The 46,082-nt window shown below is 38.4% G+C and carries 44 protein-coding genes and 3 pseudogenes; 9 read left to right on the top strand and 38 right to left on the bottom strand.

The features are described 5' to 3' along the window. Nucleotides 1-119: 119 nt before the first annotated feature. The 8 genes from CU633_RS08050 to CU633_RS08020 all read right to left on the bottom strand — a co-directional run bounded on the left by CU633_RS08050 (nt 120) and on the right by CU633_RS08020 (nt 10,777). Nucleotides 120-2,840 (bottom strand): GTP-binding protein, encoded by a 2,721-nt coding sequence (locus CU633_RS08050; protein ID WP_257958567.1) that lies wholly within the window; start codon nt 2,838-2,840, stop codon nt 120-122. 466 nt (nt 2,841-3,306) lie between these two features. Continuing rightward, on the bottom strand, nt 3,307-4,464 hold the full coding sequence (locus CU633_RS08045) for an MFS transporter (RefSeq protein WP_257958569.1): 1,158 nt from the start codon (nt 4,462-4,464) through the stop codon (nt 3,307-3,309). 369 nt (nt 4,465-4,833) lie between these two features. Next, entirely contained in the window at nt 4,834-5,757 is a 924-nt protein-coding gene (opp4C, locus tag CU633_RS08040) for an oligopeptide ABC transporter permease (protein ID WP_101659213.1), read from the bottom strand. A gap of 10 nt (nt 5,758-5,767) precedes the next feature. After that, nucleotides 5,768-6,733: an ABC transporter permease gene (locus CU633_RS08035; protein ID WP_101659212.1), complete on the bottom strand. Its 966-nt coding sequence runs from the start codon at nt 6,731-6,733 to the stop codon at nt 5,768-5,770. Between the two features lie 202 nt (nt 6,734-6,935). Continuing rightward, nucleotides 6,936-8,216, bottom strand: coding sequence for an ABC transporter substrate-binding protein (locus tag CU633_RS08030; RefSeq protein WP_257958566.1), 1,281 nt, complete (start codon nt 8,214-8,216; stop codon nt 6,936-6,938). Continuing rightward, the gene (locus CU633_RS23295; protein ID WP_257958565.1) at nt 8,173-8,691 is read right to left on the bottom strand and encodes an ABC transporter substrate-binding protein; all 519 of its coding nucleotides are present in this window, start codon (nt 8,689-8,691) and stop codon (nt 8,173-8,175) included. Before CU633_RS23295 ends, CU633_RS08030 begins: the two co-directional genes overlap by 44 nt. A 93-nt stretch (nt 8,692-8,784) precedes the next feature. Next, a complete protein-coding gene (locus CU633_RS08025; protein ID WP_257958568.1) occupies nt 8,785-9,783 on the bottom strand; it encodes an ABC transporter ATP-binding protein in 999 nt (332 codons plus the stop codon). Between the two features lie 22 nt (nt 9,784-9,805). Then, a complete protein-coding gene (locus tag CU633_RS08020; RefSeq protein WP_101659208.1) occupies nt 9,806-10,777 on the bottom strand; it encodes an ABC transporter ATP-binding protein in 972 nt (323 codons plus the stop codon). Nucleotides 10,778-11,496: 719 nt separating this feature from the next. Here CU633_RS08020 and CU633_RS08015 point away from each other — a divergent pair. Next, nucleotides 11,497-13,167, top strand: a complete 1,671-nt coding sequence (locus CU633_RS08015; protein WP_101659206.1) for a glutamine--tRNA ligase/YqeY domain fusion protein — start codon at nt 11,497-11,499, stop codon at nt 13,165-13,167. A gap of 45 nt (nt 13,168-13,212) precedes the next feature. Here CU633_RS08015 and CU633_RS08010 read toward each other — a convergent pair whose 3' ends face one another. Beyond that, entirely contained in the window at nt 13,213-14,064 is an 852-nt protein-coding gene (locus CU633_RS08010) for a VOC family protein (protein ID WP_101659205.1), read from the bottom strand. Between the two features lie 206 nt (nt 14,065-14,270). Between CU633_RS08010 and CU633_RS08005 the strand changes: the two genes are divergently transcribed. The 3 genes from CU633_RS08005 to hepT all read left to right on the top strand — a co-directional run bounded on the left by CU633_RS08005 (nt 14,271) and on the right by hepT (nt 15,568). After that, entirely contained in the window at nt 14,271-14,603 is a 333-nt protein-coding gene (locus CU633_RS08005; RefSeq protein WP_101659203.1) for a winged helix-turn-helix transcriptional regulator, read from the top strand. A gap of 160 nt (nt 14,604-14,763) precedes the next feature. Next, nucleotides 14,764-15,168 carry a type VII toxin-antitoxin system MntA family adenylyltransferase antitoxin gene (gene mntA, locus CU633_RS08000; protein ID WP_101659202.1) on the top strand — a complete coding sequence of 135 codons (405 nt, stop codon included), beginning with the start codon at nt 14,764-14,766 and terminating at the stop codon, nt 15,166-15,168. Beyond that, nucleotides 15,158-15,568, top strand: a complete 411-nt coding sequence (gene hepT / locus CU633_RS07995; protein WP_101659201.1) for a type VII toxin-antitoxin system HepT family RNase toxin — start codon at nt 15,158-15,160, stop codon at nt 15,566-15,568. The genes mntA and hepT overlap by 11 nt, the downstream gene beginning before the upstream one ends. A gap of 134 nt (nt 15,569-15,702) precedes the next feature. On the opposite strand, the gene CU633_RS07990 is transcribed toward hepT, so the two are convergent. From CU633_RS07990 to CU633_RS07980, 3 genes are all read right to left on the bottom strand, one after another. After that, on the bottom strand, nt 15,703-16,365 hold the full coding sequence (locus CU633_RS07990; protein ID WP_374703356.1) for an exonuclease domain-containing protein: 663 nt from the start codon (nt 16,363-16,365) through the stop codon (nt 15,703-15,705). A 180-nt stretch (nt 16,366-16,545) separates the two neighbouring features. Then, nucleotides 16,546-17,940, bottom strand: a complete 1,395-nt coding sequence (locus CU633_RS07985) for a tetratricopeptide repeat protein (RefSeq protein WP_101659200.1) — start codon at nt 17,938-17,940, stop codon at nt 16,546-16,548. Between the two features lie 249 nt (nt 17,941-18,189). Then, on the bottom strand, nt 18,190-19,032 hold the full coding sequence (locus CU633_RS07980; RefSeq protein ID WP_101659199.1) for a MurR/RpiR family transcriptional regulator: 843 nt from the start codon (nt 19,030-19,032) through the stop codon (nt 18,190-18,192). A 231-nt stretch (nt 19,033-19,263) separates the two neighbouring features. On the opposite strand from CU633_RS07980, the gene CU633_RS23290 reads away from it, so the two are divergent. From CU633_RS23290 to CU633_RS07970, 3 genes and pseudogenes are all read left to right on the top strand, one after another. Next, on the top strand, nt 19,264-19,458 hold the full coding sequence (locus CU633_RS23290) for an NAD(P)-binding domain-containing protein (RefSeq protein ID WP_257958564.1): 195 nt from the start codon (nt 19,264-19,266) through the stop codon (nt 19,456-19,458). A 50-nt stretch (nt 19,459-19,508) separates the two neighbouring features. Beyond that, a complete protein-coding gene (locus CU633_RS23285; RefSeq protein WP_374703355.1) occupies nt 19,509-19,925 on the top strand; it encodes an NAD(P)-binding domain-containing protein in 417 nt (138 codons plus the stop codon). Continuing rightward, a pseudogene (locus tag CU633_RS07970) lies at nt 19,861-20,184 on the top strand (FGGY-family carbohydrate kinase); the annotation flags it as partial. The gene CU633_RS23285 and the pseudogene CU633_RS07970, both read left to right, overlap by 65 nt. A gap of 73 nt (nt 20,185-20,257) precedes the next feature. Here the strand turns inward: CU633_RS07970 and CU633_RS07965 are convergent. The 9 genes from CU633_RS07965 to CU633_RS23280 form a co-directional block, all read right to left on the bottom strand. Continuing rightward, complete coding sequence (locus CU633_RS07965) at nt 20,258-20,938, bottom strand: ABC transporter ATP-binding protein (RefSeq protein WP_101659197.1); 681 nt, start codon at nt 20,936-20,938, stop codon at nt 20,258-20,260. A gap of 20 nt (nt 20,939-20,958) precedes the next feature. Beyond that, nucleotides 20,959-21,810: a hypothetical protein gene (locus tag CU633_RS07960; protein WP_101659196.1), complete on the bottom strand. Its 852-nt coding sequence runs from the start codon at nt 21,808-21,810 to the stop codon at nt 20,959-20,961. After that, entirely contained in the window at nt 21,797-22,582 is a 786-nt protein-coding gene (locus CU633_RS07955; RefSeq protein WP_142383402.1) for a hypothetical protein, read from the bottom strand. The genes CU633_RS07960 and CU633_RS07955 overlap by 14 nt, the downstream gene beginning before the upstream one ends. A gap of 2 nt (nt 22,583-22,584) precedes the next feature. After that, nucleotides 22,585-23,718, bottom strand: coding sequence for a hypothetical protein (locus tag CU633_RS07950; protein WP_101659193.1), 1,134 nt, complete (start codon nt 23,716-23,718; stop codon nt 22,585-22,587). A gap of 86 nt (nt 23,719-23,804) precedes the next feature. Further along, nucleotides 23,805-24,860 carry a sigma-E factor regulatory protein RseB domain-containing protein gene (locus CU633_RS07945; protein WP_101659192.1) on the bottom strand — a complete coding sequence of 352 codons (1,056 nt, stop codon included), beginning with the start codon at nt 24,858-24,860 and terminating at the stop codon, nt 23,805-23,807. Then, a complete protein-coding gene (locus tag CU633_RS07940; protein ID WP_180954910.1) occupies nt 24,853-25,440 on the bottom strand; it encodes a sigma-70 family RNA polymerase sigma factor in 588 nt (195 codons plus the stop codon). The genes CU633_RS07945 and CU633_RS07940 overlap by 8 nt, the downstream gene beginning before the upstream one ends. Before the next feature lie 263 nt (nt 25,441-25,703). Further along, nucleotides 25,704-26,963 carry an MFS transporter gene (locus CU633_RS07935; protein WP_101659190.1) on the bottom strand — a complete coding sequence of 420 codons (1,260 nt, stop codon included), beginning with the start codon at nt 26,961-26,963 and terminating at the stop codon, nt 25,704-25,706. Nucleotides 26,964-26,980: 17 nt separating this feature from the next. Further along, on the bottom strand, nt 26,981-28,300 hold the full coding sequence (locus CU633_RS07930; RefSeq protein WP_101659189.1) for a radical SAM/SPASM domain-containing protein: 1,320 nt from the start codon (nt 28,298-28,300) through the stop codon (nt 26,981-26,983). An 875-nt stretch (nt 28,301-29,175) separates the two neighbouring features. Further along, nucleotides 29,176-29,310: a hypothetical protein gene (locus CU633_RS23280; protein WP_257958563.1), complete on the bottom strand. Its 135-nt coding sequence runs from the start codon at nt 29,308-29,310 to the stop codon at nt 29,176-29,178. A gap of 199 nt (nt 29,311-29,509) precedes the next feature. Here CU633_RS23280 and CU633_RS07925 point away from each other — a divergent pair, with 199 nt between their 5' ends. Beyond that, nucleotides 29,510-30,793 (top strand): helix-turn-helix domain-containing protein, encoded by a 1,284-nt coding sequence (locus CU633_RS07925; RefSeq protein ID WP_101659188.1) that lies wholly within the window; start codon nt 29,510-29,512, stop codon nt 30,791-30,793. Nucleotides 30,794-30,928: 135 nt separating this feature from the next. Here the strand turns inward: CU633_RS07925 and CU633_RS07920 are convergent. Continuing rightward, nucleotides 30,929-31,180: pseudogene (locus CU633_RS07920) on the bottom strand (formate/nitrite transporter family protein); the annotation flags it as partial. A 136-nt stretch (nt 31,181-31,316) separates the two neighbouring features. On the opposite strand from CU633_RS07920, the gene CU633_RS07915 reads away from it, so the two are divergent. Next, entirely contained in the window at nt 31,317-31,511 is a 195-nt protein-coding gene (locus tag CU633_RS07915) for a hypothetical protein (RefSeq protein WP_101659187.1), read from the top strand. A gap of 596 nt (nt 31,512-32,107) precedes the next feature. On the opposite strand, the gene CU633_RS07910 is transcribed toward CU633_RS07915, so the two are convergent. The 16 genes and pseudogenes from CU633_RS07910 to CU633_RS07845 all read right to left on the bottom strand — a co-directional run bounded on the left by CU633_RS07910 (nt 32,108) and on the right by CU633_RS07845 (nt 45,723). After that, entirely contained in the window at nt 32,108-32,944 is an 837-nt protein-coding gene (locus tag CU633_RS07910; protein ID WP_101659186.1) for a formate/nitrite transporter family protein, read from the bottom strand. A 180-nt stretch (nt 32,945-33,124) separates the two neighbouring features. After that, the gene (locus tag CU633_RS07905; protein WP_101659185.1) at nt 33,125-34,522 is read right to left on the bottom strand and encodes a M28 family peptidase; all 1,398 of its coding nucleotides are present in this window, start codon (nt 34,520-34,522) and stop codon (nt 33,125-33,127) included. Nucleotides 34,523-34,951: 429 nt separating this feature from the next. After that, nucleotides 34,952-35,323, bottom strand: a complete 372-nt coding sequence (locus CU633_RS07900) for a M20/M25/M40 family metallo-hydrolase (protein ID WP_257958562.1) — start codon at nt 35,321-35,323, stop codon at nt 34,952-34,954. A gap of 259 nt (nt 35,324-35,582) precedes the next feature. Continuing rightward, on the bottom strand, nt 35,583-36,041 hold the full coding sequence (locus CU633_RS07895; protein ID WP_101659183.1) for a DUF4871 domain-containing protein: 459 nt from the start codon (nt 36,039-36,041) through the stop codon (nt 35,583-35,585). Nucleotides 36,042-36,213: 172 nt separating this feature from the next. Continuing rightward, nucleotides 36,214-36,321, bottom strand: a pseudogene (locus tag CU633_RS22545) (twin-arginine translocase subunit TatC); the annotation flags it as partial. A gap of 247 nt (nt 36,322-36,568) precedes the next feature. Then, complete coding sequence (locus tag CU633_RS23275) at nt 36,569-36,775, bottom strand: hypothetical protein (protein ID WP_257958561.1); 207 nt, start codon at nt 36,773-36,775, stop codon at nt 36,569-36,571. A 651-nt stretch (nt 36,776-37,426) separates the two neighbouring features. Further along, on the bottom strand, nt 37,427-37,558 hold the full coding sequence (locus tag CU633_RS23270) for a hypothetical protein (RefSeq protein ID WP_257958560.1): 132 nt from the start codon (nt 37,556-37,558) through the stop codon (nt 37,427-37,429). 101 nt (nt 37,559-37,659) lie between these two features. After that, nucleotides 37,660-38,643 carry an ABC transporter ATP-binding protein gene (locus CU633_RS07885; RefSeq protein ID WP_101659216.1) on the bottom strand — a complete coding sequence of 328 codons (984 nt, stop codon included), beginning with the start codon at nt 38,641-38,643 and terminating at the stop codon, nt 37,660-37,662. A gap of 35 nt (nt 38,644-38,678) precedes the next feature. Continuing rightward, nucleotides 38,679-39,704, bottom strand: a complete 1,026-nt coding sequence (locus tag CU633_RS07880) for an ABC transporter ATP-binding protein (protein WP_101659182.1) — start codon at nt 39,702-39,704, stop codon at nt 38,679-38,681. A 508-nt stretch (nt 39,705-40,212) separates the two neighbouring features. Then, nucleotides 40,213-42,192: an ABC transporter permease subunit gene (locus CU633_RS07875; RefSeq protein WP_101659181.1), complete on the bottom strand. Its 1,980-nt coding sequence runs from the start codon at nt 42,190-42,192 to the stop codon at nt 40,213-40,215. 147 nt (nt 42,193-42,339) lie between these two features. After that, nucleotides 42,340-42,801 (bottom strand): hypothetical protein, encoded by a 462-nt coding sequence (locus CU633_RS07870; protein WP_101659180.1) that lies wholly within the window; start codon nt 42,799-42,801, stop codon nt 42,340-42,342. Nucleotides 42,802-42,904: 103 nt separating this feature from the next. Next, the gene (tatC, locus tag CU633_RS07865) at nt 42,905-43,648 is read right to left on the bottom strand and encodes a twin-arginine translocase subunit TatC (RefSeq protein ID WP_101659179.1); all 744 of its coding nucleotides are present in this window, start codon (nt 43,646-43,648) and stop codon (nt 42,905-42,907) included. Between the two features lie 9 nt (nt 43,649-43,657). Continuing rightward, nucleotides 43,658-43,852 carry a twin-arginine translocase TatA/TatE family subunit gene (locus CU633_RS07860; RefSeq protein WP_101659178.1) on the bottom strand — a complete coding sequence of 65 codons (195 nt, stop codon included), beginning with the start codon at nt 43,850-43,852 and terminating at the stop codon, nt 43,658-43,660. An 89-nt stretch (nt 43,853-43,941) separates the two neighbouring features. Next, entirely contained in the window at nt 43,942-44,367 is a 426-nt protein-coding gene (locus CU633_RS07855; RefSeq protein ID WP_101659177.1) for a hypothetical protein, read from the bottom strand. A 287-nt stretch (nt 44,368-44,654) separates the two neighbouring features. Further along, nucleotides 44,655-45,107, bottom strand: coding sequence for a hypothetical protein (locus CU633_RS22540; RefSeq protein ID WP_142383401.1), 453 nt, complete (start codon nt 45,105-45,107; stop codon nt 44,655-44,657). Between the two features lie 70 nt (nt 45,108-45,177). Next, nucleotides 45,178-45,723 (bottom strand): methylamine dehydrogenase, encoded by a 546-nt coding sequence (locus CU633_RS07845; protein WP_101659175.1) that lies wholly within the window; start codon nt 45,721-45,723, stop codon nt 45,178-45,180. Nucleotides 45,724-46,082: the final 359 nt, after the last annotated feature.

Genomic DNA, 46,082 nt, shown 5'->3' with positions numbered 1-46,082 from the left:
AATAAAAATACCACAGCCTAGATGACCGTGGTAGACCCAAAATTTTATACTTTCTTATCTTTTTAAAAAAGGCACACAGATTCCACTGAAATCTGTGTGCCTTCGTGTACTTTATTATGTTAAGGGCGGCTTAACTCTTTCCCCGCCATTTCCATCCATTCCTGCTGCCGCAGCCTTACCTCGAACAGCCTTAATGGATCGCGGTACAATTCTGGATTCGCTCTGATCTGATCCAGGGCCGCCTGCTTTTCGACGATTTCGCTTTGCGTCTCTTCGACTGCCTGCTTCAAAACACGGAACGGGTTTCGGAAGAATATCGTCACATCACGCTCAAGCGTCCGTTCAAACATTTCGAAAGGCTGCATAAAATTGTTGATAATTAACGTTTTTGCTTCTTCATAATCTTCGTTTTCTACGAATTGTGTGTATTTATTATAGAGCATTAACTTGTTTTGCTGGATCGCACCGAACAATTTTCCCGCACTCTTTAATAAAAACTGAGAAGGTGTGAAACGAAGCAAAATATTTACTTTATCGACAGGCACTCCGCTTGTCATCCGGTCCGCATCACGGCGCCAATCCTCAAGCACTTTAAAATCACACTTAAGCTTGAGTCGCTCTTCCGCAAACATTGTATTAAAACCGTCACTCATATCGGTTAAGAACGACTGGCTTTCGTCAAATTCGTCCTTTGCAAAGTCAATCCATTCCTCGAGAGCCTGATTGAATTTAGGCAGCACCGTTTCAGTGAGATATGCCTGAATTCTCCTGTTCATCTCATCGTTCAGTTTAACATGGAGGCTTCCAAAGTCACTGTCCTCTTCAATGATATCTGAACAGCCCTGAAGAAGCTTTGGAATTTCATCTTCGAGCTCATTTTTGATCTGCTGCTTTCTGCCCCGGTACGATTTTTGAATTACATTACTCTTTTCCTTCTCAACATCACTAAGCTGATTGATCGCACCGTTTAACTTGTTCGCCATTTCCTCATTCCACTTGATCGATTCAATCAAGCCATTTTCCATTTCGACCCGGCTTTTTAGAAGCATCGTAATCGTTTCCCGGATCAAGGCCAACAGATTGAAAGTACGTCTCTCCTCCGTGTTCACAGCACTTGCATTTGCCTGGATAAATTCTGCAAGGTCGCTTAATTGCTGTGCGCTTTCGTAATTGGACGAAAAAGCAAACAGCTTTGCTGCCGGGAAATATCCATGGATTCGTGCCCAAGTATCATCCACCAATTTGATCGCTTCCTGCTCATCGGCAATCGAATCAATATTGTTCAGTAAGAAGTGAACCGGAAGATCTGGTGCTTCCCCGGCAATTTTTAGAAGCATATCCCTTTCTCTCTCTGTAAAAGGGGAACCCGCATCGAGTACAAACAAAAGGCTGTCTGCCAAATGCAAATACTGGACTGCCTCGTTTCTTTCACTTCGTGTTCCTCTAAAATCAGGGATATTGAACAATGACAGCCCGTTTTCAGTTAAGAAGCGGCTCGAAATCTTAAAATCAATAACAGCGCCTTCGGCAGAAGCAGCCGATAATTCAGGTATGTGCCTGATTCCGGAATCATCAATTTCGGTGATTTCATTATCTTCATCACCTTTAAAAAGAACCGCCGCCTGAACATCGTTTTCTAAAATATTCTCACCAAGGATGGCATTGATGAAAGATGACTTCCCATTGCCCGAAATTCCGGCAATCAGGAGATGATGGGTCGTCAAATCAGCCAGCGCGCCCGCGAGCCACTTAAACCGGTTTCCTATTTCCACATCATTCTGTTCCGCCCATGCTGTGATTGTGTCAAACAGTTGCAGGCTTTCTTCAAGGCCATTGCCTTCCGTCCTGAGCCCTGCAATAAGGTTTTCCGCCTCCTCTGCCGCTGAAACCTTTATGCTCGAAGGAAATAGCTCATTCCATGCGAGTACGGCAGATGCTGCGTATAAACCTTGGCTGCTGCCGGAAATTTTCAGCCAATTGGTTAAATGATTCGGAACAATCCCGGACAGCTTTTTCAGCAGGAATTTTCCACTCATTAACTCGAGAAAAGATTGATGATAAAGGGTGGAAAGCTCAGGCCAGGAAACAGACCGGTCAATTTCAATCTCAGCTAAAAAGCGGTCCATCCCGCGAATCCAGGAGAAATAAACATCTTCTCCTTTGTAGCTGTTCCATAATGAAACCACTGTTTTTTCGAGACGCCTTTTATCCGAATGGTAAAGTGCCATTAAAACATCCATAAAATAGTCCGGTTGAATTTTTTTCGTTAAACCATCTTGAATATAGGTATTTAAAAGATCAAACCAGTGTACCGATTGCGTCCTGATTGCCTCGTTCACTGCCAGTTCAACCGCATTTCTTGCATCTCCGTGCTCCTCAAAGAAAGTTCTTGCGATTTCAGTAACGTTTGGATAATCAGGATTGAGAGCAACCGCTTCTTTTATTACTTTTGTGGCACTGTCCAATTTGCCCTGCTGTATGTAGAGGGTGAACAATTGCAGGAAAACTTCTGTTTTCAAAATGACGTTATCGGTTTGAACCGATTTATAGATATTCTCGGCAGTTGATAATATTTCAAGCGCAAAATAGGCATCAGCCGTATTTTTTTTCGCCCACGGTTCAAGTTCATTATCGATATTTTCCCATTTAAAAATGGCAGCTTCAAAATCATAGTTCGCGTAGTAAACTTCCCCCTGGGCAAAACGGATGTAGGACAAATCAGGCACATCCTTCTGCTGTTCTTTTACGTAAAGCTCACCCAGTACACGCGCAGGCTGGTTGGCATCAATTTCATCGGTAAATGTTCGGTAAAATTCCTTTTTAATTAATTGCTTTTCCACAATTCTTTCCTCCGCTGATCGTATTTACAAGTCATCTTACTTGAACAAAAGCGTAAGTGCCTTGAACAGCCCTGACAAGCGCTGGCCGACTAAGATCGCCACGTCCTGTGGCAACGTCGGCACTAGTACGTCCTGTACGTCGGACGGCCTGACAGTGAAGTCGTTCTTTGACTTCATTGGCAGGACCGAAGCGACTCGAAGGGCTAGGCACTGGAGCTGGACGACTAGACATCGGACTCAAAGTTCCTCCAAGTCCATAGTATAATAATTGCTATATGACAAGAGAGTGGTAAATATGCTATAAGTCTTTATCCTTATTATTTTACCAGAGTTACTTCGTCAAAAAGTTTCATTTAGCTTTCATTTATAATACAGAATGATCGCTGATTGTTAAAAATTTAATATTGCTGACAAAATAAAAAAGCGTTTAAGGGGGGAAACCCGCTCTTAATCGCTTTTTATTTTATTATTGCGAAGATGCTGTGCGGCGGCTGCGCAACAATCCCCTGCGTGCTTCAATAAAAGTGAAGATGATGGCAATCACGAGAAAAATACTTGAAATCTGGAAAAGTGCAGCTGTTTCAACATATTGGGCCAGCAAGCCAAATACGACTCCTCCAAGGCCAATTCCAAGGTCCATTGCTGAAAAGAACATACCATTTGCGACCCCGCGACGGTGCGGAGGAGTCATTGACAGTGTCCACGATTGCAAAGTTGGAATCAAAGATCCAAAACCCGCTCCAAACAATGTTCCCGCGATGATGATAAAGAGGTTTGAATGGGCGAAGGAAAGAACCCACATTCCGATAAACGTTAACGAAGTACAGAACAGGACAAGTCCGAACGGTCCTCTCCGGTCAAACCATTTTCCGGCAAAAGGTCTTGATAAAGAAGCCATAATCGCATTGAACAAATAAAACAGAAAGATTTGATCAATGCCGCGCTCTTCGCCAAAAATAACGATAAACGTGACAACCGATCCATAGCCAAAGGTGATCATGACTGTTACAAATGCAGGGTACCAGCTTGTTTTTTCTATCAGCGAACCGAAGTAGGAAAATTTCAATTCCTCTTTGCTTGTTTTTTCAACAACTGCCGGTGTCCGGTAGCGCACAATCGCCAGGAGCAAAATGGCAATGACTCCTAATGCCACTGATATATAGATTAAATTTTCAAAAGATGTTACCTGAAACAAATATATTCCGAGGCTTGGAGCGATGATCATACCAATCGTAACCGACAAGCCATAATAACCCATTCCTTCACCTAATCGTGAGTTAGGAACTATGTCAACAGCCGCAGTTCCATTTACAGTAGTAGACCAGCCCCAGGCAAGTCCATGAATGAAGCGGAGAAACAGGAAGATGGCGACAATTTGGGAAATCGGATAAAACACTGTAATCAGCAAAAGTGCCAGTGCCCCAATTAACACAAGTGGCTTCCTTGCTTTATACTCGAGTAAATATCCGATAAACGGCCGGCTGAAGACCGCCCCTATTGAAAAAAGGGCAGTCACAAGACCAATCTGCAGCCCTGACGCACCAATTGACTTGATATACGGCGGCAAAGTGGGAATCAGCATTTGAAATGACATAAACACGAACAAATTCCCTGCCATTAGCATAATAAAGGACTTTGTCCATAGCGTTTCTTTTACGTTATGTTGATCCAAGGATCTCCCTCCCTTTGATTTTAAAAAGGAACCTTCCAGCATGAAGATCCATGTGCAGATTAGTCCTTCTAAACATGATTATATTTCGTCCCGCTAAATATTAACACACTTAACGTAAAAAAGGAATTTAAAAATCAGGTGCAAAAATACAAAAAAGAACCGGTTGTGATTCGGTTCTTTCACCTTATTTACTTTTCCCGATTTATTTTCATGATAACCCAATATAAAGCTGGAATTTCAAGCTATTTTATTTTCCCCAATTATGTATTAAAGCTAATATAGATAGAACCTGCTGAGGGTCATCATCAGCAGGTCTAGGTGTTAACGTCTATTACTTTTCGGGTCAAACGCATCGCGGAGACCATCCCCGATAAAGTTAATACAAAGAACCGTTGTTAAAATGGCAAGTCCCGGCGGTACCCACGCTTCCGGGCTGTTACGCAGAATACGCAAGCTTTGCGCCTCGGAAATCATATTGCCCCATGTTGGCGTAGGCTGCGGAATTCCAAAACCGAGAAAGCTGAGTGCCGATTCAACGATGATCATCGTTGCCATCATCAATGATGCATTTACAACAATTGGACCGATGGCATTCGGGATGAAATGCTTAAAGATGATTCGGGCATCACTGGCACCGATTGCCTTGGCCCCAAGTATAAACTCTTGTTCACGGAGAGATAAATAAGTACCTCGTATGATCCGTGTGAGGTTTGGCCATGTGGTTAGGGCGATTATCGTAACAAAAATACCTATTGTTACATTTTCTAAAATCGCGACAACCGTTAAAACAATAACAAGGAATGGCAGAACCAGCATCATGTCAGCAGCACGCATAATGATTGCATCAATTTTTCCGCCATAATAACCAGCGATTGAGCCTAATGTTACACCAATTACGAGTGTAAATAACATCGCACTAAAGCCTACAATTAGAGAAATTCTTCCTCCGTATAGAAAACGGGAAAGATTATCCCTGCCTGAGCTGTCATTTCCAAGCGGGTGTTCGTCACTTGGCGGACGTTCAATCATCAATAAATTGGATTTAGTTGGACTATGGTCCGTAAAAACTGGTGCAAGAATCACCATAATGATGATCAAAGCAAGAATGATCACGCCAGCGACTGCTAATTTGTTTTTCATAAAACGCGCTAACGCAAGCTGGAAAGGTGTTTTTCCATATTCCGACTTGCCTTGCGGCTCGATTTCCGGATTTGTATTTACCGTATCTTGCGGATTAAGTTGCATATTTTTCACCTCAGTCGTAGCGAATTCTTGGGTCGACGATGCTGTAGAATATATCGGCCAATAAATTGCCTAATAAAATAAAGAAACCAAACATTAAGTTAAGGGCCATGATAACCGGATAATCACGATTTCCGATCGATGTGATAAATAGTGTACCAATACCCGGAAATTGGAATACCCCTTCGGTAATAATGGCACCACTGAGCAGTGTACCAATTTCAAAACCGAGCAAAGTAATGATAGGAATCATGGCATTGCGGAGGGTATGCTTGTACAACACAGTCCGGTCTGTCATTCCTTTAGCTTTCGCCGTCCGAATATAATCACTGCCAAGCACATCAAGTACTTCGGAACGCATATAGCGCATATAAGAAGCAGTTCCTGCTAAACCAAGTGTAATGCCCGGCAAGATTAGATGGTGAAGCCTGTCTACAAACAGTTCCATACCTGTAAGTCCTGGAGATGAAACTGAACCTTGCGACGGAAACCAGCCCAGGTGAATTGAGAAAAAGTAAATAATGACTAAGCCGAAAAAGAAGCTTGGAACCGCAAGTCCAAAGAAGCCAAATGCAGTTGCGCCATAATCAAGCAGTGAATATGGCTTACGAGCAGAATAAATACCAATCGGAATCCCGACAATTAGCGTAAGAATCAGCGCGAAAGTTCCTAAATACAATGTATTGATAATCCGGTCTCCAATTAAATCGGATACGGAACGTCCCTTATAAGCAATCGATTGTCCAAAATCACCTTTGGCAGCATTCTTCACCCAATTCCAGTACTGAACATGTACGGGATCATTTAGCCCAAGGGCTTCCCTTTGCTTCTCAATCGCCGCAGGATCGATATTCGGATCTAGAAGTCGACCGGCGATCGGATCTCCCGGTGCGGCATGAATCAATGCATAAACAGCAATGGTGAGGACGAAGAGCATTGGTATAAAAACAAGAAAGCGTCGAATGATGTACTTGTACAACGTTTCCTCCTCCATTCTAAACAGCACAAGCGCACTAATTGATCCATCCGAGTAGGTAAAGACTCTCTTTGGATGGAGAAACGTCCAGCCGATTATCTCTTACTTGCCGGAAAGTGATGCGCTTGAGCAATACTTTTACTTCTTGAAAAGAAAAGAACGTGCGGCGTTATCCACACGCTCTTTCCTGTAAGTCTTTTCCCGTTTATTCTGTTACCCACCACTTGTGTGGATTATTAATCATGGTATACGGCAATTCTTCAACACTCTGCAGACGCTTATTATATGCCCACAAGCTGTCTTGCGCATAAAGAATTAATGCAGGAAGATCGTCCTGGAACATTACTTGCCAGTCGCTGTATACCTTGTTACGGTATTCTGCGTCAAATGCTTCCGGTGCTTTCATTGCATCTGCCAACAGCTGATCTGCTTCTGGATTTTTCCAACGTCCATAGTTATAACCTGCATCTGTAGACCATAATCCACTAGGATCTGGATCACCAGAATCAAGGCTCCACCCTAATAGGTAAAGATCCCAGTCCTGATTATCTTTCTCAAGCGCTTCGGCATACGCAGCAAACTCCATTGGCTGACGAAGGTCAATTTTAATACCTACTTCTTCTAACATCTCTTTAATAATTGGTGCAGATTTTTCACGAAGCTTGTTTCCAATTGGATAGTTCAATGTCAATACCCATTCTTCACCTTCTGGAGTTTCACGGAAACCGTCATTGTTCGTATCAACATAGCCCTCTTTATCAAGCATTTCTTTTGCTTTTTTCGGGTCATATTTGTATTGGTTCGGTTTTTCATCATCATAAGCCGGGAATTGTGTGGCAATTGGTGCGTTGATAACATTGCCCTGGCCATACAGCAATCCATCAATTAAACCTTGACGGTCAATTGCGTAGGCCATTGCCTGACGAACATTTTTGTTAGACAATTTTTCGTTTGGTACCCAATTCTCAGGTTTAATTGCACCAGATGCAGCATCTTCCGGTGTCCGGTGATTATGCATAAAGCCCATGATTTGGTATCCAAAGTCAGGCTGTTCAATAATTTGAAGGTTATCCATTGCAGCTACAGTTTCATAGTCGGCTGCCTGGAATCCATTTGGCTCCGCAACAAAATCGATTTCGCCATTTTCCAGCATTCCAAGGATAACAGCCTGGTCAACAATTCGCCAAACAACTTTATCTAAGTATGGCTCGCCGTCCCAGTAATCTTCATTTCGTTCAAGAACGTATTGCTCCCCATCCACCATTTCAGTGAACTTGAACGGACCGGTACCGATAACTTTGCCAGCCTCCAGTGTCCCTTCATGTTTAGGAATTTCAGCAATAGGAACATCTTTAAAGATGTGCTCAGGGATAATATCGAAAGATGCATCCTTAAGTGCTGTTACGTTCGGCTCGGCAAACTTGAATGTAACCGTGTGATCATCAACTGCGACAACACCCGGGAATTCCAGTAGAGAATTCTTCATAGCCTAGCAAGCGGACAGCGAAGTCTTGTCGTACACCGCCAGCCTCAGCATATCCAGGACTTGATATCGCTTTGTAAGTAAACACAACATCATCGGCAGTGAATGGCTCGCCATCATGCCATTTTACATTTTCCTGTAGTTTAAAAGTTACTTCAGTTTGATCCTCATTAAATTCCCAAGATTTCGCGAGCTTTGGAATAAACTCTAAATCTTTATTCTGGGTAAGCAATGCTTCGTGAGTGAAATAAAGAATATTTTTTTCATAAGCTGATGTGTAGAAAATTGGGTTGAATACTCCCTCTGGGGCAGTATCCATTGCACCTGTTAACGTACCGCCTTTTTGCGGCTCTCCGGCTGTTTCGTCACCTTTGCCATCGTCTGACGCAGGCTTATCGCCGCCGCCACTACACGCAGCAAGCAATCCTAATACTAAAACAAACACAAGCATTTGTAACCAACGTTTCTTCTCTTTCAAAAATATTCACCCCTTTTAAATTTTCGGTTTTACATGGTGGAACATTCAATATCTCCGTTCAGCACCACCTCCTTAGATCAATTAGCAGTTTGATTATTTATCATACAAATGGCATGCAACCAAATGATCGTTGCCAACGTCAATTAATTCCGGACGATCAACTGCACAGCGTTCGTGGGCATGTGGACAACGAGTCCGGAATGCACAGCCTGATGGAGGATTTGACGGACTTGGCAAATCCCCTTTTAAAATAATTTTCTCCCTGCGGTTTCGGACATCGATGGTTGGTACTGCCGACAGCAAAGCCTGTGTATAAGGATGAAGTGGAGTTTCATATAGATCTTTCTTGGGAGATATTTCAGCAATACGCCCTAGATACATTACCGCTACCCGGTCACTGATATGTTTAACGACACTCAAATCATGGGCAATAAACAAATATGTTAGATCAAACTCATCCTGGAGATCAGCCATCAGGTTAAGAACCTGGGCTTGAATGGATACGTCAAGCGCTGATACCGGTTCGTCACCAATGATAAACTTTGGGTTAAGAGTAAGCGCCCTGGCAATACTGATCCGCTGGCGCTGCCCGCCGGAAAACTCGTGGGGGTATTTATGTCTCGCATCGGGGCGAAGCCCTACTTTTTCAAGCAAGCTGCTCGCTATTTCCTTGCGCTCGCTTTTACTTTTGTTCGTTTGAACAAGCAACGGTTCTTCAATGAGCTCACCGACGCTCATTTTCGGGTTTAGCGAAGCAAACGGATCCTGGAAAATCATTTGCATATCCCGTCGGTAGGGGCGCATCTTCCGGTTTCCCAAAGTCGTGATATCATCATTTTCAAAGAGAATTTGCCCTTCTGTCGGATCGAGTAAACGTAAAAGCACCCGCCCAAGCGTCGACTTTCCCGAGCCCGATTCACCAACAACACCAAGCGTTTCACCTCTTCTAATATCAAGCGATACGTCATCTACAGCTTTTACATGTCCAACTGTATGCCTCAAAATCCCGCCCTTGATGGGGAAATACTTTTTGATGTTTTTTGCCTGCATGATCAAGTCATGCTTTGTCTCTTTTTTTATCTCTTGTTCTATAACTGACACTTGTTAATCCCCCTTATTCATATAGATAGCAGCGCACGTTATGACCCGGTTCAGTAACATAGAGGTCCGGGTTGGCCTGCCGGCATTTATCCATCACATGCGGACAGCGGTCGGAAAAACGGCAGCCGACAGGAAAGTTATATGCAGGCGGAACTGTGCCTTTAATCGATCCAAGTCTCTCAACGTCTTTATCCAGGGCTGGCAAGCTTTCAAGCAATCCAGTTGTATAAGGGTGCTTCGGCTCTTCAAATAGCTGTTCAACAGTCGTTTCTTCGACGATTTGTCCGCCATACATAACCATTACCCGGTCTGCATACTCTGCGACAACACCAAGGTCATGCGTGATCAGCAAGACAGCCATATTAAATTTCTTCTTCATCTCATCCAGAAGATCGAGAATTTGTGCTTGAATCGTTACATCAAGTGCTGTTGTTGGCTCGTCCGCAATCAATAATTTTGGATCGCAGGAAATCGCGATCGCGATCATTGCCCTTTGCCTCATTCCCCCTGACAGCTGGTGAGGATATTCCTTCATCGTCTCTTCCGCTCTTGGAAAACCGACAATCTTCAAAAGTTCTACCGCTCTTTGATGCGCTTGTTTTTTTGATAATTTTTTATGTCTTACTAATGTTTCGACAATTTGGTTGCCAATTGTAAACACCGGGTTTAACGCAGTCATTGGTTCCTGGAAAATCATCGCGATTTCACTGCCGCGTACTCTCGACATTTCTTTATCGGACAGGCTGACAAGATCCTTGCCGCCAAATAAAATTTTACCGCCTTTAATTTTGCCCGGCTTGTTGATCAGCTTCATGATCGACAGCGATGTAATACTTTTCCCGCTGCCTGATTCTCCAACGAGTGCAACTGTCTCGCCTGGATTTATTGAAAAGTCAACACCGTCGACAGCCTTGGCTACCAACTTGTTGTCCAAATCAAAATATGTCTTTAACCCCTCAACATTTAATAGAGCATTTTGAGCCATTTATGTCAGCCACCTCAACTTCATTTCTCTTTATCTAAAGTTCTACTAATCACTTAGTTATTACTTTATGAATGAAAGTATACAGTTAAGAAGTAATTTTTTCAATATAAAGAAAACTAAAAAATATGATAATGTTCCTAAGTTAATAAAAAAACAGTTATAATTCCTATATTTTACCTCACTATACTGGTGCAATTTACATGAAAAAATTTTCATTTCTTCATTTCTAAAATGAAAAAAGAAAAATTTTTAAGGGTGCACAAAAGAAATTTTTACAATTAAAAGCATAAACGCTTTAACGTGATAATGCGGATTTTGGCAGCATAGCTATTCTGATAAAATACTGCCAATTTGTTTTATTACGAAATTTTCAAGAACCAATAAGGACGAATTTTCGAAATAAATACGGACACTATAAATATAGAAAATTATGTTTATAAAAGGGATGCAATTTCCAACTGTTTTTACTGGAAAGCATCCGCCTTTTTCTTTGTCTGAAATACACACATAAACTATATTACAATTATTTTTTGCGATAACTCTTTTTATTCTGATCTTTTGTTAGTAAGCAAGCGATCGTTATGCTCGATTTTTTATGTATTTTCCGCAGCACGCTTGAATTTATGCGCGATTATCAGTAGTATAAAGTTCTATGGAAATATATAAGGGATATCCTTAAAATAAGAGATAACTTACATAAAAAGAAAGGCTGATACAGTTTGGAACAAAACTCGTCAAACTTTATTCGGACCATTATTCAAGAGGATTTGGAAACAGGAAAACGCGACAAGGTCGTCACCCGTTTTCCGCCGGAACCGAACGGCTACCTCCACATTGGCCACGCAAAGTCGATTGTCATTAATTTTGGCCTGGCCGATGATTTTAATGGCAAAACCAACTTGCGCTTTGATGACACCAATCCATTGAAGGAAGACCGGGAATTTGTTGATGCAATCAAAGAAGATGTCAAATGGCTTGGCTACGAATGGGACGAACTGCGCTTTGCCTCCGACTATTTTGAAGAAATGTACAACAGGGCCGTCCTGTTGATCAAAAAGGGAAAAGCATATGTAGATGACCTATCGCAGGAGGAAATCCGCCAGTACCGCGGTACTTTAACGGAACCTGGAAAAGAGAGTCCTTACCGGAATCGTTCGATTGAGGAGAACCTGGATTTATTCGAAAGAATGCGCAAGGGCGAGTTTGAAAATGGCGCCAAGGTGCTGCGTGCAAAAATTGATATGTCGTCACCAAACCTTAATTTGCGCGATCCCGTTATATACCGGGTTTCCCATGCGACACACCACAACACCGGTGATAAATGGTGCATTTATCCGATGTATGGCTTTGCCCACCCGCTTGAGGATGCTATTGAAGGTGTCACCCATTCTCTTTGTACAACCGAATTTGAAGATCAACGCCCTCTTTATAATTGGGTCGTTGAAGAATGCGAAATGGAAAACAGGCCACAGCAAATTGAATTCGGCCGGCTAAACCTGACAAACACGGTGATGAGCAAACGAAAGCTAAAGCAGCTCGTCGATGAAGGTTTTGTGGATGGCTGGGATGACCCAAGGATGCCGACCCTTTCCGGGTTAAGAAGAAGAGGCTACACCCCGGAAGCTATCCGCGAGTTTATTCAGGCAACAGGTATCTCAAAAGGGTTTGCAACGGTTGATTCAGCGATGCTGGAGCACTTTGTCAGGGAGGATCTCAAGCTGAAAGCACCAAGAACAATGGGTGTTTTGCGGCCTTTAAAGGTCGTCATTACCAACTACCCGGAAGGTCAGGTGGAAATGCTTGATGCCGAAATCAATCCGGAAAATCCGGAAATGGGAATGCGCCAAATTCCTTTTTCAAGAGAAATCTATATCGAGCAGGATGACTTCATGGAAAATCCGCCGAAAAAGTATTTCAGACTTTTCCCTGGAAATGAAGTGCGCTTAAAGCATGCCTACTTTATCAAATGTGAGGAAGTCATTAAAAACGAGAACGGCGAAGTGGTTGAGCTTCGCTGCACGTACGATCCCGAAACAAAAAGCGGGACAGGCTTTACCGGCCGAAAAGTGAAAGGAACGCTGCACTGGGTTGAAGCATCTCAAGCAATTCCTGCCGAGTTCCGCCTGTATGAGCCATTGATTCTCGATGCGGATGACAACGAAACTGAAGATTTGGACAGCATGGAAGAGAAAACGTTCCTTGATTATGTAAATGAAAATTCCTTGCAAATCTTGCAGGGGTTTATCGAACCAAACATGAAAGATGTGAAGCCGCACGATAAATTCCAATTTTTCAGGCACGGGTACTTTAATGTCGATCCAAAGCTTGCAACAGAGGCAAAAGCAGTTTTCAACTTGATCGTATCACTGAAAAGCTCGTTTAAGCTTTAAACATACAAAGAGGCGGAGCCTTGTAAGGCTCCGCCTCTTTGTTTTTTAAACTACTAACTGAATACGGTTTCCGGACGGATCCTCGGTCAGGAAGACACCATTTTCTTCCCGAACCGTGGCACCAATTTTATGGAGCTGCCCGATCACTTCTTTTCTCGCTTGTTCATTGGGCAGCACTAAAGAAAACCAATTCAATCCAACACTGTTTTCAGCAGGCGCCGGTGCTCCCACTCCATTCCATGTATTCAAGCCGATGTGATGGTGATATCCGCCGGTAGAGATAAACAATGCCTGATTTCCGTAACGGGTTGCTATATCAAATCCCAGACCCTGAACATAAAACTGTTCAGTTTTTTGTAATTCGGCTACATGCAAGTGAATATGTCCCATTAATGTCCCTTCAGGAAGGCCATTCCACTCTTTTCCGTCCCCCTCGGCAAGCAGGTCTTCTGCGTCCAACCGTTCGGTTGTCATCACCACTTCGCCATTGTGCCAGTCCCATGTTGAAGCTGGCCGGTCGCTATAAATCTCAATCCCATTCCCGTCCGGGTCTGCTAAATACAGCGCTTCGCTGACAAGATGGTCAGAAGCTCCTTGCAGTGGATAGCCATTTTTGATAAAGTGCTTTAAAACCGCTGCTAAATCGGACCGTTTCGGGAGCAACAGTGCGTAATGGTATAAACCTGTAGTGCGTGGCTGTTTCGGAACCACATTTTCCGGCTGTTCGATCGACAACAGGGGAGTTCGCCCATCCGCAGTTAAAACCGCTTTTCCGGCTGATTGCTCCAAAACGCGAAACCCAATCATGTGTTGATAAAAATTTAAAGACCGCTCCAGGTTTTCCACCTTTAAGTCAACGTGACGAACGAATGTGTGCGGCTGGCGATGAAATTCCATAAGAACCTCCTGTGTATAAATATTCATTTAGCAAAAATGTATCCGGATTCTTTCTTATTATTTACTATTCATGCTCATTGTACTTAGTTACTTTATGTAAGTAATTATATTTTTGTAATTTAATTATGTCAAGTAAAGAAATTACATGAAATAATATTATTATTTTTTATAATAGGATATAATATAACCAACGGGAGGATGGAAAAATGAATCAATCTGCACTTTGCCCGAGATTTGAAAAAGCGATGAGTATTTTAAGCCAGCGATGGACAGGGCTGATCATTTACCAAATGCTCTCCGGCCCGCAGCGTTTTTGTGCTATTGAAACTGCTATCGGAGTGAGCGGCAGACTGCTTTCAGAAAGATTAAAGGAATTGGAGAATCAGGGAATTGTAAAACGCGAAGTTTTTCCGGAAACCCCTGTTCGAATCGAATACTCCTTGACCGAAAAAGGTTTATCTCTGGAACCACTCATGAGGGAAATAGAAAAATGGTCCCAAACATGGCTGGAAACTGACAGCACAGCAAAGAATGATTAAAGCCGATTGTGTCTGGGACAGTCGGCTTTTTTGTTCGAGGAACATCTATTATCTTCTTTAATTCAATTTTCTATATGATCTTTTAAAAAAAGATTTTAAAACCTTAATTTCTTGTTTAAAATTAAGTTTAACTAGGAAATAACGAGTTGGAGTGATTGAGGTGAGCGAACTGATATGTAAGAAAATCATAAACACTTTGGTGACGGAACTTGAACCAGTTTTTGTTATCCTATTCGGTTCGGCAGCGAAAGGAATAGCAAACCAAAATAGCGATCTCGATATTGCTTTTTTTAGCAATAAGTCATTTACACCATACGATTTATTTATTCTCTCTCAGCAGCTCGCTGATTATGCGGAAAGGGATGTTGACCTTATTGATTTGTCCCGGTCGTCCACCGTCTTTCAAGCTCAAATTATTACAACGGGAAAAACGATTTATTGTGCTGATGAAGCTGCAAAAAGAGCGTTCGAGATGAAGACTTTAAAAATGTATGCAAAGCTCAACGAAGAACGGCAGGTTATATTGGATAAAATTTTTGAAAGCGGGATTATCTATGAAAAATGACGTCATCCTTAATAAAGTCAGTATTATTGAACGTTGTATAAAGAGGGTTCGTGAAGAATATAAGGACAACCCGGACAATCTAAACAATTTTACAAAGCAGGACTCGATCATCCTCAATATTCAAAGATCCTGCGAAGCTTGTATTGATATCGCCATGCACATCATTGCCACAGAAGGGCTTGGTTTGCCGCAATCAAGCAGAGATGCTTTTGACATTCTGCACTCACAAAAAATTATTAATGATGAATTAAGCAGACAAATGAAAGCAATGGTTGGATTTAGAAATATCGCTGTACATGACTATCGAACTATTCAACTGAATATTCTTCAAAAAGTAATCGAGGTCCACCTTGACGATTTTACTCGATTCACAAAAACAATTCTTAGCTTTTATAAATAGCTTTCGTATCAAATTTTAGTTCAACAAAAAAATGCTCTAAGCACTTAACAGCTCCTATTTAATGCAACACTCCCCCACTTCCGACCTTAAAGTGAAGGAGCCTCATCATACATAGTTTGCAAAAAGTTACATTATTATGAATAGTATTCATTTATTGCATCCCTGCCATTCTCCTCCATAGCAAGTGAACGCTTGTAACTTTTTTTGGCTCCTGCCGGTTGATACTTGCTCATTGGCCGCTTTTGGAGAACTTCTTTGAGGTAGGGAGCTCCTTTAGGACTTAACTTTTTAAGCAATTCCATTAGGTATGTAATATCATCCAACGCCCTATGTGTCTGGTAGTCGGTAATGCTATGTGATTTTAATAGGGTCAGCAGCTTGCTGTTGGGAAAACCATAGTCTTTCCAGGCAACACCTTTCATGGTGTAATACCATTTTAAATCGTTAACCTCCGGGTACATCCAGTACAAAAAACTCCGGTCAAAGGATGCATTATGGGCAAAAACGGTATCCGCCCTGTAAAAAAAAGATTTCACTTTGGCATCATAAAAGCTTTTGCCCATCACCGACTGATAAGGGATACCATGAATTTTAAAGGCTTGCTGATAATTTTTCCGGGCAGATTTTGAAATTGGCTCTCTGAGAAAAGAATTCTCATCAATGATGTCAAGAACCTCTCCTGTATCCTCCCGATAAGAAAATAACTTTAAAGCAAGCTCAATGATTTCATCTGACTTTGGACTAAGCCCTGTCGTTTCAACATCAAGCACCAGGCCGGTCTTCAGCTGTTTATTCAAGATCATCACCCTTATTCCATATCTTTATTATTTCTAAATTATAGCAGAACTGATGGCGGAATTGTTCTGCCAATCTTTTTCAGCTTGGAGGCCTTTAAAAAAATGAATCTCTTAACAGAAACCAATTCCATCAAGCTTATGCTAAGGACGCCAGGTTATAAATTAAGCCGGCCTGCCGGTTCAAGCTTTTTGCATATTGGAGTAGATGTACAAATAATTATTCGATTCTTCAATCATCCCGAGCTCGCGATAAACCTTTGTCAGCCATTGGACAGGATTCGGATCGTCGGGATTTAGTTCCATTTCCCACGTAAAACACTCGATCGCTTTATCGTACTGCTTAAATTTATGATAATACTGGCCAAGCATAAATTGTTTGTCCGGGTCATCTTGGATCGCAAACATTAACTTAACTGATTTTGTGATCGGAAGGGGATTTTCAACTTGCAACAAAGGCTGGAGCCAATTATGGACATAGGTGATGCTGTACTCACTTAATAATAGAGGAATAAAGGATTGCAGTATCTTTTCCAGATTGTCATCGTTTGGTTCATGAATAAGGTATGTGCGCAGGTTTTCTAAATGTATTTTCTTGATGTTCAAAGAGTTTTTTTCAAATAATCCTGCTAGCTGCTGATGCTGGGGCCCGGTGATATTGGAACGCGGCTGTTCAATGATCAGATTGATTGCATCTTCGTATTTTCCAACATCAATCATCGTTTCAAATACTTCCTTCCGGAGCCGGTTTCCTTTTACAACTTTTTGAAGATAAGGATCCGATAATAAGACAGACCGTTCTTCTTCTGGCAGATGAGCAGTAATCAATTGAATAAACTGGTCATAATGTTTGTCTTGCGGATTGCTTGCTGTGCGGAAATAATCAATGTATAGGACGAGCAGGTCATGCCACCTCGCTTCCTTCAATAAAACCGTTTGCAAATAAGCAAAATGAGGTTCGCTCTCCTTTTGATAAAAGGCATTCATCTCGGAATAAAGGGAATCTTTAACGTGCAGTTCCGGATCCATCCTGTCATAAAGGAGCTTATATTTTTGGTAATACACATGGTGGGAAAGTTCTTGTGCCCACGTATTTTCCGGTTCAAAATCAAGAATAATCATGAGAATTTGGTAGGCAAAGCGGAGCTGGCCATTTCGCCGGTATTCGTAAAAGAAAGTTTTCATCGTATCAATGATGGCCTTTTTCGGCATAAAGGAATCAAAAAAAGTGAGAATGAGTGCAGTTTCTTGTGAAGAATATTGCTTTCGGAGCATGCTTTGGACCTGTTTTTCCAGCTTCAATGGGAAGGTTTGCTGCTGAAGAAGCATAGCATCAATAAGCGGATGGGGTGATAAAAAGACAATCCCTTCTGTAAAAACCTTTTCCAAACGGGAATGTTCGGTTATTTTCGCAGATTTACCAAAAATAAAGCGGTTTTTATAAAAAAACAAATAGATGGGCTCATTACCGGGACTTATAACCTCCAGAACCTTTACCCGATGGTAGCAGGCCATTCTGTTCACCTTAAATTCGGTCGCGGCTTTTGCAGTGCTAATCGTTACCGATTGTCCACTCATCGTGATCCCTCCATATTTTCGGCTAAAAAAACTACTTTTATAGTTTCATTTTATCACTGTTACAAATAAGATGGAAATCAAATCGATAAACACTAGTGTAACTGAGAGTCGCCCTTATGTACCCGTCAATGAGGCTGGAAGCTCTTTTATTTCCTTTGTATCGTATAGCAGCAAGTTCACCTAGAAAACTCTTTTCACAAAAAAAGAGCCATATCATTAAATGGATCCGCTTACAAATGGCAAAATCACTTAAACCCGTGTTTCAGAAATGGCGCTTCTTACTTTTTCAAGGGATTTTTTGGCCTTCTCTTTATTTAAAATCATCATATTGACATACAGGGCATCAATCAGACTCAGTTGGCCTATCCGGGAGGCCAATGCTTCAGACCGGTACTCTGTTTCTTCTGAACTTGTATAGAGAGGGACGTCAACTCTCTGACCTACAGGAGATTTTGGGAAGCCCGTAATCCCGATTGTTTTGACCTTATTTTCCTGCAGCGTATTCAAAATACGGATTGTATCCTTATTGGTTCCTGAATGGGAAATTAGAATCGCAACATCCTGCTCAGTTAACTGGGAAGCCGACATCAGCTGGAAATGGGCATCGAGAAACGCAAACGCTTTTATGCCTGTTCTGATAAATTTATGATAGGCATCCATGGCAATCACTGCCGAGCCTCCCGTCCCGTACAGCTCAACCCGGTTTGCTTGCATAATTAGCTTGACCGCTTCTTGAATCGAATTTCCATCAAGAATTTGCAATGTATTTTCCAATGTTCTGATATTCGATTTAAACACTTTTTCAGCCACCGATTTTTCGTCATCCAGTTCGGTTATTTCTTCATGAATTTGCTGAATAGGTGTCATAATTTCAGAAGCAAGGGCAATTTTCATCGCTTGATAGCCTTTAAATCCAATTCGCTTACAAAAGCGAAAGACTGTAGCATCCGCTACATTTAATTCTTCCGCTACTTCGTTGATCGTATGGTGAATAAACTTTTCCGGGTTATCCAATATATAATTTGCGATCCTTTTCTCCTTATCACTTAATCTTGTATAGTAGGAACGAATCTTTCCCAGATTAGTGGACATAAACCATTCTCCCTTTCTAATTTGTTCGGCGCATGACCATAAAAAAGCCATAAATTTTGCGTTCTGCTGGATTGTTCTCGACAATGGATACATTTTCCGAAATAAGTGGATAGTTTAATATAGCATATTTTTCAGAGAAAAAATATTTTTTTGTAACCGAATACAAAACAAAAAATATTTCTTATAATTAGTATTATCATGAAAAAATATTTCAAAAGGAGCTCCTGAACTATGAAAATAGGCATCGTTGGTCTGGGAAAAATGGGGTATAACCTAAGCTTAAATTTGATCGATCACCGATATGAAGAAGTAGCAACGGATGTCAAACCGCGAACGTCAAAAGCATTTCCAAGGATGGCGCTACCGGGGTTTCATCTCTTTCAGCATTGGTCGAACAGCTTCCCAGTCCACGAATTATTTGGCTAATGGTTCCGTCCGGGTAAATCACTGAGAATGTTCTGCACGATCTAAAAGCTTTGCTGCAGACGGGAGATATCATCATTGACGGAGGAAATTCAAATTATAAAGAATCGATTCGCCGCGCAGAAGAATTAAAAAAACAAGGTGTTTATTTTCTCGATGTCGGAACGAGCGGTGAAATGGAAGGTGCGCGAAATGGGGCATGTGCAATGATTAGCGGTGACATTGGAACAACCAGTACCAAATCTGTTCTCTTTTCGCTGGACCGTTCAATTATCGAAAGCTGTGGTATTGAGTACCCTTTATATAGTCCTGCCGCGGAAACGGCAGAACAGGATCCGGATGAGATTTTTGCAGCTGTCATTAAAACAATTCAACAAGTAATCGAGGCAAGCAATGTGCAGCACTCCGAACAGAATTCAAGCAACCGGAGGATTTGCAAGATCCAAGCTTTGGCGGCAAACGATGGCTGATATCTTTGATCAAGACGTGTATGTACCGGAAAGCTTTGAGAGTTCCTGCCTCGGAGCTGCAATCCTCGGTTTGTACGGCTTGGGTAAAATCGATTCATTAAATGTCGTTTCAGAAATGGTCGGCGCTCATACCTACCATAAGCCGAACCATGATAATGTTTTGGTTTACAAAGAGTTAATTCCTATTTTCATCAGAATATCAAGACTGTTGGAAGATGAATATGATAGTGTCGCTGCTTTCCAAAAGAAAATGCTTTAAGATTGTCGGCATATTAAGTATATCTTATATGCCGACACTATCTTTTGTGTTGAAAGTCTTTAATTGAAATGTTTTATCTGATTTTAGCTCCATACTCCAACTTATTAGGTTTTACAATTGAGTTAATAATCTGTCCACGGTCCAATTCATGTACCGTGTCACACAGTATTTCAATATCCTCTTTTCCATGACTGGCAAGTATGATTGTTTTGCCTCTGTCTCTGAGTTCCAGAAGCAGCTCACGGATATCTGCGACACCCCGGTTATCCAAGCCGTTCATAGGTTCATCAAGAATAAGGATATCCGGGGCTTCCATCAAAGCCTGGGCAAGCCCAAGCCGTTGCCTCATGCCCAGAGAATATTTTCCCACGTGTCTTTTACTTTTTGGATCCAATCCTACTTTTTCAATAATAGCAAGGATCTGTTCTTTTGAAATTTTGTTTTTGATAGCAGCCAGAAATTTTAAGTTTGTGTATCCGTCATAGTTGGGTAGAAATCCTGGGGCTTCAATAATGATTCCAACATTCTCAGGTACATCGCAGTCTTTTCCTATTTGCTGCCCGTCCACTTTGATTGTTCCGGTTGTCGGGATGACGAATCCACAAATACACTTTAATAGCATCGTTTTTCCCGAACCGTTTCTGCCTATTAAACCATGAATTTTATTTTTCTCCAGTGATAGGGTGATTCTATCTAAAACGGTCGTATCTCCAAATTTTTTTGTTAAGTTGTCGATCTCTATAGCTACCTTCATATTTACAGCTCCTCTCTGCCTTAAATGGGGGGTAAAACATTAATTGTCTGCTTACGATTTACAATAATGGCTAATATAATCATCGTCACAATAAGCAGTGCAAAACCAATATATATATAGGTTATCGATGGCATTGGTGTGGTTCCTTCAATATCAATACGGTCGAGATTGCTCCATGAAACAGGAGAAAAGCGGTAAAGATAAGGTTTACCTGTAACTGTTGCATCTAAAACCAGAAAGAATGATGCTGTCAACACGCCAAAAATCCTCGTATTAGTAAGGGAATTGATCACATAAATCATAAGTCCCAAAAAAACACCAGCTAACCATGAAAGCAAAAAAGAGAACCACATGGCTTGGAATGGGGAAAAATAGTGAAGGGTACCAGAAGTGATTAGCGTTTTTAACCCCACCACAACGGAAGCATTTGTATTTGCAAGCGTTCCGAGAACCTTTCCCCATTCCATTGTAAACTGAATACTCGGAAGATTTATAATGATCGTAATGGACATCAAAAAGATAAAGTAACAAGCGGAAGCGATGAAAATATACCCTATTTGCCCGATACTCCATGGAATTCGACCGCTTCTAGCTATGATGTACGGCTGATTATCATCTACGAATGGAGCATCGCAAAAGAGTAAGATCAATGGAAAAAAGAAAAGAAGCTTAATAAATTTCTGGGTAAATAGAAAAGGAAACATCCAAGGGGAAACATCTATATTAATGTCCCTTGCAAAATCGGCTATTTCCTTTGTGAAATTGTGTGTCAAAATGATGAGCAGGATTGCTATCACCCAAACTCTATAATTGGATGACCATTTACGAAAATTTTGATAACAAACCAATCGGGATATATTAAACAACTTCATTACGTAATCGCCTCTTTACTTGATAATCAAAAAGTAACCCTGCTAAAACAGAAAACAGAATGAAAATAAAAATGAAGTAGGCAATACTGACAAGGGGACCTTGATGAATGACATCCGCACTCCCTGTCAATAAATAAATGTTGAGCCAATTAGGTAGAAATATAGTCATTTCTTCCAGGACATAACTCGCAATTACTGGTGCAGCGATCGCAACAAAGTGGATCGGAATGAATGCGGACACAGCCAATCCGACCACTGTCCAAAAAGCTGCCGCCATACTAAAAACAAAACTTTTGGCCAATAAAAATAAAATCGGGAATTCTCCCACAGCTAGCGGTGCGAATGGCGGATAGATTGCTTGGTCCAAGTTTTCATCTGGAAACAAAGGCACTTTAAACGATAGTAAGGTTATAAAAAGGATTAGCCCTATAAACACAGTTAATAACCCGCTAACAAAACAGGTAATGATCTTTGACCACACATACTTTTTTGTTCCGGTCCGAATAACGACTGGTTTTATATATTGACATTTCCAATCGCTGCAGAAGCTTGCTACATAAGGAAGGGCCGCAAATAAAACGACTAATTTTTTTAGCATTGTTAAACCAATGAATATGTCTAAACTATAGAAGACCGTTACTCCTGCTTCCGAGGTGGATATTCTCTCCCAAATACTTATAAAACACAGGACAGTAACTCCAATGATTGAAAGATAAAAAACCGGAGAGGCAAACACCTGCATAAAGGACATCGTCAATGCTCTTCTTTTCATTTTCAACGTTCACCTCCGATACGTAATTCCTGACCCGTTTCCGCATTGATCATGATTGTGAATTCTGCAGAAGCTTTGAATGTTCCTCCTTTTTCATTAAAAGTTACGTCCTGTTTCGCTGTGAAAACCCAAGCAGGAATAAGTTCATATTTAATAGCCTTAGTATTCGACATTACTGGCACATATTCCAATGCTATTTTGGAAATAACAATCGGATCTGTTATTAAAACATCTTTATACTTGTTTTTTACTTTTCCAAGAGCCGTTTCTAAAGAAATCGGGGTTATGTTGTCGTTCAGCGTTTCACCTAATTCGTAAATACCACTGCCTGTAAAGAAAATCAAACCATCTTTATTAACAACGCCCATAATCCGGCTTCCTATAACAGACATCTGATTATTAGCATTGGAATACCCCTTGTTAGTAATGGTTATGTTGTCATAAACGACAGGAAAAATGACTATATAAGCTTCATCATCCTTTTCCCATTTTCGCGGATGTCCCCCATCCTTTGTTTCGTAATCCTCCCATTCGCTTTCTAACGTTTCAAAATCAAGAGCGATCACCTCTGGTTCTCCTAACTGGGAGATACCCACTTCATTTGCTGCATTCCTGACCTTTTCAATCGCATCATTTTTATTTATGTTATCAAGCGTTGTTTCTTTATATACGTCTTTTAAATCCGAACGAATAAAGTAGGTGGAACCGCTTATGACATCGTCGTAGCTACGATCACTGTAAAAAACATCTGTATACCTTATAGAACCTAATTCCATTATCAAATACGATTCATCTGATAATTGAAAGTATTTGTCTTTATATTCAGGAAATAGTTCGTTATTATTTTCGTGAGTCTCTGCTATCGTTTTGTTTTTCAAAAAAGTCTTTTTTATTTGGTCCTCATCAAAATTCTTTAAAGAAATAGAGCTGATTTTTAAATTTTTATTATCAGTGCAAGTTATGTCCGCTTCAACCATTAGATTTTCGTCCAATTCCATATCCATAAAATTAGGTGTAGTACCGTTGGGTGTATCTACGCTTACCGAACCTGAAGAATCCTTCTGTTCGCCTTTTGGAAAGCACGCGCTAAGCACAAACGAAGATACACATAACAACAATATCACTATTTTTTTCACTTTGAATCCTCCCTGGTTTAGAAAAAATAGACCGATGAAGGTAATCGGTCTATTTTCAATGACTTGAGTATGAAATAATCTTGTGATTATTTATCTAATGTATAGCCTTCAGGTATAGCAATGGAAAATTTGTTTTTATCTATAGTTTTGTTTAACTCTAATTCCTTTGTAACCAGGGATTCTACAACTTGATCATCTTTATATAATTCCATTTTAAGGAGAATTCCGGTTTGTCTCTCAACCCAAAATCTAAAAGATGAAGCATTGTATTTATCAGAATCATCGTCATTTAAGCTTCCTTTGATAATAATTACATTTTTATCAAGTAATGTTGAAGATTGCTTCTCTATCTCCCATTTGTCATGATCTTTCAAAAAATTTGTTGCCATTCCATATGGATATAAAGAGCTAGCAGCAGATCCGGCAAATGGATGATTTCTATAAACTGGTGATCCATCTTCAGTTTCTTTATAAACTTCATCTAAAGTAATCTTACTGTCTCTATTAAAAGATAATGCAGCATCGGACACTTGATATTTTTTGCTTTCATTATTAAGCTGTAAAATTTTATCTCCATTAAAAATTTCAGTTTTATCAGTATCTTTTTTATCAGTTTCTTCATTCAAATCTTGATTTTTCATATCTAAATTTGTTTTTATATAAGAACCGATTTCATCTTTTATCAAACTAACTTGATATTCAACTGTTTCTTTGTGGTTTTTACTTTCGTTAATGAATAAACCTTTAGCTGTCTTAAAATGATGCAGTGTATTTAACATAAGTAGTTGAGTTTCTTCCTTTGTTAATACTTCTGAATCTTCATTTTTTATTTCCTCTTCAGTATTATCCGTACTATCAGAACTCATATTTCTTTCGTTCGTCTCACTTTGAGAGTAATGGCTGTTTTGAGATGAGTCTGGTTTCAAAATATACTCCTTAGCAAATACTAATGAAGCGAAAATAAATCCAGATATCATCACAATACTAAGACTTCTAGGTATCCAATCATTCACTCTTCTATGCTTTTTTTTATTAGAATTTATACTATTAAAGACATATTCTTTATTTTTGTTTCCGAACTTTACATCACGTAACTCACTGGTAATCATGATTTTTCTTAATTCTTTTAATTTCTCATTCAAAGTTATATCCCCCTTTCTCTTTCTCTATTTTTTCTTTTAGCATCGTTCTTGCTTTTCTTAATCGAGTTTTTATCGTATTTCCTTTTAAATCCAATATCTGCTCAATCTCTTTTATTTTTAAGTTTTCGAAATAATGCAACATGATAACCTCTCTATATTTTGGTGGTAAACCAAATACACATTGAATTAGAGCATTCGATTTATCACTCTCGAAATAAACTGATTCGGTTGAGGGTGAAGGCTCTTGAATAAATTTTTGAATTATATTAGTTGGCAATATACGCTTAAAATAAGAGCTTCTCAAATAATCTTTACAACAGTTAATAGCAATTCTATATAACCAAGTTTTAATTGTTGAATCACCTCGAAAAGCAGAAGCATATTTATAACATTTTATAAAAGTGTTTTGCGCTATATCCTCAGCAGTTGATTTATCTCTTACATAGCTATAGGCTAGCCTGACAATGTCTTCTCCATAGTTATCCATTAAATCATTCAACCAGATTTCTCGATTAGTCATGGGAAAATGTCCATCCTGTATTTCATTTAAACTAGATGCATTGCAATGATCGGTAGCCATGCCCAACCTCCCTGCCCTTCTTTCTATAAATTTGACGTTACTAATAGAGATTCGGTTTTTAGTTATTGTAAATTTATTATGAATCAACATTTTCATGGTAAACGGTGGCGGCGAGAATCGCCGCCATAGTGATTTCCTAACAACAAAAAAAGAATCCTTATTGAAAGCATTCTTAAAACAAAAATAGATTCCTATAATTCCTTAATTTATTGAACATATATAGTTCCAGGATCTAATCATTCATAGAAAGCTAAAACCGCCTTTTACATATTAACAGTTTTAGCTTTTTCATGTTCAATTGTTCGAAAAGAAAACAGAACGTTTAAAGCCGGGAGGATTCCGAGCATTATAACTATTGCCCCAGCGATCATGATATAGCGAATTGGAATGCTGCTGATAAAAATACCTGATATTACAGTGGAGACAGTGGATGCTGCTGTAGGTAAAATCTCTTGTAAACTAGTTATCCTGCCTTGAATATTTATAGACACCATATTTTGAGTTAGAGTAGAACTCGCCACAAAAAACGTGGTTCCTCCTATTGCCGTTATTAACAATCCAATTACTAAAGTTATAAAATTTACTGAAAGCGCAAATATTAAATTTCCAATAGCCGTAATGAGGAAACCAAAAAACAATAAAGAGCCGGAACTCAAGTAGCGAGATACAAAAATGTTACAAAAACTGCTAATAATGTAAGCAATACCACCCATACTGATGATTAAACCATATTCACTTTTCCCTAATCCTAATGTTTTAGTAATAAACAATACTTCATAAGCATCTATTGCTGAAGAACCAAAAATAAATATAGTCATACTTAAGGTTATACTTCTCAGTATAGTATTACTCCAAATATACTTAGAAGAAAATTTGATATCTTCCCAAAGATTTTTTAACCTTAATTTTTCTGTTTTTAATTCACTCGTTCCTATTGAACCGTTGGGAAAAGAAATAAAGATTAAACTGATTGCTGATACAATAAATGATATAGATTGAGCAATGAACGGTAGTGAGTTGTTTTTTTGCATTAATATAGTCCCTAGAAAAGGGCCTATAAATTGAGCTAATGGCACAATCATACTGAGAATTGAATTTACACGGTGTCGTGATGAAGGTTCATTCTCTGTGATCCTCGAAATTATAGGATTAAGAGATGAGGAGAAAAAGGAACCCAAAGAACTCGTTATAAAAACTAATAATAGTAGAATAAACGGTATTTCAATACAACTAGGCATTAGTACAACTGTTATGGCACGTAGTACATCCGAAACTATAGCCGTTTGTTTATGCCCAAATCTATCAGAAATTGTCCCCGCTATGAATCCAGAAAAAAATGAAGCAAGACTCTTAGCTAACCATAACAGCGGGATATAATGCGGAGCATGTTCTGCGAAAATCAAACTCAAGATAACCATATAGATCCAGTCTCCAAGTGATGATACCAGGCGACCAATATAAAGTATAATTAATGAGATTGAAAATGCAGGTGATTCTATATTTTTAGGTTTTAAATTAGTCATGTTTTAATGCTCCATTTTTAAGAAACTCCTGATATAGTTGTTAATACTTTCTTAATATGTTTTTTATCAGTTGGGCATGGTTGTTCACCTGTATTTAACCTGACCAATGGACAAGAGGCCCCTTGACATGATGGTCTAAAAAAGCATTTTTGGCAACCTTCATCAATTGTTTCATTCGATGTAACCCAAAGATCAAATCGCTCTTGATTAATATCTAAACTTCCATCAACAAGAAGTCTTCCTACTTTATTGCGCTCATCCTCTAATGCAACTGTGCATTTGTATAAAGTACCGTCTGAACCTATAACTATAGACCATGGTTTAGCAGCATAACATACACTACCTCCTGGCGCTAATGTTTCACGTAATGTTAGGTCATGACCTAAGTCAATAGCTTTTTCAAATAACTCATATCTCTTTTGTGCCCCATCTCTTTCAGAGCAAATTAATAAGTTATCATCGTTATCTCCACCCCATTTCCCAATGGTATGGAAGTCAGGAAAAAAACGCTGATCGCCATTTAAACGGTCTTTTATGTCTTCTATAAATTGGTCCATATTAACATAACTTTCTGGATCAAAATTTACCCTTAATACTACTTTAAACTCCTCGTCTGTTTTACTCATAGAGGTTAGGTTAGACATTATGTTCGTATATGTAGAGCCGCCATCCATTTTAATCCTTCGCTTATCGTGATCTGTTATGCTACCGTCCACGGTAATCTGATATGATCGAACTTCACATTCAATCAATTTTTGAAATACATTCGGAGTTATATTATATCCGTTTGATGTTATTCCAGCACTATACTGTACCCCATGTTCTCTAGAGCGTTGCATTGCATGTTCTGAAATATCGTATATAACTTCTAATGCTTCTGTGGGTTCACCTCCAAACCATGAAATAAATAAATTATCCAATCCATTTATCTTCTGATCAATCAACTTTTTTACACCTTCAACTATATCTTCAGCCATAGTCCCTCTTAAAAACGATTCGTAACAGTATACGCAACGAAAATTACATTCTTCAGTAGGCATAATTATTAACTGTAATGCTTTCTCATTGTTAAAGTAATTATGGTGTAATTCTGCTGCTTTTTGAAACTCATCTGTATCAGAAGTAATAAAATACCCATTTGCAATTAAATCATTTGCCAATGGAGTTTTCGAAACCACCTCTTCACTAAGGACTCCTTTTTTCAGAAGGCTGTCTGCTATTCCCCTTTCTTTCTGTGGAACAATTCCAATAGCGCCAGATAAACTATTATATAAAATTACCTCACCAGATTTAGACATACTTCGTACATTAAACCTTGATTTTTTCCATTCTTTCATTATGAGTCCCCCCTGTTATAATGAAGAAAATATAACTATAGGGGCATCTGCATCCGCCCCCATAGAAACAAAATTATGAATTTATTGATAGTTAAATTATTTACATCAGATTGTAGTGCAGTTGCAGTTATTCAACACACTTCATGAAAATTTCAGATAGAATATTTCGAATTGTATTTGAGTACTAACAAAATCTCTCTTTGTTATTTAATACAGTTACAGTTATTCAACGCTCTTGATGACATTTCAGATAAAGTATCCTCTAATGGCTTTTGAATCATTTTCATTAAAATCCCCTCCTTTGTAGAAAATTTATATAGAATCTGTCAGTGCCTGCTGGCAGATTGCTACCGCTTTTAACAATAATTAAATTATCTTTAATATAATTGCTGAAATCTATCATAGATGGCGGCGTCTATTTAATTACATAAATTACGATTTATTCAATGTAAGGTTGTCAGGATTTACTAGTTCTAGAATTCAAATCATATCAAAGAACCTACAAAAAAACGGCTGTTAAACAAATTATTCGTAAATCCTCTTTATCAGGTAAGCTATTTTTATATTTTCCTATAGGATGTAACGATCCACTCATAAAAATATTGATACGTTAATAAAAATGTCGCCACACTATTCTGACCAATGCCAGTATGTAGAACGTCATTATCGCGCAAACAACCGCTCCCCTTGAGCTTGTCATGCCTTGAAGAGAGCAAATTATCAAATTTCACTAGATTGCTTATCATTTCCCTATTATCTGCAACAAACTTATTAAGATCTTTTGACACAAGTAGTATTTCTTACATTTCGCTTCTCTTTCTACTAAGTTGTTATTTATTAAAAGACGGTATAACAACATTTAGCTCTAAACTTTATTATTCGTTAGTTAATGAAGGTGCTTCAGGCCAAAACTCATCAGCTAAGTCTTTACTATTCGGAAAATACACATAGGTTCCAACAATTAAGAGCATCAGTATTAAGCCCAGTACAATTTTTATGTGCTTCTTCATAATTTCGCCTCCTATAACATTAATCAACTAAATAATTTAAAAAATAAAAATGTTACTTTTGTTAATAATTATGTTAGAACAATATTCCATTTTCGTCAATTAATTTTTTGCGTTTTTTTACTTTTTATAAATATTTTACTTTTTGTTAAAAAATACAGTATTATACTTAAGAAAACTTTTAGAGCATGGGTGGCTAAAAATGAAATATATAGGTCAACGTATAAAAGAATTGCGCAAAGCTAATCTGTTAACACAACAAGAGTTAGCCGACGGTATTGTAACCAGAGGTTATATAAGTCAAATAGAAAAATACTCTATCCGACCTTCATACGATATATTAGAAAAGTTAGCTAAAAGATTGAATTGTAAAGTTGAAGATTTTTTTGAAGAGCCAACAAACGAGGATTTAATTCTTGTTAACTGGAAAAAGGATATTCATAACGCTGAGGAAAAAGTTGAATCTGGTAAAATTGAACAAGCGGAAAAAATAATAGATAAACTTACATATGATAAAACGACTGAAGATGAGGATAATTATGATTATGGTCTCCTTTTATGGATAAAAGGCACAATTTCTGATAAAAAGAGAAATTGGAAAGAGGCAGAAGATTATTTTAAGAGAAGCATTAAAATATTTTCAAATGGAGATCATGTAAAAGAGCACATCCGATCCCTGGATTCACTTGCAAATGTATATCTAAAACTTGAACAGACAAGAACAGCATTAAATATGCTGAATGAAGCATACAATCTATTACTATCTCATCAGATAGGAGGGCTTCTAAAAATATCACTTTTAGTTAGTTTAGGGATTACACATGGAAAACTTGGAGAATATCACTCTTCAATACGGATATTAAAAGAAGCGTTGCAGATCAATCAGGCTACGCATACTAACTTTAAGTCTGGTCATATTTTTATGACACTTGGTATTTGTCATAGACGCCTTCAAGAATGGAAAGATTCTGAAAAATCATATCAATTAGCTTTGAAATTTTTCGATATATTTGAAGATATTTCAAACAAAGCAGGCACATACACAAATTTAGGGGTTCTTTATCGCTATTTAAACGAATATGACAAATCGATAGAACATTTATTAAATGCAGTTGATCTATTTAAAAAAATTGACCAGATAGAGAAAATTTTAAATGTTAAATTTGAATTAGCATATAGCTTGTTTTTAAATAACGAGTTGGAAGAAACAGTTACTTATTGCAAACAGATATTAACTGAGAATCATACTTTGTCAAAAGGAAAAGCACTTTTATTGTTAGGAGACGTAGAAGCTAAAAGAAAGAATCATTCAGCAGCTCTTGCGCATTACAAGGCAGCAGAGATTCTTTTTAAAGACTCTGATTCGATAGATTATCTCCATAAGGCCTTATCAAAAATTGCAGATATTTATTATATTTTGGAGGATTATGAAAAAGCGGCTCATTATTATAACCAGATCAAGCTTTTTCACGATGAACATTATTAATGAGGCCCTTTGTAAGAAAAAATGATAGCCAAAATTGTGGTACATGACACGACAGGACCTAGCTTACCAAAATAACATCGCGGCAAAGATAAAAAAAGCTCTGTTTGATAAATATTGAACAGAGCTTTCGGTATTTTACATCTCTTTCACGATCGTAAGGGTGTCCTTGCGTGCGGTGGTTTCTTCTGGAATCCAGGTTTTATCCTTTTTATACGCATGCCAATATGCCATCGCGACAAAGACGGATCCACCAACTGCATTACCTAAAAATATGGGAACCAGATTTTGTATGTAATCGAGCCATGTGAATGAGCCGGCAAAAATGGCAGCAGGAATGACAAACATATTAGTGACGACGTGCTGAAAGCCAATCGCAACAAAGGCCATTGTCCTGTTTCGGTAAGCCCGGCGGCATGGCCAAATATGTACGCAACAAAAATCAACCCTATGCAATAATCACCACTAAAGACCTGTTACATTATTTAAATTTATATGGTATTATTTTACAAAGGAGGCATGGAAGATGAGCTTTAAAAAGTGGTATAATTTTGGGTACTTGATGTTTGCTATTCTTGTGGTAACTGTGTATTTTACAGTGCCACCTAATTATGGTGTTTACGTCTTAGTTGCCTTGGGGATATTATTTGGGTTATATGAATTCATTCTAAGACGAAAAACAAAAAAGGCACATAATAATTCGAATAAAAACCTCTCCTAAATAGGAGAGGTTGTTTTTTATTAGTAAACTCTTACTTTCTCAGGAGAAGTCGTTTTAGAACTCAGTAAATTTGTGCGTGCACTATCTTTATACAGGTTTATTTGATATTTCGCCCATAGATAATTAGGGTCTGTATCGGCAGCTGTTGCTCCACCGCATTTGCGAAACTAGCTGCAAGAGGGGAGGCCATAAGGGACAGAGACAATGAAGACGCAATAAATGTTCTTTTTCTCATGATATCACTCCTTAATATTATTGGTAATAAACTTCCAGTTAATCATAGAGCACTGTTTATGAATTTACAATATATTTTGGAAGATTCAGGATTAAATACCTGCCAAAAATTTTATAAAAGTACAAAAGTAGTATATTTTTTAAAAGATTCCTGTAATTCCACAATTTTCAGCCAATAACAAGTTTAAAACCCGTAAAAAATCTCCAGTCATGACATTAATTTGACTGGAGATTTTTTTAAAACGCATACAGTAGATTCACACTATAACTACTAAATATAGTACTTAATATAATTATATATATATTACTTTAACATGCACAAAAAAGCTCTGTTTGAAAAAATACGAACAGAGCTTTTGTCATTATATTTCTCTCCCTTTAACGATCGTGAGGATTTCCTTGCGCGCGACAGCCTCTTCAGTAATCCAGGTTTTATCTTTTTTATAGGCATGCCAATATGCCATCGAAACAAAGACGGATCCGCCCACTGCATTGCCTAAAAATACGGGAATCATATTTTGAAGGTAATCGAGCCATGTGAATGTGCCGGCAAAAATGGCAGCAGGAATAACAAACATATTGGCAACAACATGCTGAAAGCCAATCGCAACAAAGGCCATCGTCGGAAACCAGATGCCGATTATTTTCCCCGTCATATCCTTTGCTCCGTATGAAAGCCAGACCGCAAGTGCAACGAGCCAATTGCAGCCGATTCCCGATAAAAATGCTTGAAGGTAGGATGCGGAAAGTTTATGTTCAGCAATACTAACGGTTTTTTCTAAATAAGGGCCCGTTTCGGTAAGCCCGGCGGCATGGCCAAATATGTAAGCAACAAAAACCGCTCCTGCAAAATTACTGACCGTGATCAATAACCAATTATAAAAAAGCTTATTGGTTGAGATTTTATCAGCAAAGCGGGCCAAAGGAACAGCCATCATATTGCCCGTCAACAACTCTCCCCCTGCAATCAGGGTGAGAATAAGCCCGATTGGAAAAACAGATGCTCCAATCAGCGAACTTAAACCAGCCAGCTCAGCCGATAAAGGAGCTGTTACACGAATGTACAGCAAGTAGCCGAGCGCAACAAATGCGCCTGCCTGGAAACCCAAAATCAATGTTTGCTGCAGAGGGTACTTGGTTTTCTTGATCCCGCTTTCAATACTAATTTTAACAATTTGCTCAGGCCGGTAAAATGACATGGAACCAGATCCTTTCGAAAATAAAATGCCATTTGTGAATGATTTCACAATATTTATTTTACTGTAGATCATGGTCCATGGATTTGAACAATTCTTTAAGGTTTTCGAAGCGTTTTCATATCAAAATAAAACCCAAAAAAAATCCCCCAGTGATTTTCACTGAAGGGATTAAAATTAGCTCTATTTAAAACTTTGTTTGTAGTATAAATGCTCTGCCTTCTGTTTTTTCGTTTTTTTCGGTTTTGGCCATTTTATATCAAATTTTGCCCGATCATAAATCGCGGCGCTGACGATTTCGGCAACATCCTGAAGCTTTTCCTTGCTGATTTTATCAATCGTATCTTCTGGAGTATGATACCACGGCTCAACCGGGTTGTGAATAAACAGTGCCGCCGGAATACCGACTTCCGCAAATGGCACATGGTCGCTTCTCCCGCCCTGTCCATATGGTGTTGGTTGTCCATTCAATCTTGTGCTGGAAGCCTGGGCCAATTCTGTAACCAGATTTGGCTGGCCATCAAGTGTAAGCATGACGAGGTCTCCCGCATCTTTGCTTCCAACCATGTCAAGATTGAAGATTGCGATGATCCGGTTTAGTTCGCCATCTGGCAGATTGTTCACATAATGTCTTGAGCCAAGAAGACCCTCTTCTTCCGCTCCAAACGTAATAAATCTGATTTCGGTGTCGGTTGGAATGAACTTAAGAACGCGCGCCAACTCTAACGTCATGGCCGTTCCTGATGCATCATCATTGGCGCCTGGAGCACCTGCGACCGAATCATGATGTGCACCGAGAACAATGATTTCATTAGTGGATTTCTTTTTCGATGTCGGCGGTTTTGTTGCTATTACGTTATGGGAAGTTCTCTCACCCGACTCGGCTCCTGCAATTGTTAAAGCAGCTGTCAATGTCTGGCCACTATTTAGCAGGGAGGCAAGCGATTCTCCTTCGGACTTGCTTAATGAAACAGCCGGCACATATTTATCATTCGCCGTCCCAAGCGTTCCATTTAAAGGACCATCAACATTGTTATAGATAACAACGCCGACAGCTCCCTTTTCAGCAGCATTCAACACTTTTTCGGCAAAAGGAATTTCACCGCGTTTAATAAAAGCAATTTTCCCGGTTAAATTGAGATTTTGCAGCTCGTCTTTTTTTCCTAAACCCGCACTTGCCAATTCGCCGGAAACATTCCCATTCACAGAGAAGGTAAAAGCTGCCGGATGCAGCTCACCACTGAAACCATCCACACTAAGCTCCACCGTATCAGGTGGTGTGTAACCAATAAACTTAAACTCTTGTATTTCGGTTTTATAGCCGTATTTTTTAAATTGACTGTTAATGAATTCGACGGCTTTCTTCTCGGATTCTGTTCCCGCTACACGCGGTGTTTTTGATAGAAAGTCAATATTATTATAAATATTATCAACGTTGATCCTCTTGGTGACTATTTGTTCAATTTTATGATCCCACTGATTGTGAGCGGTTTCAGTTGATTTTGCTAAAACAGCAGGCGACCCAACCGCACCAAAAGATAATGCAGCAATTAAAGCTGCCAATAAAATTGGCTTTTTCATTGAACTCCCTCCTAACAAGAATGATAGTCTAGTAGATATTATAATATTTAGAATATTATAATAAGGGTAAATATTACCGAAAAAGGTAGGCCATTCATTCTATTTAATGGGTTTCATGTAAAATTTAGTGCGTTTGCTATGGGGAAGAATCACTATAGGAGCTATAAAGGCATTACCTGCAGAAATAGGATTAACACTGTTTCGCTTAAATAAAACCCGTTTTCGCTTAATTCCTGGATTTAGCGCTTAATTCAGAAGCTTACATCATAACAGGTTTCGCTTAAATCCCTCCATTTTTCGCTTAATTCATTGTTTCTAGATATCCGGCGAGTAGGTTTGTTTGGAGAGAACAAGCTTTTCCAGTTCCATCTAAAATTTTTTTTAACAAAAAAGCACTCTACCAAAAAAGGTAGAATGCTTTTAGTATGATTATAGACTTCCCACACTTTCCTGCTCCGCTTGGAGCGCTTTTGCAAATCCTGCCAGCATATGTGCCATGTGGACAACACCTTCTTCAAAGTCTTGAAGGCGGATCGATTCATTTGGTGCGTGTGCCTTCGATTCTACCCAGCCCACACCGGTGCTGACGATCGGCAGCTTCAGGTATTCCCCGAATTCGTACATCGGGCCGGTTCCGGCTGAATTGGGAGCGAGCACGGCTTCATGTTGGTAGACTTCTTTCGCCGTTTTCATCACATGAGCCACAAATGGGTGGTTAAAGTCTGAACGGTATGCTTTTTGCCCGTTTACTGAGGTGACCTTAATATCATCAAAACCATGCTTTATTAAATGTTTTTTCATGCGCTTTATCCTGGACAACGTAGGTGAAACGAATAAGCGCATCCTTTAACTGGCAGGTATGATCTTTTCATATATGTGTCGAAGAAAAACGAAAAACAACCAAATTAACGGACAAAGTGGGTAGTCCCTAACGAAGATGTGAAATTACTGAGATTCAGCCAGAAAAAAATTGATTTGCAGAGAATGCAACCCCTGTTTTAAAAAAGCATCTCAGAAAAAAGGTGTGAGTGTAATTCTAAGGTGCAAAATGTGGGTATTATCATTCTCCTACTTCAATAATTAATTCCGCAAACTTTCTCTCATTAATAACGACTTCCAATTTCCAATTTCCTGGTTTATCGAACTGAACATACGAGGGTTTTGTTTTATTTGCGCCTAATTCACCTTGAGAATAGCCATCTGCTAACTCCCATGTTTTTAATCGACTTCCATTTAGTAATACTTTCGTTTTCTCATTAGTTTCAATATGAGTACCCTCAACTCTGAAAGTTCCAGTAATTACATCTGGGGAGCCCCAAAGATGCCACAACACCTTATGAAGTTCATTGGCTTTAAAGTCGAGGTTAAGGAACCCGATTTTATCTGGTATCCCCCTCAAAGTGTTGTTCTCTACGGAGAAAGTAGGAGTTAGTTCATAGTTTTGAATTTCAGCCACTTTCTGTTCTTTACATGCTGTTAATAACATTAAGCAAGATAATGCTAATAAAAATAATCTCATAATTATTCTCCTGTCTGTAGATTATTTTTCATCGCGATTGATTACAACTTACTTTCTATACCAAAAATAAGAAAAGCACCACACACTCTTTCCATTAAACACTTCCTTGAAAAGATAAATTAGGTTTTCTTTTATATGTCCAAGATGGTAGAACTTAGCTTACTTCGAATAGTTAGACGAGTGATATAAAAACTAAGAAATCAGAAGTGAAATCCGGAGGAGAAATAATAACAGAAATCACAATAAGGATAAAATAAGCTACTCTTCGTGATTTTGCTAACGTTCGCTGTGATTATCCATGCACAAACTCTTCTCAAGTAAGTATGCATGAATATTTCGGAAACCGGAAGAAAAATCCTTGGTCTTTTTTTAAAAAATTGCCAATAATAGCGGGTCACAATTACGTTTTTACAAAAAAAACTGCTTTATGAAGAAACTGTTTCCTCTTTATAATAAACCTGCTTTCCAGGCTTTGCAACGAGGACAAGAATCAAAACCGAAAGGAGCATGTTCAATCCCGGCCAGAATCACGATTGTATAGCGGAGGGGAAAATGTCGCCCAATACACCGATTAACAATAAGAACACGATTTGCGCGGCACTTTGAAGTACTCCGACAACGCTTGTCATTCTTCCCATCAGGTGGATTGGAATGTTGTTTTGATAAAAGGTACTAAAGCCTGTATTTGAAAACGCGTTAAAAAACCCGAGAATCGTAAAACCGATTGCCACCATCAGCATTCCGCCTGCAATCAAATGTTTTATGCTTAAAAATCGAGTTGTTACGCTAACCAGGAAAGCACCAAGAGAGTAGCCCAATCCCGGTAATACTGACTAGAAAGCTGTAATCCGTCTCTGTTAACCCCACTACATTTTGAACAAAGACAACTTCTTGAGAGTCCATCGCTAATGAAAATAAGCCAAACGCGAGAAAACAGGAGCAGACAGCCAGCACAAAAGACTTTTCCCTGCCAAACTGGATCACTTCTTTCCAGTCGTCCCGAAGTGTTTCGTAACTGCCTTTCTTCGTTTCATTTGGATTTTGATATGTATCAGGCAAAAACTGATAATGAAGGCGGAAATGAGAGATGAAACGGCATTCAACATAATCGCAATGTCGACTGAACCGATATTAAGAAAAACACACCGGCGATTGAAGGAACGATAAAAGCCCCTTACGTCACAAAAATATTAATCGAATTGAATTTTTTTCGCTTATCGATAGGAATAAGTTGGGCTATATAAGTGGTTGATGACGGAACAAAAAAAGCTCTCGTAATGCTGATAAGAAACAGCAGAATATAGATGAACCAAATTTTGGAGGCAAATGGAATAATCCCGACGACTACTGCCCTGGCCAAATCAGCCATAATCATAATCTTTTTCTTATTGCTCGGTTAATAATACTCCCGCTCCACGAATTGTCAGGATTGCGGTGACCGGCCCGTCAATCCACAATCCGGCCACAGCTGCGGCCGATTGGGTCATTTCATATACCAACAGATTGATAGCGATCAAATAAATAAAATCGCCTAACGTTGAAATCCCGATTCAGGTAAGCAGAAGGGATACCAGTCTCCAATTAAACATTTCTCCAACTCCCGAAAATCATTTCATTTTTAATACAAATGGCAAGCGACCTTGTGACCAGGCTTCACCTCCTTTAATGTTGGCTTAACCGCTGAGCATTCGCTTTTGGCGGCAGGACAACGGGGATGAAATGGACAACCAGTTGGAGGATTCAATGGACTTGGCACGTCTCCTTGGAGCACAATTCGTTCTTTTTTGTGACGGGGATCCGGCATAGGTATAGCAGAAATCAAAGCTTTTGTATATGGATGAAGTGGCTCGTCATAAAGACTATCTTTATCAGCAATTTCAACAATATTGCCTAAATACATGACACCGATTCTGTCACTCATATGTTTTACAATGCTTAAATCGTGGGCAATAAACATGAAGGTCAGATCGAATTCTTTTTGCAGCGATTTTAGAAGGTTCAGCACTTGGGATTGAACTGATACATCAAGAGCCGAAACTGGTTCATCACCGATGATGAGTTTAGGTCTTAATGCAAGTGCTCTTGCAATCCCGATTCTTTGCCGCTGTCCTCCGGAAAATTCATGTGCATAATTGTAATAGGCATCCTCAGGTAAACCAACTTTTGACAGAAGATCCATGACTTCGTTTTTCAATTCTTCTTTGCTCATTTTGGTAAAATTTTTTAGAGGTTCAGCAACAATATCACCTACCATTTGCATTGGGTTTAAAGAAGCATATGGGTCCTGAAAAACCATTTGAATATCTTTGCGAATCTCTCTTAATGATCTTCCACGAAGATTGGTTATGTCCTTACCTTCAAATATTATTTTGCCGTCTGTAGGGTTCAGTAATCGTAAAATTGTACGCCCTGCAGTCGATTTACCACACCCGGATTCACCAACAAGACCAAGTGTTTCGCCTTTTTTTATTACGAAGGATATGTCGTCAACTGCTTTGATATAACCAAGAGTTTTTCGGAAAAATCCACCCTTAACCGGGTAATATGTTTTCAAATTTTTCACTTCTAGCAGGTTTTCTTTGTTATTGACGTCTTTTGCCATTGTTGCTGTTGCACTATTAAGCTCTGTGCTTCTCATTATGCTCTCACTCCTTCTGTAGGTCTGCTTGTTTCATAGAGCAAGCAGGAGACATCATGTCCATTCTCAATGCTAGCCAGAAGGGGTGTTATAGTTGAACATTCAGGCATCGCCTGCGGACATCTATCCGCAAATCGACAGCCTATATTGGGCATATTTTTTAATGATGGGACAATCCCTTTTATTGAAGTTAATGTTTCTTGTTCTTCACCCATCTTCGGAATTGCTCCCATTAACAGTTTTGTATATGGATGTTTAGGGTTATAAAAAAGAGTATCCACATCGGTTTTTTCTAGAATTTTTCCCGCATACATGACAATAACTTCATCACACATTTCTGCTACTACGCCGAGATCATGAGTTATAAGAATAATGGACATATCATTTACTTTTTGAATTTCTTTCAGTAGTTCCAAAATCTGTGCTTGTACAGTAACATCTAGAGCAGTGGTCGGTTCATCAGCTATAAGCAGCTTCGGCTGACAGGCAATGGCCATCGCAATCATAACCCGTTGCCTCATCCCACCTGAAAGCTGATGAGGATATTCATCTACGATTTTTTCCGGGCGGGAAATTCCGACACTTTTTAAAAGGGCAATACTCTTTAAACGAGCCTCACTTTTTGAAATCTTCATATGATTAAAAAGGACTTCCTCCACTTGGAAGCCAATTGTAAAAACTGGATTTAAAGATGTCATCGGTTCTTGAAAAATCATCGAAATATCCTTACCCCGAATTTTATTAATCTCTTTATCTGACAATCTATCTAATTGAACACCGTTGAAAAGAATTGTTCCGGAACGGATCTCTCCAATTCCTTTTGGAAGAAGTTTCATGATTGACAAGGACATAACCGATTTCCCACAGCCTGATTCGCCGACTATCCCAACGATTTGCCCGGGTTTTACCTGAAAAGAAATGTTATCTACCGCGTTATAGCATGTACCATCTAATGAAAAAGCAGTTTCTAAATTTTTCACTTCAAGCAAAGGGGCGTTACTCAATAACTGAGTCTGAGCGCTCATATGTACACCTCTATATATCAAATATTCTGTAAATTCGTTATATTTATATAAAATATTATTACAATTTAATTACAGTCTATTGCTTTTTCCTATAACAGTTGTGGTACATTCCATTATCATCTAGATGTTTTTAATATTGATACAATCTTTTTAATTTAATCTTTTCAGGGTTATTTATATTTACTTGTTTTTGCAAAAAATCTGTCGACAAAAATTATCGGTTTATGACTCATTTTGAAAAGTCCTAAATAAAATAAGAATAACATCCCTTTAATTGTGGAATTGGAAGGTTACCCCACACAATCAAATCAAAAAAATAGATAGGTCATCTGTTATATCTAAATAGTCTAGATGACTTTCACTATAAGCATGATCTTAAATACATCAATAAAAAAAGCAATAGGTAACCATAATTCATGCGAATCCACGAGAAATTATAAAAACCAAAATTATTTTCCCTCAAGAATCCTCAACTTTTAAAAAAGCAAGTGCGAGAATTTATCTTAGTTTAAACCAACCGGCTTTTCATTTCTGATTCTTCAAGCTTTAAAGAATGACTTTGGTTTTTTAGTTCCACAATTTTGTTGTTTCTCTTCCGAAACTTAGCATCAAAATATGTCTGTAGACCCTCAGCAAAAATATTAAGAGCTAATATGGCAAACGTCATAAACAAAGAAGTATAGAAAGGTATCCAGATGGCGCTCCGTATATCCTGAAGGTAGTTCCCGAGAAAAAATGGCCATGACATTGATGTATTAATATAATCCACCCCTCCTGTATCCAACCGATAAATGATCTGTTCCATATAAATAGAAAGAAACCCAAGAAGTCCACAAATAAATAAAACTCTACTCATATCTGTAACAAAATTGTATATTAGTTTTTGATATAGGTTGGGCAGATAGTGTCTTTTTAATAAATTAAAAGGACTGGTTCCAGCTGCAATCGCTGAGTAAATAAACTCATTTTTTCGTATCTGAATAAATTCCTGTTTAAAAATTTCACTAACTCTTCCGACTTCCATAACCGCAATTATGAGAATCATCCAATACAAACGATTTTCATTATACAGTAGTGCTTCCGTTCTTGAGAGCAGAGCTATTATGATAATAGATGGAAAGAAGGATAATATTCCATTAATCCAAGTCGATATTGAGCTGGCAGCTTGATTAAATGATGCTAGATACCCCAACGGAATTGCTATCGCATATCGAATAAGTGTAATGATTAATATTTGAAGCATCGTTTCCTTCGTACCTAAAATTAACATACTGAACATGTCAGCGCCTTCACGATTTGAACCAAATGGATAATCCTTACTTGGTTCTACTGGAAATATAAGAATTTCTCCATTCTCATTGAATAAGTCATTAACCTTGTCCATTGATGAATCTACATTTGGTAAGATGGGGCCGAATACCGCCAAAAATATAATGATCATCATCATAAAGGATCCTATTCCTAAAGTTGGATAGTCTTTTATTAACCGTATTATTTTTTTAACATAAACAAAAGGATTCATCGATATTTCCATTTTAGGAAATGAAAGTTTTCTCAACTTGAATTTTACTTTGGGGAGCGAAAAGGCCGGCAGAGTTAATTTTCTCCTCTTAACCAGCGTTTTATCTATCATTTCATTTTCAATAGCTGTAGGTACCAAAAACGTTTTAATAATATCAGAGATTAAGATGCTAATAAACATTAATAATAAAAACATCAAGCACAAAGGCAGGATGACATTTGTTGAACCTCTGTTGATCATATCGTACATTAGGTAACCGGCGCCTTTGTAATAAGCGATTAATTCAATAACAGGTAATGAAGTTATAATATAGAGCATAATCGTTTGGGTATAGCTTAGAATCGATGCCCAGGAGTTCCATAATAGATGTTTCGTAATGACATAAAATTCTTTTGTTCCTTTTGAGTAGGCAGTCCGGACGTAATCCTTCGGTAACTCTCCTACTAATGATTTATAAGTAATATTGGATATGAAAACAACTGGATAAATTGAAAGCACTATTGTAGGGAAAATTAAATTATACCAATGTTCAAATCCCATTAAATCTAACTTCGGAAATCCATATCTCATTAATACCCATAACAGATATTGCACGGAGATAAATATAAAGAAGTCTGGCAGGGAGCCAAATAATAACCTGTTTAATATCCAGACTAATCTTAACTTGCTGTTACGAGAAATAAACATGAATATTCCTTTGGTGATTCCAAATATCATACTGATAAAGAACGCCGGAATAATCAATTTAAGGCTTCGAACAAAATGGAGCTCGGCTTCCTCAGTTGCATCTACCCCATAATAAGTTGTTCCAAAATCCCATTCCATTATGCTCCTTAAAGTTCCCACAAAAAATTTGGATACCGAAGAAAAATTAGTGTCTACAATACCACCTATTAATAAAACTAACCCCACAAAAGCTAGACATAAAATAATTAGATTTTTAGTTAATCCGATTACAAATCGCATATTCAACTCCCCTCAAAAAACAAATCATACTTAATCTAGTGTATTAGAGTGCCTCAATAAAAAGATAGAACACAACATGCTTACCTAATCTTGTTAATCAGTTAAGTTCGGTTACCGGATATAAATTTAGTGTCTTAATTATTATGATCATTCATCTACTTCAATAATTAATTCCGCAAACTTTCTCTCACCAATAATGACGTCCAATTTCCATTTTCCTGGTTTATCGAACTGAACAAACGTTGGTTTTGTTTTATCTGCGCCTAGTTCACCTTGAGTATAAACCTCTGGTAACTCCCATGTTTTTAATCGACTTCCATTTAGTAATACTTGCATTTTCTCATTAGTTTCAATATGAGTGCCCTCTACTCTGAAAGTTCCAGTAAGTATATCTGCGGTGCCCCAAAAATGCCATAATACATTAGTAATCTCATTTGCCTTAAAGTCGAGGTTTAGGAACCCGATTTTATCTCGTATTCCTCTCAAAGTGTTATTCTCAACAGTGAAAGTAGGAGTAAGTTCATAATCTTGAATCTCAGTTGCTTCCTGTTCTGAACATGCGGTGCACAATAATATTAAACAAGCTAATACTAATAAATATGACCTCATTATTATTCTCCTCTCTATAGAAATATTTGTACACTTAAATTAGATTTCTTGATAATAACATACTTTCTGCCGAAAATAAGGAAAGGACCACACCCCTTTCCTGTTATACGCTTCTTTCAACCGATAAATTAGGTTTTCTTTTGTATATCCAAGAAGACAGAATTACGCTAACTTCGAATAGTAAGACCAGAGGTATAAATACTAAAAAATCAGAAATGAAATCTGGAGGCGAAATAATTACTGAAATGACGATAAGAATAAAATAAGCTGCTCTGCGTGATTTAGCTAACTTTTGGGGATTAACAACTCCTACACTTGTTAATAGTAACATGACCAATGGGAATTGAAATAGAATCGTTACTGGTATAACAGTGTTAAAAAGAAATTTATAATACTGTAAAGCGCCGTAGGTTTGCTCAAATTCCATTTTTTCATTCATGATTGTGGTGAAGTTAATTAACGATGGGAACAAAATGAAGTATGAAAAAAGAAACCCTAAAATCAGTAAAAAAATGGAAAATGGAATATATCTAAATGATGCGACGGTTTCTTCACGAGTCATTCCAGGTTTCAAGAAGGCCAATAAGTGATAGATAGCTATTGGTATGGTAAAAGTAATTGCCATGAAAAACATTGCCTTCAAATATATATTAAGAGAATCTCCAGGTGAAAAAACATTCCAAGTGATGTTTTTAGCAACGGCGGAGCTTTTCACCCAGGATAACAATATATCTACCAACCAAAAACTTATGATGAAAAAGAACACAAATGAAATTAAAATATAAATTATTCTTTTCCTTACTTCTTCTACGTGGTCACTTATCGACATATCATTTTTAGTACCCATTTATTCACCCTATTTATTAACATCTTTTTTTATTAATATGCCCTCTTTACTATCTTGATCTTCTATAATACCTTTTGTACCTTCCCTAAATTCTTTAAGAGTACTGCCAACAGCCCGGCCTAATTCAGGTAGTTTTTTTGGACCAAACATGACTAATGCAACAATGCCAATTATGACAATACCCGAAGCACCAATTCCAGTCATTTTTATTGCCTCCTTTTATTAATATTTACAATATTTTCAATGTATTCTCAATAATGTTGGGAAAATGTTCACCATGAAGAAAACTCTTTTTATATTAGAGATGTTAACGATACTATTATCACTATTATAAAAATGATACTGGAATATATTTGTCTTATGATTCTCAAATATGTGTAATTTCCAATTGAACACCCTTCTAATTCTAATATTTTTCTTCTAATTACTTTAAAAGAAGGCAAAAGAGTTCTTCCCAATGCGTATAAAACACCAGTAATTAACCCCAGTTGCCAATTCCCTAAGAGTAACATTGTCATCAAATAAGCATGCCAAAGGGCACCTGCAGAATATGTAATAAATCCTAATCCTAAAGACAAGCCCCATAATATTGAGGATTTATCCTGTGCCGCATCAACCCATTGTGCAGGTACTGTAAATTTCCCGTTTGGAAGGATAGAAGTTCGGTTACTCAATTCAAGAATAAATAAAATAACTAAACAGGTTAAGAGGATAAACATTCTAAGGTGCGGCTCAATTAATAAACTTATCCATCCACCAATAGTTCCTAATACGGTTCCTGTTATAACTGCACCTAAAATGGTGAAGAAAATATAGCTCAGTAAGTATTTATACTTTTTGCTATGGTTGCCATCCAGGCTCCCTAATACATTGAGGCCTCAAATAGTATGAGTCCCAACAAATCCTGCACTGAAAGAAACAATTCCTAACATGATAATTGTGTACATGTTTATCCCCCTCCCCTCATAATATTTTCACTACTAGAAACAAAAGTGTGAGTGATAACTTACGTAAAATGTGCAGTAGAACGGCATCCACACAATGTAAGCAGTCCGCCTGATCTATATCCCGCGTTACAACGACTAGCAGAAGTTACATAACTTAGATAACAATCACGGCATTTATGACCACCATTTGCTCCTTCAGAAAACCACCATCCGCTGCTATAAGGACACCAACTTGGACAGTCTGAATAGCGGCTTGAAGTAGTACAAGTCGTATATCCAGAGGGACATGAATCAGCACCACATCCAGAACAGTATTGGCCATGAGGAGGATTACAAGCAGGACCATGAGCGAAAGCCCTTTCAAGTCCACCAATTGGTCTTATCAGCAGAGTAGCAATAGCTGCTGTGACACCCATTGCAACCTTATAAACAAAATTTCTTCTGCTTATTTTTCTATGCATTCCACTTAAGAATGTTTGCACCTTTTGATCGACACTTTTATAGCGTTCCATTGGTTTACCTCCTTTCTATTTAAAATGTTCTATTTAAAAATTGGAGGAATTCCAATTCTTAAATACAATATTAAGCTGCTTTATTAGCAACTGATTTAACATACCTTTCAATGTGTCCTTGTGTATTTACAAGACCTTTCTCTTGAACAATTCCATCCGAGTTAATAGCATATGCAAATGGCGTAGCCGATACATCCAATGGCAAAGCTTGTTCGTGAGAGATCGATAGTGATCGACCTTTAAAACCTATTTTATTGATATATTCCGCCGCTTCTACTTTGTCCGCAAAAATTACTAGGATAGGGCTAACATTATACATGCTAGAAATCTTTAAAAAATCGGGTAATATTTTTTTACACTCATTACAGCGTGGAGAAATAAATAAGAATAGTGAAGGTTTACCCAATTCTTGACCCAAATTCCACTTAACTCCATCTAATTCTTCACTCTCAAAATAAGGCAATTTCTTACCAATTGGTATTCCACTTTCGTTCACTCCCCTCGCTGTTCCCATTACCATGATCCCTAATTGCCTAAAAAGAATGAGATTTAAGATTACTAAAGGTACGACAAGTAACCAAAGGACAATGTAAGATGTTAAAAAGATAGTGCTCATTTTTCCAGCTCCTTTATCATTTTTTTATGACGTAAAGATATCTTTTTCCTCTTTCGGTATAGCCCTTTATTGCATATATTGCATCGGGTAGACCTATGAAGAATATTAAAACCGTGACCATGAAAAGAAATAATAAAAATAGTCCTTCAAGAGGCTTCAGTTGTGATGGGATGGCAATGATGTGAGGCAAAGTTGCGAGAAGCAGGTTAAAAAAAACAAGCTTTTTTGATAATGTAGACGATACTTGGGAACCAAAGCATCCACAGGATACATTTCCTTTTTTTATTAAGAAATAACACTAGCGTTGCATAAATGTAGTTAGAATATTCAGTTAATACATTTCCATGATTTTGAGCCAA

Origin of the sequence: Bacillus sp. V3-13 (assembly GCF_002860165.1) — a bacterium.
Classification (GTDB): Bacteria; Bacillota; Bacilli; order Bacillales; family Cytobacillaceae; genus Bacillus_BJ.
This window is presented reverse-complemented; position numbering and strand designations above follow the sequence as displayed.

Bases quoted from the DNA above. Each gene is read 5' to 3' on its own strand.
- CU633_RS07925 (WP_101659188.1), top strand. From the start codon at position 29,510: ATGAAATATATAGGTCAACGTATAAAAGAATTGCGCAAAGCTAATCTG.
- CU633_RS07965 (WP_101659197.1), bottom strand. From the start codon at position 20,938: ATGAAGGTAGCTATAGAGATCGACAACTTAACAAAAAAATTTGGAGAT.
- CU633_RS07935 (WP_101659190.1), bottom strand. From the start codon at position 26,963: ATGACTAATTTAAAACCTAAAAATATAGAATCACCTGCATTTTCAATC.
- CU633_RS07940 (WP_180954910.1), bottom strand. From the start codon at position 25,440: ATGGCTACCGATCATTGCAATGCATCTAGTTTAAATGAAATACAGGAT.
- CU633_RS07915 (WP_101659187.1), top strand. From the start codon at position 31,317: ATGAGCTTTAAAAAGTGGTATAATTTTGGGTACTTGATGTTTGCTATT.
- CU633_RS08045 (WP_257958569.1), bottom strand. From the start codon at position 4,464: ATGCTAATGGCAGGGAATTTGTTCGTGTTTATGTCATTTCAAATGCTG.
- CU633_RS07960 (WP_101659196.1), bottom strand. From the start codon at position 21,810: ATGAAGTTGTTTAATATATCCCGATTGGTTTGTTATCAAAATTTTCGT.
- CU633_RS07885 (WP_101659216.1), bottom strand. From the start codon at position 38,643: ATGGCAAAAGACGTCAATAACAAAGAAAACCTGCTAGAAGTGAAAAAT.
- CU633_RS07860 (WP_101659178.1), bottom strand. From the start codon at position 43,852: ATGACTGGAATTGGTGCTTCGGGTATTGTCATAATTGGCATTGTTGCA.
- tatC (WP_101659179.1), bottom strand. From the start codon at position 43,648: ATGGGTACTAAAAATGATATGTCGATAAGTGACCACGTAGAAGAAGTA.
- CU633_RS07870 (WP_101659180.1), bottom strand. From the start codon at position 42,801: ATGAGGTCATATTTATTAGTATTAGCTTGTTTAATATTATTGTGCACC.
- CU633_RS07910 (WP_101659186.1), bottom strand. From the start codon at position 32,944: ATGTCATTTTACCGGCCTGAGCAAATTGTTAAAATTAGTATTGAAAGC.
- CU633_RS07955 (WP_142383402.1), bottom strand. From the start codon at position 22,582: ATGAAAAGAAGAGCATTGACGATGTCCTTTATGCAGGTGTTTGCCTCT.
- CU633_RS07895 (WP_101659183.1), bottom strand. From the start codon at position 36,041: ATGAGATTATTTTTATTAGCATTATCTTGCTTAATGTTATTAACAGCA.
- hepT (WP_101659201.1), top strand. From the start codon at position 15,158: ATGAAAAATGACGTCATCCTTAATAAAGTCAGTATTATTGAACGTTGT.
- CU633_RS07930 (WP_101659189.1), bottom strand. From the start codon at position 28,300: ATGAAAGAATGGAAAAAATCAAGGTTTAATGTACGAAGTATGTCTAAA.
- CU633_RS23290 (WP_257958564.1), top strand. From the start codon at position 19,264: ATGAAAATAGGCATCGTTGGTCTGGGAAAAATGGGGTATAACCTAAGC.
- CU633_RS08010 (WP_101659205.1), bottom strand. From the start codon at position 14,064: ATGGAATTTCATCGCCAGCCGCACACATTCGTTCGTCACGTTGACTTA.
- CU633_RS23280 (WP_257958563.1), bottom strand. From the start codon at position 29,310: ATGAAGAAGCACATAAAAATTGTACTGGGCTTAATACTGATGCTCTTA.
- CU633_RS07985 (WP_101659200.1), bottom strand. From the start codon at position 17,940: ATGAGTGGACAATCGGTAACGATTAGCACTGCAAAAGCCGCGACCGAA.
- opp4C (WP_101659213.1), bottom strand. From the start codon at position 5,757: ATGCAACTTAATCCGCAAGATACGGTAAATACAAATCCGGAAATCGAG.
- CU633_RS08030 (WP_257958566.1), bottom strand. From the start codon at position 8,216: ATGAAGAATTCTCTACTGGAATTCCCGGGTGTTGTCGCAGTTGATGAT.
- CU633_RS07855 (WP_101659177.1), bottom strand. From the start codon at position 44,367: ATGTTTATCCTCTTAACCTGTTTAGTTATTTTATTTATTCTTGAATTG.
- CU633_RS07980 (WP_101659199.1), bottom strand. From the start codon at position 19,032: ATGTCCACTAATCTGGGAAAGATTCGTTCCTACTATACAAGATTAAGT.
- CU633_RS07905 (WP_101659185.1), bottom strand. From the start codon at position 34,522: ATGAAAAAGCCAATTTTATTGGCAGCTTTAATTGCTGCATTATCTTTT.
- CU633_RS07900 (WP_257958562.1), bottom strand. From the start codon at position 35,323: ATGAAAAAACATTTAATAAAGCATGGTTTTGATGATATTAAGGTCACC.
- CU633_RS07880 (WP_101659182.1), bottom strand. From the start codon at position 39,704: ATGAGCGCTCAGACTCAGTTATTGAGTAACGCCCCTTTGCTTGAAGTG.
- CU633_RS08005 (WP_101659203.1), top strand. From the start codon at position 14,271: ATGAATCAATCTGCACTTTGCCCGAGATTTGAAAAAGCGATGAGTATT.
- CU633_RS23275 (WP_257958561.1), bottom strand. From the start codon at position 36,775: ATGGTGGCAATCGGTTTTACGATTCTCGGGTTTTTTAACGCGTTTTCA.
- CU633_RS07845 (WP_101659175.1), bottom strand. From the start codon at position 45,723: ATGAGCACTATCTTTTTAACATCTTACATTGTCCTTTGGTTACTTGTC.
- CU633_RS07875 (WP_101659181.1), bottom strand. From the start codon at position 42,192: ATGCGATTTGTAATCGGATTAACTAAAAATCTAATTATTTTATGTCTA.
- CU633_RS08020 (WP_101659208.1), bottom strand. From the start codon at position 10,777: ATGGCTCAAAATGCTCTATTAAATGTTGAGGGGTTAAAGACATATTTT.
- CU633_RS22540 (WP_142383401.1), bottom strand. From the start codon at position 45,107: ATGGAACGCTATAAAAGTGTCGATCAAAAGGTGCAAACATTCTTAAGT.